General features: G+C 38.1%; 55 protein-coding genes and 1 other annotated feature (1 of these 56 only partly in view). Of the genes, 41 read left to right on the forward strand and 14 right to left on the reverse strand.

The window, feature by feature from the left end:
* Positions 1-154 precede the first annotated feature (154 nt).
* From SFC47_RS04210 to aspA, 9 genes are all read left to right on the forward strand, one after another.
* Positions 155-439 carry a hypothetical protein gene (locus tag SFC47_RS04210; protein WP_411252989.1) on the forward strand — a complete coding sequence of 95 codons (285 nt, stop codon included), beginning with the start codon at positions 155-157 and terminating at the stop codon, positions 437-439.
* 146 nt (positions 440-585) lie between these two features.
* Positions 586-2,373 carry an oligoendopeptidase F gene (gene pepF, locus SFC47_RS04215; protein ID WP_411252990.1) on the forward strand — a complete coding sequence of 596 codons (1,788 nt, stop codon included), beginning with the start codon at positions 586-588 and terminating at the stop codon, positions 2,371-2,373.
* A 293-nt stretch (positions 2,374-2,666) separates the two neighbouring features.
* A complete protein-coding gene (locus tag SFC47_RS04220; protein WP_411252991.1) occupies positions 2,667-3,155 on the forward strand; it encodes a TVP38/TMEM64 family protein in 489 nt (162 codons plus the stop codon).
* 142 nt (positions 3,156-3,297) lie between these two features.
* On the forward strand, positions 3,298-4,632 hold the full coding sequence (locus tag SFC47_RS04225; protein ID WP_411253619.1) for a Na+/H+ antiporter NhaC family protein: 1,335 nt from the start codon (positions 3,298-3,300) through the stop codon (positions 4,630-4,632).
* Between the two features lie 55 nt (positions 4,633-4,687).
* Positions 4,688-5,458 (forward strand): 5-oxoprolinase subunit PxpB, encoded by a 771-nt coding sequence (pxpB, locus tag SFC47_RS04230; RefSeq protein WP_411252992.1) that lies wholly within the window; start codon positions 4,688-4,690, stop codon positions 5,456-5,458.
* Positions 5,451-6,209, forward strand: a complete 759-nt coding sequence (locus tag SFC47_RS04235) for a LamB/YcsF family protein (protein ID WP_411252993.1) — start codon at positions 5,451-5,453, stop codon at positions 6,207-6,209. The genes pxpB and SFC47_RS04235 overlap by 8 nt, the downstream gene beginning before the upstream one ends.
* A 4-nt stretch (positions 6,210-6,213) precedes the next feature.
* Complete coding sequence (locus SFC47_RS04240) at positions 6,214-7,158, forward strand: 5-oxoprolinase subunit C family protein (protein ID WP_411252994.1); 945 nt, start codon at positions 6,214-6,216, stop codon at positions 7,156-7,158.
* A 175-nt stretch (positions 7,159-7,333) separates the two neighbouring features.
* The gene (locus tag SFC47_RS04245) at positions 7,334-8,218 is read left to right on the forward strand and encodes a YitT family protein (RefSeq protein WP_411252995.1); all 885 of its coding nucleotides are present in this window, start codon (positions 7,334-7,336) and stop codon (positions 8,216-8,218) included.
* Between the two features lie 124 nt (positions 8,219-8,342).
* The gene (gene aspA / locus SFC47_RS04250) at positions 8,343-9,767 is read left to right on the forward strand and encodes an aspartate ammonia-lyase (RefSeq protein WP_411252996.1); all 1,425 of its coding nucleotides are present in this window, start codon (positions 8,343-8,345) and stop codon (positions 9,765-9,767) included.
* A 63-nt stretch (positions 9,768-9,830) separates the two neighbouring features.
* Here aspA and SFC47_RS04255 read toward each other — a convergent pair whose 3' ends face one another.
* The 4 genes from SFC47_RS04255 to SFC47_RS04270 form a co-directional block, all read right to left on the reverse strand.
* Positions 9,831-11,030: a polysaccharide deacetylase family protein gene (locus SFC47_RS04255; RefSeq protein ID WP_411252997.1), complete on the reverse strand. Its 1,200-nt coding sequence runs from the start codon at positions 11,028-11,030 to the stop codon at positions 9,831-9,833.
* A gap of 217 nt (positions 11,031-11,247) precedes the next feature.
* The gene (locus SFC47_RS04260; RefSeq protein ID WP_411252998.1) at positions 11,248-11,598 is read right to left on the reverse strand and encodes a hypothetical protein; all 351 of its coding nucleotides are present in this window, start codon (positions 11,596-11,598) and stop codon (positions 11,248-11,250) included.
* A gap of 81 nt (positions 11,599-11,679) precedes the next feature.
* Positions 11,680-12,669 (reverse strand): aspartate--ammonia ligase, encoded by a 990-nt coding sequence (gene asnA / locus SFC47_RS04265; protein WP_411253620.1) that lies wholly within the window; start codon positions 12,667-12,669, stop codon positions 11,680-11,682.
* A gap of 192 nt (positions 12,670-12,861) precedes the next feature.
* Positions 12,862-13,068 carry a methionine aminopeptidase gene (locus SFC47_RS04270; RefSeq protein ID WP_411252999.1) on the reverse strand — a complete coding sequence of 69 codons (207 nt, stop codon included), beginning with the start codon at positions 13,066-13,068 and terminating at the stop codon, positions 12,862-12,864.
* A gap of 115 nt (positions 13,069-13,183) precedes the next feature.
* Between SFC47_RS04270 and SFC47_RS04275 the strand changes: the two genes are divergently transcribed.
* The 4 genes from SFC47_RS04275 to SFC47_RS04290 all read left to right on the forward strand — a co-directional run bounded on the left by SFC47_RS04275 (position 13,184) and on the right by SFC47_RS04290 (position 15,947).
* A complete protein-coding gene (locus tag SFC47_RS04275; protein ID WP_179292604.1) occupies positions 13,184-13,351 on the forward strand; it encodes a hypothetical protein in 168 nt (55 codons plus the stop codon).
* Positions 13,352-13,453: 102 nt separating this feature from the next.
* A complete protein-coding gene (locus tag SFC47_RS04280) occupies positions 13,454-13,801 on the forward strand; it encodes a PadR family transcriptional regulator (protein ID WP_411253000.1) in 348 nt (115 codons plus the stop codon).
* On the forward strand, positions 13,782-14,420 hold the full coding sequence (locus SFC47_RS04285) for an HAAS signaling domain-containing protein (RefSeq protein WP_411253001.1): 639 nt from the start codon (positions 13,782-13,784) through the stop codon (positions 14,418-14,420). Before SFC47_RS04280 ends, SFC47_RS04285 begins: the two co-directional genes overlap by 20 nt.
* Positions 14,421-14,480: 60 nt before the next feature.
* A complete protein-coding gene (locus SFC47_RS04290; RefSeq protein WP_411253621.1) occupies positions 14,481-15,947 on the forward strand; it encodes a DUF4153 domain-containing protein in 1,467 nt (488 codons plus the stop codon).
* A 53-nt stretch (positions 15,948-16,000) separates the two neighbouring features.
* Here the strand turns inward: SFC47_RS04290 and SFC47_RS04295 are convergent, their stop codons facing one another.
* Positions 16,001-16,795, reverse strand: coding sequence for a TIGR00266 family protein (locus SFC47_RS04295; RefSeq protein ID WP_411253002.1), 795 nt, complete (start codon positions 16,793-16,795; stop codon positions 16,001-16,003).
* 392 nt (positions 16,796-17,187) lie between these two features.
* On the opposite strand from SFC47_RS04295, the gene SFC47_RS04300 reads away from it, so the two are divergent.
* The 6 genes from SFC47_RS04300 to SFC47_RS04325 all read left to right on the forward strand — a co-directional run bounded on the left by SFC47_RS04300 (position 17,188) and on the right by SFC47_RS04325 (position 26,170).
* Entirely contained in the window at positions 17,188-18,936 is a 1,749-nt protein-coding gene (locus SFC47_RS04300; RefSeq protein ID WP_411253003.1) for a SulP family inorganic anion transporter, read from the forward strand.
* Positions 18,937-18,960: 24 nt separating this feature from the next.
* Positions 18,961-19,317 (forward strand): ArsR/SmtB family transcription factor, encoded by a 357-nt coding sequence (locus SFC47_RS04305; RefSeq protein ID WP_411253622.1) that lies wholly within the window; start codon positions 18,961-18,963, stop codon positions 19,315-19,317.
* Positions 19,318-19,465: 148 nt separating this feature from the next.
* On the forward strand, positions 19,466-21,280 hold the full coding sequence (locus SFC47_RS04310; protein WP_411253004.1) for a TIGR04190 family B12-binding domain/radical SAM domain protein: 1,815 nt from the start codon (positions 19,466-19,468) through the stop codon (positions 21,278-21,280).
* Between the two features lie 238 nt (positions 21,281-21,518).
* Positions 21,519-21,719, forward strand: coding sequence for a cold-shock protein (locus SFC47_RS04315; protein WP_007083969.1), 201 nt, complete (start codon positions 21,519-21,521; stop codon positions 21,717-21,719).
* A 171-nt stretch (positions 21,720-21,890) separates the two neighbouring features.
* Positions 21,891-23,036 carry an exonuclease SbcCD subunit D gene (locus SFC47_RS04320; RefSeq protein ID WP_411253005.1) on the forward strand — a complete coding sequence of 382 codons (1,146 nt, stop codon included), beginning with the start codon at positions 21,891-21,893 and terminating at the stop codon, positions 23,034-23,036.
* Entirely contained in the window at positions 23,033-26,170 is a 3,138-nt protein-coding gene (locus SFC47_RS04325; protein ID WP_411253006.1) for an SbcC/MukB-like Walker B domain-containing protein, read from the forward strand. Before SFC47_RS04320 ends, SFC47_RS04325 begins: the two co-directional genes overlap by 4 nt.
* A 119-nt stretch (positions 26,171-26,289) precedes the next feature.
* Here SFC47_RS04325 and SFC47_RS04330 read toward each other — a convergent pair whose 3' ends face one another.
* A complete protein-coding gene (locus SFC47_RS04330) occupies positions 26,290-26,607 on the reverse strand; it encodes an antibiotic biosynthesis monooxygenase (RefSeq protein WP_411253007.1) in 318 nt (105 codons plus the stop codon).
* 114 nt (positions 26,608-26,721) lie between these two features.
* Between SFC47_RS04330 and SFC47_RS04335 the strand changes: the two genes are divergently transcribed.
* On the forward strand, positions 26,722-27,204 hold the full coding sequence (locus SFC47_RS04335) for a hypothetical protein (RefSeq protein WP_411253008.1): 483 nt from the start codon (positions 26,722-26,724) through the stop codon (positions 27,202-27,204).
* A complete protein-coding gene (locus SFC47_RS04340) occupies positions 27,191-27,676 on the forward strand; it encodes a hypothetical protein (protein WP_411253009.1) in 486 nt (161 codons plus the stop codon). Before SFC47_RS04335 ends, SFC47_RS04340 begins: the two co-directional genes overlap by 14 nt.
* A gap of 35 nt (positions 27,677-27,711) precedes the next feature.
* Here SFC47_RS04340 and SFC47_RS04345 read toward each other — a convergent pair whose 3' ends face one another.
* A complete protein-coding gene (locus SFC47_RS04345; RefSeq protein WP_411253010.1) occupies positions 27,712-28,119 on the reverse strand; it encodes a hypothetical protein in 408 nt (135 codons plus the stop codon).
* Positions 28,120-28,282: 163 nt separating this feature from the next.
* On the opposite strand from SFC47_RS04345, the gene coaW reads away from it, so the two are divergent.
* Both coaW and selB read left to right on the forward strand, forming a co-directional pair.
* The gene (gene coaW / locus SFC47_RS04350; RefSeq protein ID WP_411253011.1) at positions 28,283-29,089 is read left to right on the forward strand and encodes a type II pantothenate kinase; all 807 of its coding nucleotides are present in this window, start codon (positions 28,283-28,285) and stop codon (positions 29,087-29,089) included.
* Between the two features lie 98 nt (positions 29,090-29,187).
* The gene (gene selB / locus SFC47_RS04355) at positions 29,188-31,047 is read left to right on the forward strand and encodes a selenocysteine-specific translation elongation factor (protein ID WP_411253623.1); all 1,860 of its coding nucleotides are present in this window, start codon (positions 29,188-29,190) and stop codon (positions 31,045-31,047) included.
* Between the two features lie 44 nt (positions 31,048-31,091).
* On the opposite strand, the gene SFC47_RS04360 is transcribed toward selB, so the two are convergent.
* A complete protein-coding gene (locus tag SFC47_RS04360) occupies positions 31,092-32,528 on the reverse strand; it encodes a TerD family protein (RefSeq protein ID WP_411253012.1) in 1,437 nt (478 codons plus the stop codon).
* Positions 32,529-32,757: 229 nt separating this feature from the next.
* On the opposite strand from SFC47_RS04360, the gene SFC47_RS04365 reads away from it, so the two are divergent.
* The 4 genes from SFC47_RS04365 to SFC47_RS04380 all read left to right on the forward strand — a co-directional run bounded on the left by SFC47_RS04365 (position 32,758) and on the right by SFC47_RS04380 (position 37,830).
* Positions 32,758-33,450: a sigma factor-like helix-turn-helix DNA-binding protein gene (locus SFC47_RS04365; RefSeq protein ID WP_411253013.1), complete on the forward strand. Its 693-nt coding sequence runs from the start codon at positions 32,758-32,760 to the stop codon at positions 33,448-33,450.
* A 31-nt stretch (positions 33,451-33,481) separates the two neighbouring features.
* A complete protein-coding gene (gene clpP, locus SFC47_RS04370) occupies positions 33,482-34,066 on the forward strand; it encodes an ATP-dependent Clp endopeptidase proteolytic subunit ClpP (protein WP_411253014.1) in 585 nt (194 codons plus the stop codon).
* 147 nt (positions 34,067-34,213) lie between these two features.
* The gene (locus SFC47_RS04375) at positions 34,214-34,681 is read left to right on the forward strand and encodes a MarR family winged helix-turn-helix transcriptional regulator (protein ID WP_411253015.1); all 468 of its coding nucleotides are present in this window, start codon (positions 34,214-34,216) and stop codon (positions 34,679-34,681) included.
* Complete coding sequence (locus SFC47_RS04380; protein WP_411253016.1) at positions 34,678-37,830, forward strand: MMPL family transporter; 3,153 nt, start codon at positions 34,678-34,680, stop codon at positions 37,828-37,830. Before SFC47_RS04375 ends, SFC47_RS04380 begins: the two co-directional genes overlap by 4 nt.
* Before the next feature lie 44 nt (positions 37,831-37,874).
* Here SFC47_RS04380 and SFC47_RS04385 read toward each other — a convergent pair whose 3' ends face one another.
* A complete protein-coding gene (locus SFC47_RS04385; RefSeq protein WP_411253017.1) occupies positions 37,875-38,759 on the reverse strand; it encodes a cupredoxin domain-containing protein in 885 nt (294 codons plus the stop codon).
* Positions 38,760-38,900: 141 nt separating this feature from the next.
* Positions 38,901-39,080: a hypothetical protein gene (locus SFC47_RS04390; RefSeq protein WP_411253018.1), complete on the reverse strand. Its 180-nt coding sequence runs from the start codon at positions 39,078-39,080 to the stop codon at positions 38,901-38,903.
* A gap of 92 nt (positions 39,081-39,172) precedes the next feature.
* Positions 39,173-39,390: a binding site (T-box leader), on the forward strand.
* Between the two features lie 46 nt (positions 39,391-39,436).
* Here SFC47_RS04390 and proS point away from each other — a divergent pair.
* From proS to SFC47_RS04405, 3 genes are all read left to right on the forward strand, one after another.
* A complete protein-coding gene (gene proS, locus SFC47_RS04395; protein WP_411253019.1) occupies positions 39,437-40,867 on the forward strand; it encodes a proline--tRNA ligase in 1,431 nt (476 codons plus the stop codon).
* A 224-nt stretch (positions 40,868-41,091) separates the two neighbouring features.
* Complete coding sequence (locus SFC47_RS04400; protein WP_411253020.1) at positions 41,092-41,652, forward strand: GNAT family N-acetyltransferase; 561 nt, start codon at positions 41,092-41,094, stop codon at positions 41,650-41,652.
* A gap of 183 nt (positions 41,653-41,835) precedes the next feature.
* Positions 41,836-43,914 (forward strand): helix-turn-helix domain-containing protein, encoded by a 2,079-nt coding sequence (locus SFC47_RS04405; RefSeq protein ID WP_411253021.1) that lies wholly within the window; start codon positions 41,836-41,838, stop codon positions 43,912-43,914.
* 48 nt (positions 43,915-43,962) lie between these two features.
* Here SFC47_RS04405 and SFC47_RS04410 read toward each other — a convergent pair whose 3' ends face one another.
* Both SFC47_RS04410 and SFC47_RS04415 read right to left on the reverse strand, forming a co-directional pair.
* On the reverse strand, positions 43,963-44,757 hold the full coding sequence (locus SFC47_RS04410) for an SDR family NAD(P)-dependent oxidoreductase (RefSeq protein WP_411253022.1): 795 nt from the start codon (positions 44,755-44,757) through the stop codon (positions 43,963-43,965).
* Between the two features lie 13 nt (positions 44,758-44,770).
* Positions 44,771-45,520: an SDR family NAD(P)-dependent oxidoreductase gene (locus SFC47_RS04415; RefSeq protein WP_411253023.1), complete on the reverse strand. Its 750-nt coding sequence runs from the start codon at positions 45,518-45,520 to the stop codon at positions 44,771-44,773.
* Between the two features lie 226 nt (positions 45,521-45,746).
* Between SFC47_RS04415 and SFC47_RS04420 the strand changes: the two genes are divergently transcribed.
* Genes SFC47_RS04420 through SFC47_RS04445 form a run of 6 tightly spaced genes read left to right on the forward strand, consistent with a single transcriptional unit; the run spans position 45,747 to position 50,638 of the window.
* Complete coding sequence (locus tag SFC47_RS04420) at positions 45,747-46,190, forward strand: MaoC family dehydratase N-terminal domain-containing protein (protein WP_411253024.1); 444 nt, start codon at positions 45,747-45,749, stop codon at positions 46,188-46,190.
* A 13-nt stretch (positions 46,191-46,203) separates the two neighbouring features.
* On the forward strand, positions 46,204-46,623 hold the full coding sequence (locus SFC47_RS04425) for a MaoC/PaaZ C-terminal domain-containing protein (RefSeq protein ID WP_411253025.1): 420 nt from the start codon (positions 46,204-46,206) through the stop codon (positions 46,621-46,623).
* Positions 46,624-46,665: 42 nt separating this feature from the next.
* Positions 46,666-47,829 carry a thiolase C-terminal domain-containing protein gene (locus SFC47_RS04430; protein WP_411253026.1) on the forward strand — a complete coding sequence of 388 codons (1,164 nt, stop codon included), beginning with the start codon at positions 46,666-46,668 and terminating at the stop codon, positions 47,827-47,829.
* Positions 47,830-47,840: 11 nt separating this feature from the next.
* Positions 47,841-48,257, forward strand: coding sequence for a Zn-ribbon domain-containing OB-fold protein (locus tag SFC47_RS04435; protein ID WP_411253027.1), 417 nt, complete (start codon positions 47,841-47,843; stop codon positions 48,255-48,257).
* Positions 48,258-48,284: 27 nt separating this feature from the next.
* Positions 48,285-49,478 carry an acyl-CoA dehydrogenase family protein gene (locus tag SFC47_RS04440; protein WP_411253028.1) on the forward strand — a complete coding sequence of 398 codons (1,194 nt, stop codon included), beginning with the start codon at positions 48,285-48,287 and terminating at the stop codon, positions 49,476-49,478.
* 23 nt (positions 49,479-49,501) lie between these two features.
* Entirely contained in the window at positions 49,502-50,638 is a 1,137-nt protein-coding gene (locus tag SFC47_RS04445) for an acyl-CoA dehydrogenase family protein (RefSeq protein ID WP_411253029.1), read from the forward strand.
* Between the two features lie 175 nt (positions 50,639-50,813).
* Here SFC47_RS04445 and SFC47_RS04450 read toward each other — a convergent pair whose 3' ends face one another.
* The gene (locus SFC47_RS04450) at positions 50,814-52,409 is read right to left on the reverse strand and encodes an MFS transporter (protein WP_411253030.1); all 1,596 of its coding nucleotides are present in this window, start codon (positions 52,407-52,409) and stop codon (positions 50,814-50,816) included.
* A 276-nt stretch (positions 52,410-52,685) separates the two neighbouring features.
* Positions 52,686-53,303, reverse strand: a complete 618-nt coding sequence (locus tag SFC47_RS04455) for a TetR/AcrR family transcriptional regulator (RefSeq protein WP_411253031.1) — start codon at positions 53,301-53,303, stop codon at positions 52,686-52,688.
* Positions 53,304-53,480: 177 nt separating this feature from the next.
* On the opposite strand from SFC47_RS04455, the gene SFC47_RS04460 reads away from it, so the two are divergent.
* The 5 genes from SFC47_RS04460 to SFC47_RS04480 form a co-directional block, all read left to right on the forward strand.
* Positions 53,481-55,052 (forward strand): class I adenylate-forming enzyme family protein, encoded by a 1,572-nt coding sequence (locus tag SFC47_RS04460; protein WP_411253032.1) that lies wholly within the window; start codon positions 53,481-53,483, stop codon positions 55,050-55,052.
* 142 nt (positions 55,053-55,194) lie between these two features.
* A complete protein-coding gene (locus SFC47_RS04465) occupies positions 55,195-56,358 on the forward strand; it encodes an acyl-CoA dehydrogenase family protein (RefSeq protein WP_411253033.1) in 1,164 nt (387 codons plus the stop codon).
* 64 nt (positions 56,359-56,422) lie between these two features.
* On the forward strand, positions 56,423-56,938 hold the full coding sequence (locus SFC47_RS04470; RefSeq protein WP_411253034.1) for a MaoC family dehydratase: 516 nt from the start codon (positions 56,423-56,425) through the stop codon (positions 56,936-56,938).
* 8 nt (positions 56,939-56,946) lie between these two features.
* On the forward strand, positions 56,947-57,390 hold the full coding sequence (locus SFC47_RS04475; protein ID WP_411253035.1) for a hotdog family protein: 444 nt from the start codon (positions 56,947-56,949) through the stop codon (positions 57,388-57,390).
* Between the two features lie 5 nt (positions 57,391-57,395).
* Positions 57,396-57,671, forward strand: the 5' end (the start) of a protein-coding gene (locus SFC47_RS04480) for a thiolase C-terminal domain-containing protein (RefSeq protein ID WP_411253036.1). 888 nt of this gene lie beyond the right edge of the window; the window shows 276 of its 1,164 coding nt (coding positions 1-276); it begins with the start codon at positions 57,396-57,398; its stop codon lies beyond the right edge, outside the window.

The raw sequence follows: 57,671 nt of genomic DNA on the forward strand, positions 1-57,671 counted from the left end.
AAATAACCCGGCTGTTTAGGTTCTCCTAAACAGCCTTTTTCTATCCATTTCATAATAAGTGTCAAAAATATGAATTCTTTTCATACATATAAATTTAGAAGGAAAGTCTTATTTCAACGTCGAATCTATGAAGGACAGATGGGAGATGTGATGAATGAAAGTAAAATTAGCTGCTGCAAATACTGTTGTAACGGGTGAAAATTCATGCATCTTATGCAGTGAGGACTTTGAGTACGCTGCAATCGTTCGGGGAGAAATAAATGTAGAGGATTTGTCATCAACCTATTGTGGAAAAGTAGTAACTGACGAAGTTGTTATTTTAAAAAAGAGTAGAGTTAACAATGGTGCATTTCACATTGTCGATCTAGAAATTACGGTTAGATGTCCACATTGTCAATCCAATGTTCGGTTTAATCGGTTTCATCCATTGCATTTATAGGGTTTAATAAGATAAAGTTAGGGCACCTAATAAAAGGTGCTCTTATCGTGTTTAAAAAGGCCTTTTGAAAGGTTCAGAATGGTCTAGGACCAGCTTGATTCGAATATTTACTACTATTAGATTACTCTATACGAAGGAGGAAGCAAATGACAGACTACACTTCTAGAAATGATGTACCAGTAGAAGAAAAATGGAACCTTGAAGACATTTATTCCGATTTAACCAAATGGGAAAACGATCTTCGGCTTGTAGAAAAAATGGCTGAGCAGCTGAAGAAATTTGATGGAGCCATACATGATGGTAAAAGTCTTTATCAGTACTTGAAACAAAGAGAGGAGTTATCCTTCACATTTAATCATGTATATGCATATGCCATGCTGAAGGTGGATGAGGATACAAGGGAACCTGGTTCACAATCTTTATTAGACCGTGCAAAAGGACTAAGTGTGAAGGTTAGTTCCCAAACATCATTCTTCATGCCGTACTTATTAGGCTTAGATAAAGAAACTTTAAGCAGTTATATTGCACAAGAAGAAGGTCTCAAGTACTTTGAGGAAGATTTATATGAATCCTTTCGATACAAGCAGCATGTCCTTAGTAAAGACCAAGAAGAGGTTTTATCACAATTAGGCGAAGCATTATCCGCTCCAAGTACAACATTTGGAATGATAAATAATGCCGATATTAAGTTTGGTGAAGTTACCAATAACCATGGTGAAAAGGTTCCGTTGACTCGGGGAATGTACTCGAAATTAATCGAGGATGAAGATCGGGATAGACGAAGAGAAGCTTATAAAGCCTATTATAAGCCTTATGTACAACTAAAGAATTCAATTGCCAGCACATTGTCTCAAGCAATTAAAAATAACGTAACCATGGCCAGAATCAGGAGATATCCATCTGCATTGGAAAAAGCATTATTCGGTGATATGGTTCCAAAGGAAGTTTATGAGAACTTAATTACCGCAACGAAAGAAAATATCGCACCCCTTCACAGATACTCTGAAATTCGTAAGAAAAAATTACAGGTCAATGAACTTCGGCAATATGATATGTCTGTTCCATTAGTTAACGGTGTAAAACAGGTAATACCTTATGAGGAAGCTTATGAAACGATGATAAAAGCCCTGGCACCTCTTGGTGAAGAATATGTATCCATCCTAAAAGAATTTAAGGATAGAAGGTATATTGATGTCCGAGAGACTCCTGGGAAGCGCTCAGGTGCCTATAATTTGGGGGTATATGGGATTCATCCTTTTATATTATTAAATCATCAAGATGATTTGGATAGCTTATTTACTCTTGCTCATGAGTGCGGTCATGGGGTCCACAGTAAATTAAGCTCACAGCATCAGCCTCAAATTACTGCCCGTTATAGTATTTTTGTTGCGGAAGTAGCTTCCACCGTCAACGAAATTTTACTGATTAATTACCTTTTGAATAATGAAAAGAATCTTGAGGTAAGAAGGCATTTATTAAATCACTTCATTGACCAATTTAAGGGGACCTTCTTTACTCAGGTCATGTTTGCTGAATTTGAGAAAATTACTCATGAGCAGGCAGAAAAAGGTATTCCATTAAATGTTGAGGTATTTAATCAGACATATGAAACTTTATTCAGGGAGTATAACGGGGATGCAGTAGTGTTTGATGAAGAGGTGAAATTTGGCTGGTCAAGAATTCCGCATTTTTATCGGCCATTTTACGTTTATAAGTATGCGACTGGTTTTGCCTCTGCAATCCATTTGGCAACGAAAATACTCGAAGGCGATCATCAAACGTTACAATCGTATCTTACCTTTTTAAAGAGCGGAAGCAGCGATTATCCGCTTGAGTTGTTAAAGAAGACAGGGGTAGATTTAACAACGCCTGCACCTATAGAAAATGCAATGAAGAAGTTTGGAGACATAGTAGAAGAATTCTCATCGTTATAATGGTTATAAGATGTCGCAATTTCTTTTGTGACATCTTTTTTTATCACAGATAAATATTGCATGGTATGATGGATTTAAGAATATATTTAGTCTTACTCTAGATTACCTTACTATGAAATTAGGTGATTAATATTTGGAAAAAAGTTATTTCCTTAATCGGGATAATATTGATCATATTTTTCGTTATTCATAATACCGAGACGTTCCAATTACTTAGGAGCGGGGATTTAGATTCCATAATACTATCTCTGAAGGATACCACATTTTCAAAATTCTTCTTTACCTTTATTATTATGCTGATACAAAATTCATTTACCATTATTCCTCTAATTATTATCATTACGATTAACTATGCATTATTTGGCTTTTTAAATGGTCTTATTTGGAGTTGGCTCACAAGTATCATAGCTGCAGGCATTTGGTTTTTATGCAGTCGATATTTTTTTAATGATTGGGTACAAAAAAAGACGAATCCAGAACTGTTATCAAAGCTGGAGCAGAATGGTCTCCTTTTTGTATTCCAAGCTAGAATTATCCCGTTTGTACCTACTAGCTTAATCAATATTCTAAGTGGATTAAGCTCTATCACATTTAAACATTTTATCATTGGGACAATATTTGGAAATCTCATTTTTTTCTTTGTGTTAACTCTTATTCCCGCTGGATTGATGGAGGGGAGTATGGAGCTGAATATTCTGCTGGGAATAGCATTGATTTTTGTCGGGCTTTTCATTTTTTACCGATTAAAGAAAAAACAAAAAAGAAGTAAACAAGTAAATTAGATAAGTTTTATTTTACATCTTGCGCAACTTGTGAAATTATTGTACTCTAATATTTGCTTGTTAAAATAGACTGTAAAACCTCTTTTCTTGTTCTGAAAGAAGAGGTTTTTTTAATGTTTTATAGACGGAGAGGGTGATTAACATTAATACAAATAAAGCTGGGAATCCATGGGCTTTACTGCCTTTTGCTGTATTTTTAGTGTTGTTTATCGGTTCAGGAATTGTGACGGGGGATTTCTATAAATTTCCAGTTATTGTTGCAATTGTTATTGCGGCAGGTGTTGCCTTAGCAATGAATAGGAAAGAAACGTTTAATCAGAAATTAGAAACTTTTACAAGAGGTGCAGGAGAATCAAATATCATGCTTATGGTTTTGATCTTTCTGTTAGCAGGTGCCTTTTCAGAAACTGCCAAAGGAATGGGTGCAGTTGATGCAACCGTCAACATGGCATTATCAGTAGTACCTCAAAATCTGTTAATGGTCGGTGTTTTTATTATAGCTTGCTTTATATCTTTATCAATGGGGACAAGTATGGGAACGATTGTTGCACTTGCACCTATAGGAGCAGGTATCAGTGAGCAAACTGATCTGTCACTTGCCCTAACAATGGCAGTGGTAATAGGCGGAGCTATGTTTGGGGATAACTTATCCTTTATTTCAGATACCACGATCGCAGCAGTAAGGACGCAGGGTACAAAAATGAAAGATAAATTTAAAATGAACTTCCTAATTGTCCTTCCTGCGGCCATTGTTACTTGTATCATTCTAGCTATACTAACAATGGGTGAACAAGCCAAAATCAGCCAGGAATCTTTTAATTGGATAAAGATTCTGCCTTATCTAGGTGTGCTGATTACTGCATTGGCTGGTGTAAATGTATTTTTGGTGCTGGGATTCGGAATCCTCTTTGCCGGTATAATTGGGATAATAGATGGCAGTTATAACCTTATGGCACTAATTCAGAAAACAGGTGAAGGTATGGCTGGAATGTTTGAAATCTCCTTCTTAGCTATATTAATTGCAGGTATGGTGGAAGTTATAAAGCATAATGGCGGGATTGATTATTTACTCTATCTAGTAACGCGAAAAATTAAGTCGAAAAAAGGCGCGGAGTTAGGAATTGCTGGACTTGTAAGTTTAACAGATCTATCCACTGCAAATAATACAATATCAATCGTTATTGCTGGACCACTTGCGAAGAACATCGCTGATCAATACAATATTGACCCTCGCAGGTCAGCAAGTTTACTTGATGTATTTTCTTGCAGTATTCAAGGTTTAATCCCGTATGGTGCTCAGTTGCTCGTTGCTGCAGGAGTAGCTGGTATCTCACCAATTAGTATTTTAAGCTATTCTTATTATCCAATATTAATAGCGATATGTGGAGTGGCTGCTATCTTAACCGGTTTTCCACGGCTTACAGTAAAAAGTGTGAAAGAAAGTTCGACTAAGCAATTACGCTCTGATCTACAGTGATCAGAGCGTTTTTTTATTGCATAATTGTGTTGTCTTCAATAAAGTAAAGAGTAATATGAATAATTCTTGTGATAAGCAGGTGATGTTAATGGGAGTGGAAATCGTACCATTAGGTGATTCGGCCATCACTATTTCCTTTGGAAATAAAATCGATGTTAAGATTCATGAACAAATACATCAATTTCTACATGTTTTTAGGAATCTTAATGTGACAGGCGTGGTAGAGTGTGTGCCGGCCTATACCACTATTTCCATCTTTTATGACCCTAAAAAAATAACCTATAGCCAAATAGAGAAAATAATATGTTCAACCTTTCAGGATGCTCAGGAAGTGCCTGAAATAGAATCATTTGTCTATCAAATACCGGTTTATTATGGAGGGGAAACAGGGCCGGATTTAGGTTTCGTGGCAGATTACAATAACATGAGTGAGCAAGAAGTTATTAACTTACATGCAAATAAAGAATACTTAATACATATGATAGGGTTTGTACCAGGTTTCCCTTATCTTGGAGGACTCACAGATAAAATCACCGCTCCTCGTTTAGAAAGGCCGAGATCCAAGATACCAGCAGGATCAGTAGGGATTGGAGGAATTCAAACGGGGATTTATCCTAGAGAGGTGCCTTCAGGCTGGAGGATTATTGGTATAACCCCATTACGGCTATTTGATATCGAGAATGAAAAACCGTCGCTTTTATCCGCAGGAGATCATGTGACCTTTCTGCCAGTGGATTATGAAGAGTTTATTAACATAAAAAAACGGGCAGCAGCAAAAAAGTATGAAATAATGACATACAAAAAAGGAGGTAATGGGTATGATTGAAATAGACCTTAATTGTGATCTTGGGGAGAGTTATGGGGTCTATCAAATTGGAAATGATAGAGAGATTTTGAAGTATATTTCATCTGCAAATATTGCTTGCGGCTACCATGCAGGAGACCATAATGTGATGATGGAAACCGTTAAATTGGCTAAAAAATATAATGTGAGGATAGGTGCCCACCCTGGGTTACCTGATTTAGCCGGGTTTGGCAGGCGTGAGATGAATATGAGCCCAAGAGAAATCTATAATCTCATACTCTACCAAATTGGGGCCTTAGCTGCAATTTGTCAAGCACAAGGTGTAAAATTGGTTCATGTTAAGCCTCATGGTGCACTCTATAATATGGCAGCTAGGTGCCGTTCCACCGCTGATGCTATTGCACAGGCAGCAGCTGATTACGACATCAATTTAATCTTGTTTGGTTTATCAGGCAGTGAACTGATCATCGCAGGTAAAGAAAAGGGGTTGCAGACAGCATCGGAAGTGTTTGCTGACAGAACCTATCAATCTGATGGCACTTTAACATCAAGAGTCGAACCAAACAGTATGATTCATGATGTGAAGTATGCATCAGAAAGGATGATACGTATGGTTAAGGAAGGAAAAGTCAAAGGTGCAGATGGTACCGATATAGCGATCTGTGCAGATACCATATGTATTCATGGAGATGAACCTGCAGCTTTAGATTTTAGTAAGAAACTAAAGGAAGCTTTATTAAAAGAAAAAATAGGGATAAGAAAGAGTTGGTAGAAAAATGACTGTGCCAATCTTTAAGGTCCTAAAACCTGGACTGCAAACAACCATTCAAGACCTTGGCAGGTATGGATTCCGTGAGTATGGAGTCAGCCCATCAGGAGCAATGGATCCATATTCTTTACAACTGGGAAATTTATTAGTAGGAAACCCTCTTTATGAGGCTGCACTTGAAGCATCCCTTCTTGGCCCGGTTTTACTGGCGTTAACTGACGTCTCCATCGCAATATGCGGTGGTAATCTCACTCCGAAAATTGATAATCAAGAGGTCCCTCTCTGGAAAAGCACCGTAATCAAGAAAGGACAAACTCTCTCATTTGGCAGGGTTAAGGCAGGAGCAAGGGCGTATGTTTCGGTTGCAGGGGGTATTCATGTTCCACTTGTATTAAATAGTAAATCAACCTATTTAACAGGTAATTTTGGCGGTTTGGAAGGCAGGGCACTAAAAAAAGGGGATTTACTTCATGGGCATCCTAGGACCATAAGAAATCGATTTCTTCACGACGAGTTTATTCCAGAATATACGAACCCGTTAACACTGCGAATAATAGCCGGCCCTCATCAAGATAAATTCACTCCATTAGGAATTCAAACTTTCCTAACTGAAGAGTATATTATCACTCCTCAATCAAACCGAATGGGATATCAATTATCTGGCCCAAAAATTGAGCATAGCAGTACGGCCGATATTATTTCCGACGCCATTCCCTTAGGAGGAATTCAAGTCCCATCAAGCGGACAGCCCATTATATTAATGGCTGAGCACCAGACAATAGGAGGATATTCTAGAATTGGAAGTGTTATATCAACAGATATCCCTCTTCTTGCTCAAGCAAAACCCGGAACAATGGTAAAATTCGAGGAGATTTCACTTCAATCTGCTCAAAATCTCGTTATTGAAAGCTGGAAAAAGATAAAATATCTTGAATGGTTTTCTCGGTCATAACTTTAAAAACGTGAACTTAAATTCATGTTTAATAGATTTTATGGTATAATAATAGGGGAAATTCATTCATGAATGTTAAACAACATGGTAATAATAACCTAGTCTCTAAAATTAAAGTGCTAATTTAATTTTTTTACTATGGTTTTATTAATAAATTTTTATAAGGTGTGATTTTGTGACAGAATTAATAAACGGAAAAGTGCAGCATCGAAAACTTTCACTTAGTAAAAAAATCTTTCGAGCGATATCCATTACTCTCGGAGCTGTTCTAATGGCTGTCGGTCTAGAGATCTTTTTAGTCCCTAACAAAGTAATTGATGGCGGCGTAACAGGTATTTCGATCATGTTATCTCATATTACTGGTATTGAACTTGGTATCTTTCTCTTCCTGTTAAACCTGCCGTTTGTTTATTTAGGGTATAAGCAAATGGGTAAAACCTTTGCAATTTCCACTGTGTATGGAATTATTGTATTATCTGTTTTTACAACATTATTTCACCCAATTCCTGCATTTACCGATGATATACTCCTTGCAACAATCTTTGGCGGTATGATATTAGGAATTGGTGTTGGTATTGTTATTCGGTTTGGCGGTGCTTTAGATGGTACAGAAATACTTTCCCTTGTAATTACCAAAAAGGTTCCATTTTCTGTCGGGCAAATCATTATGTTCATCAATATCTTTATTCTAGGTGCAGCAGGATTTGTGTTTAGCTGGGATCGTGCAATGTATTCTTTACTAGCTTACGTTATTGCTGCGAAAGCCATTGATACGGTAGTAGATGGATTCGAGGAATCAAAATCTGTCTGGATCATTAGCGATGTGGCAGAAGAAATTGGAAACGCGGTAAATGCCCGCTTAGGTCGTGGTGTAACATATCTTAAAGGTGAGGGAGCTTATACTGGTGATGATAAAAAGGTTATTTTCAGTATCATTACCCGACTTGAGGAATCGAAACTGACAACGATTGTTGAGGAAATTGATCCAAATGCCTTTTTGGCAATAGCTGACATTTCTGAAGTAAGAGGCGGCCGTTTCAAGAAGAGGGACATCCATTAATTTTTATATCTTACGAAAAATCTCGGGGACGAATTCTCTGGGATTTTTTTATTGTCCTCTTTCAACTGTTTTTATGTTACATTTGATGTGTAACCGATAGATTACAAGAAAAGGATGAAATGGGATGTCAACAGACAAGAAAAGAATCGAGAAGGATTTCCTTGGGGAGAAAGAAATTCCGGTTGAGGCGTATTATGGGATTCAAACAATAAGGGCAGTAGAGAATTTTCCTATTACAGGATACCGAATTCATGAGTCCCTCATTAAAGCGTTAGCAATGGTCAAAAAAGCAGCTGCGATTGCGAATATGAATACAACAAGGCTGTATAAAGGACTGGCTGATGTTATCATCCAGGCTTCAGATGAAATTATTGCTGGAAAATGGGACGATCAATTTATCGTGGATCCGATTCAAGGCGGTGCGGGGACATCGATGAATATGAATGTCAATGAAGTGATTGCAAACCGTGGTCTCGAACTACTTGGCCATGAAAAAGGAGATTACTTTCATTTAAGTCCTAACACACATGTTAATATGTCACAATCTACGAATGACGTGTTTCCAACAGCAATACATATATCAACTCTAACATTGCTAGAAAAATTACTAGTGACAATGGAAGATATGCAGAAAGTATTTAAACAAAAAGCTGTCCAGTTCGAGAAGGTTATCAAAATGGGACGTACACATCTTCAGGATGCTGTTCCAATTCGTCTTGGACAAGAGTTTGAAGCATATGCAAGGGTTCTTGCTCGTGATATCAATCGAATTAAACATACACGAGAGCATTTGTTAGAAGTGAATATGGGAGCGACAGCAGTAGGTACAGGTTTGAACGCTGACCCTAAATATATTAAAGATGTCGTGAAACAGCTTGCCGAAATCAGTGGTTTTCCGCTGATAAATGCGGAGCATCTTGTGGATGCGACTCAAAATACAGACGCTTATACTGAGGTTTCAGCTGCTCTAAAGGTATGCATGATGAATATGTCCAAAATCGCAAATGACCTTCGCTTAATGGCTTCAGGTCCGCGAGCAGGGCTAGGTGAAATCCGTCTTCCGGCACGTCAGCCAGGATCATCCATTATGCCAGGTAAAGTGAATCCAGTAATGCCGGAATTAATCAATCAGATTGCTTTTCAGGTAATTGGCAATGACCATACCATCTGTCTTGCTTCTGAAGCTGGCCAACTGGAACTTAATGTAATGGAGCCTGTTTTAGTCTTTAACCTTCTTCAATCAATTAGTATCATGAATAACGGCTTCCGAGCCTTTACGGATCATTGCTTAGCAGGCATTGAGGCAAATGAAGAGCGCTTAAGAGATTATGTAGATAAAAGTGTGGGAATTATTACGGCAGTTAATCCACATTTAGGCTATGAAGTCGCAGCTCGAATTGCTAGAGAAGCAACACTTACAGGAAAATCTGTTCGTGAACTATGTCTTCAATATGATGTTTTAACAGAAGAGGAATTAGATATTATCTTGAATGTCTATGAAATGACTGAGCCTGGAATTGCTGGGGAAGAACTTCTTGATAGAGATTAATATTTAAAGAACAATTATTGTATGGATAAGAGGGTGCCCAAGGGAAGGCACCCTATATCTGTATCACAAATCGAGTAATTCCGTTAGGGTAACTAAGTTATATCCCAATGATTTCAGGATGGGGATGACTCTATCGACTGCCTCAGGTGTATTAATTCCCCCGATATGCATAAGGATTATGTCTCCGTTGCTTGCTCCAGATTGTATTCTTGAAATAATCACATCAACTGAAGGCTGCTGCCAATCAATGGTATCAATAGTCCATTGGATGCTGTATGGATATCCTGCCCCGCCGACAGCTTTTAGGGCAGCTGCATTATATGACCCAAAAGGGAACCGGAAATACGGCTGTGGGGATACCCCAGTTGCTCTCTTTATGGCTTCTTCTGCTTTTATAATATCCTCGATAAAAAGATTTGTATTCGTAGTGGCAGCGTCAGGGTGGGAGTAGGTGTGGTTTCCAATATCATGTCCTTCCGCTGCCATTCTCTTTGCATATGCTGGAAACTTATCAGCCCAGCTGCCTGTAAGGAAAAATGTAGCTTTAACGTTATGCTTTTTAAGAACATCCAATATCGCGATTCCTATTGCATCACTGCCGGCATCAAAGGTTAATGCGATTTCCTTTTGTTGGGGGCTGCCGTTTGCAATGATGACAGATGGTGCTGCTTTTGGCGGGTTTTCTTCTTTTGGCGTGTCTTCGGACAGTGGCGGAGGCTCAACGTTTTTTCCATATAACTTTAGGATTTGACCAACGAAGATCGTATCGGAGGGGAGATGATTCCATTGCTTTATTTTTGCAACAGTCAAATCAGCCCTTTGGGCAATTGACCATAAGGTATCTCCGGTCACTACTTTATAATCCAAAGTTCCATTCTCCGGGATCGTAATTTTCGCAGGTTCATCTGGTATAGGATCTGTTGGTCCCTCATCTTGTGGATCTTCATCCTTTGGGTCTTCACCTCTTGGTTCTTCATCTTTCGGCTCTTCATCTGTTGGATTTTCAGTTGGAGGATTTTCTTTATCCTGATCCTTGCTCCCATTATCAGGGGTTTCGGTAATGGGTGGAGCAGGATTATTTTTTCCAGGCTTTGAGAGGTCCCAATTTAAGAAGTACAACATAATTACAAAGGCACATAAACTTAAGAATGTAAGTGTAAAGTAAATCCACTTCCCCCTTTTTTTCTGGAGGTGAGAAACAACTCCCAATACTAGGAATAATGAAAATAGCATAAGAGTAAGGATCATTATTAATCCTGTCAACGATAATTCCCCCTTATTAACAAGAATGAATAGGGAGCAGAATTCAAAGTTGGGATTATTATTGATTGTGGTTACGTAAAGAGTGTTTTAGAGGAGGTAAATAAGAGGAACGGATTTCTGCCTTAATAATATCATATGTAGGTCTTTAGGCAGATGTCACGATTACTATAAAAAATAAAATAACCGCACGTTGTTTCCATCCGTGCGGTTTGGTGAATTATTTTTCACTGTTCTTGTCATCTTTTTTGTCATTCTTTTTATCACTTAATGCTCTGTAAATTTGCGTATACATACTGCCTTCTTGAATGTTTTCTAGAAAAAAAGGACCAATAAGCTCTAAGTATTCCTCATCATCAAACATCCTTTTGTTTTCTAATTCCATTTCACCTAACCCATCGTATGTAGAGAGAAGTGCATAGGTATGGTCTTCACCAGAGATAGGTGTGAGAATTTCAACATGATGGTTATAGTTATCATTTCTGAATTTTTTAATCTCACGTAAATTATCTATTGCTTCTTTAAATTTATCCTGCTTAATAACAAACGTCTGATATACAAATACAGACATTAAAGCACCCCCAGAGTAATATACAAACGTACATATCATTATAAATCTCCAGAAATGCTTAGTATTATTCAGGGCTTGAAATTACAACAAAGTGATGTTTGCTTTTCTGCAGTCTTCAACGATTTCATCATTCCAGACGGAAACCTGAACTTCACCGATGTGAACTTTTTGTAGAAAAAACATACATATTCTTGATTGCCCAATTCCTCCGCCAATGGTATAAGGCAGTTCTTTATTTAGAATAGCTTGATGATATTCTAAGGACTTTCTATCTTCAGTTTTTGAAATTGTTAACTGCTTTAACAGTGCCTCTTCGTCAACACGAATACCCATGGAAGAAACTTCAATCGATTGCTCTAAAAGGGGATACCAGAAAATAATATCACCATTTAGTGTCCAATCATCATAATCGGGTGAACGTCCATCGTGTTTCTCACCAGATAATAATTGACCGCCAATTTGCATTATAAACACTGCACCATATTCTTTTGCAATCCTGTCTTCTCGCTCTTTCGGTGTAAGTTCAGGATACTTGGTTTCCAGTTCTTGTGTGGTAATAAAATGAATCTCATCAGGCAGAACAGGCTCTAATACGGGATAGTGTTCATGTAAATGTTTTTCAGTGTTTTTAAAAACTTGAAATATTTTTTGTACTTCCGATTTTAAAGTTCCTAAATTACGCTCATCTTTTGTAATAATTTTCTCCCAATCCCATTGGTCTACATAAATGGAATGCAAGTGGTCAAGAACTTCATCTCTTCTAATCGCATTCATGTCTGTGTATAATCCATAATCATGGGCAAAGCCATACCTCGCCAAAGCCATCCTCTTCCATTTTGCTAACGATTGAACAATTTCAATATTTGCATTTTTAATATCTAATGCCTCAAAAGAAACGATTCTCTCGACACCGTTTAGATCATCATTCAAACCCTTTCCAGACTTTAAAAGGATAGGGGCTGATACTCGAGTTAAATTTAAACTCTCAGCTAAGGAACTTTCAAAGTAATCCTTCGTTTTCTTTATTGCCACTTCGGTTTGCAGCAGGTCTAATTTAGAACTATAATGCATTTGAGTAGACAGTGAATGTTGAATCAAATTAATAACCTCCAGAAAATCAAAATAAAAAACAATACTTATCAGAAATAACCCCAAAAAGAATATTCTGAAATTATAGCAAAATTATGATTTCCTTTCCATAGGTTTAGAGCAAACAAAAAAAAATCTCTCCAACGATTTGACTCGTATAGAGAGATATATTCACTATCTTAGCTGATCCCAATCAGAATATGAACCGCTGCCTTGACATCCTGGGCAATCAACTGAGTTATAATAGGCAAATTCATTGTATGGATAGACTGTAAAGCCTCTTCCATAACAATCTGGACATTTGTCTTGATTCCTCATATGAGAAACATGATTTTGGTATCTTGTTTCTCTCCATTGATTAAAGGAGTTAATTAATCCCATATTTCACACCTCATCGTTTTTTATTTATTATGATGAAAAAATGGAATAATTATGCAGAAAAACATCCGTGTATGTTTTTAACCATGATTCCCAAACTAACAAAGAGGTGATTCTTTTGAGTGATTGGAATGAACAAGCAGCACCCAACAATAATATTCCACCAAGAATTGTTAGACCTTTTGAGCGCCGTGATCAAAGTGTTAATCATGAGTTTTCGGAAGAGTTATCTGATGGCGGTGAACGTGACGAATTTATCCAACATCAAAAAAAGATAAAGAAATAGTCAAAATGGTGACGATAATAAAAATCGTCACTTTTTATTTTACAAATCATTTTTTATAGTGTAGAATTTCTATGTACCTAATAATTCTAGGTAGGTGAGAAAATGTTTAATCGTGAATTGGTTAAAGGAAGCACATCATTAATTTTGCTTCAATTGTTAAATGAAAGAGATATGTACGGATACGAATTGGTAAAAGAATTAGAGCAGCGAAGTGAAAATGGACTTAGCGTTAAAGAAGGGACATTATACCCCGCCTTGCACAAGCTTGAAAAACAAGAGTACATAGAGTGCTATTGGCAGGAGCAGGAAAAAGGCCCCGCTAGAAAATACTACAAAATAACGGAAGCTGGAAAAGATGTACTGAATGAAAAAACCCGTGAATGGCAGGATTTTGTAAAGGTGATGAACAAGGTAATAGGGAGATCAAAGCATGGAACGGCCGAAGAATAAGTTTCTTGAATTGCTTGAAAAAGGGCTGGGGGAGCATCAGGATAAGAAAAATATCCTAATGGAATATGAAGTTCATATCGATGAAATTCTTTTTGAATCTTGTGATTGCAGTGATGAGAAGGAACTAATGGAACGATTAATATCCAGGCTCGGAAATCCTGAGGAAATAGCAGCCATGTGGAAAGAGGAGCTCTCTGTAACACCGAGTAATATGAAATGGCTCTTTATTCTAATGAATATTTTCTTTTTTGGTGGAGGGAGCTTATTAACACTATTCCATAATCTATTTAATTGGAAATGGCTTTCTATAATATGGAGCCATTTAACAGCTATCCCAGTCTTAATTGCCTTTATTTATATGTTCTTTTGGGCATTACTTGGCTATGAAATTGGTAAAGGGTTTGGACATGGAGGAAAAAAACTTTTAAGAAGGACATTTTTACTGTCATTGATACCAAATCTGTTGTTAATGGTCTTAACAGTTTTTGAAATTATTCCCCATTCGTGGTTTGAACCTTTATTAACAAATACATTTATTATTGCTTGTATCATTTTGACCATCATTCTATATCCAATTAGCTGGCTTGGATATGTATGGGGTAAGAAAGTATCGGTATAAGCAGTTTTTTTTACCTATATACCTAGCAATGCTATGTATATAGAATTTCTATATTTAGGGGTGATTATTTTGGAATTGAAAATAGGTAAATCAGAATGGATTTTTCTATTCTTATGTATGGTGTTAGGAATTGTGGCGGAGGAAGCTTTTTTTAGGGCTGAAATAGGCATTTCGTATTTGGTTTTTATCACTGCATTTTATGGATTGTTTTTTTACCGCTATCGCGGGTTCTCCTTCGCTCACCAGCGATTTGGATACCTTGTGCTTATCTGTATTTGGTTGTTGGCAGCGGGATACTTTATTAATGATAATTCATATTTTTTTGCACTAAATATATTAGTGATTCCCGGGCTTGTGTTTTTTCATCTTATATTAATAACAAGTCAGAAAAATATTAGATGGAACAAATCAGCTTTTATAACTTATATGCTTTCAAAATTGTGGTTGGCAATTAAGTATAATTTTCAATTTTTGTCACAGTTGGGAACGTATTTTAAGCAGGGGGTAGACGAAAGTAAATTTCTTGTTTGGAAAAAGGTGTTAATTGGAATTTTGATTTCAGTACCGGTATTGTTTGTTGTTTTAGGATTACTCATTTCTGCGGATTCTCAATTTGAGAGAATGTTAGGCGGAATTCCACAGTGGTTTCAAATGCTTGATGGGGAAGTAATTTTTAGAATCATGATTGTCCTGTTCTATACCTTTGTCTTCTTTGGTCTCATGCAGGCTCTAATTAAGAAACAAATAAATGTTATCATCCATGATGATAAACAAAAATTTACTTTGGATGGGATTATCACCCTTACGTTTCTTGTGTTAATAAATGTAGTGTATGTATTGTTTACGATTGTCCAATTTAAATATTTCTTTAGCGGAACGCTGCAAGGAGATTTCACTTATGCAGAATATGCAAGAAAAGGTTTCTTTGAACTTTTATTTGTGACCTTAATCAATCTGACAATTACCATTCTCGTTTTAACTTATGAGAGTAAATCGACAGGGTATATAAAACGAATTATTCAATCGCAGCTAACCATCTTAGTCATTTCAAGTGGTGTGTTATTAAGTTCTGCTTTCATGAGGTTAAGCATGTATGAGGAGGCATATGGATTTACCTTTATCAGGGTGATGGCGCATTCGTTCATGATTTTTCTGGTTGTCATCTTTATGTATACATTGGTGAAAATATGGATGGAAAAACTGTCATTATTCCACTTTTATTTTATTAGCGCTTTACTCTATTACACCCTTATGAATGTGATCAATGTCGAACAAATAATCGTGACAAACAACCTGGAACGCTATGAACAAAATGGCAAGGTCGATATACACTATCTAAATAGCTTGTCTCACACAGGGGTTCTAGGGTTAATTGACTTATACAAAGTAACCCCTGAGCTTCCAGGATTGAAGGATATTTTAATAGAGAGAAAAAATGAAGCAAATATAAGCCATATTTCATGGCAATCCTATAATCTTAAACGAATTCAAGCTAATGATGAATTAAGAAAACTTCAAATACAATAAGTTGAATTCTATATAAAAAACCGGGCAGCATGCCCGGTTTTAATTTGGCTCCTTTAATCCCCGCCAAAGATATCAAAGATTCCTTTTGCAATGCTGCCTTCTCCCTTATCTCCACCGCGGTGTGGCGCAGCTGCAAAGACACGGCTGGCGAGCCGGCTGAAAGGCAGGGATTGGATCCAAACTGAACCTGGTCCTTTAAGTGTCGCAAAAAACAAGCCTTCTCCGCCGAAAAGAGCTGTTTTTACACCCTTAACCATTTCGATATTATAATCGACTCCACTGGTCATCGCCACCAGACATCCTGTGTCTACCCGCAATGTTTGACCAGGGAGGAGCTCCTTTTTGGTAATGGTTCCACCAGCATGAACAAAAGCCAAACCATCGCCTTCGAGCTTTTGCATAATAAAGCCCTCACCGCCAAAAAATCCAGCGCCAATTTTCCGCTGGAATTCTATTCCAACGGAAACACCTTTAGCAGCTGCTAAAAAAGCATCTTTTTGACAAATGATTTTTCCGCCTAATTCACTTAAATCCATAGGAATGATTTTACCAGGGTAGGGCGAGGCAAAGGAGACATGTTTTTTGCCGTGACCCTGGTTAGTAAATGCGGTCATGAACAAGCTTTCCCCAGTAATGACCCGTTTACCAGCGCTGAATAATTTACCCATAAGTCCACCTGCGCCTGAGCTGCCAGAACCATCTCCAAAAATGGTCTCCATATGTATGTCGTCTTCCATCATCATAAAGCTTCCTGCTTCAGCAATAACGGTTTCATGAGGATCTAGCTCCACCTCAACAAACTGCATATCATCGCCATAAATCTTGTAATCAATTTCATGATTATTCATCTTTTTCCCTCCTTTTATCGAAACTCCCTTATAATTCCATTTTATAAGATTCAAGGAAAAAGTGCTAATTTAAACATAAAAAAAGACGTCTGCATATAGCAAGACGTCTTTTTGCGTATTGAGGCGAAAAACCACACTCCACATAGTGCGCTCCAAAAGGAATGTTTCTCGGCTTACACAATTCAGCTCATCGCTCAATTAATATAACACAGTGCCAGAGTTAAATACAACTGGAAAATTTTTTTTATTTTAATCCACCCAATGAAAGCGCTAGCATAAATGTTATCAAAAAGTAATTTGGAAAAATTAATACAAATGTCTTGATTCTTAATCTGTATTCCTCTATATTCAAATAATCAGATATACAAATTTAAAAGATAAGAAGGGTTCATATGTTTAGTGACAAAAGATTCCATCAATATTCCTTAAGAAATGTACCAAAGGATGTCCTATCAGGACTCATTGTCGGTGTAATTGCTATTCCTCTAGGGATGGCCTTCGCAATTGCTTCAGGGGTGAAGCCGGAATATGGAATCTACACAACAATTGTAGCCGGAATCCTCATTTCTCTATTTGGAGGTTCAAAGTACCAAATAGGCGGTCCAACCGGTGCCTTTATTCCAATTTTATTTGGCATTGTTATGACGTACGGATACGAAAACTTGTTAATAGCAGGCTTTTTAGCTGGTATCATGCTGCTCTTAATGGGAATCTTCAAAATGGGATCATTAATAAAATTTATCCCAAGACCTGTAACCATTGGATTCACAACAGGGATAGCAATCACCATATTCACCGGACAAATTGCTAGTTTCCTAGGGTTGAGGGGGATAAAAAAACACGAAGAATTTATCAACAATTTAAACGAACTTATCATTCACATTGATACTATTAATCTTTTAAGCATCCTAACAGCATTCATGTGTTTAGCAACCATTATACTGACTCCCAGGATTGCTCCTAAGGTCCCAGGTCCACTAATAGGATTAGTTGTTTCAACTATGATTGCAACCTTGCTTTATCCAGGTCAAGTAGCAACGATAGGAAGTGCATACGGACAGATTCCAAGTTCGCTGCCAAAGCTCCAAATACCTGACTTGAGCATTGAAATGATTATTACTCTATTAAAACCAGCATTTGTCATTGCTATGCTTGGCGGGATTGAGTCCTTACTTTCAGCAGTCGTGGCAGATGGTATGACCAATAGTAAGCATAACAGTAACAAGGAACTAATTGGTCAAGGGATTGCCAACATGGTAACACCTCTCTTTGGAGGAATACCGGCCACAGGGGCCATTGCCAGGACGGCTACGAATATAAAAAACGGGGCAGTATCTCCATTATCAGGGATCATACATGGGATCGTAGTTTTACTTGTATTAATGTTTTTTGCTCCATTTGCATCTTATATTCCTCTTGCGAGTATGGCACCGATATTAATGGTTGTAGCTTGGAATATGAGTGAACGGAAGGTATTTGTTCACATATTAAAAACAAAATCGACTGATTCACTCGTCTTAGTCGTGACCTTTTTATTAACGGTTTTTGTAGATTTAACAACAGCGGTTGAAGTCGGTTTGGTGTTGGCTGCCATCCTTTTTACAATGAGAATGAGCAAATTGATGACAACAAGAAAGGCATTGCCAAACCTAGAGCATAAGCATCGAAAGGTCGAGACTCAAATCGTATCTGATTCACATGATTGTCCGCAAGTCAGTATTTATAATGTTAGTGGTCCACTATTTTTTGGAGCTGCACAAACCTTTGAAACTTCGATAATGAATACGATAAACTATCGTCCTAAGATTCTTCTTTTGCGAATGAGCAGGGTTCCTTTTATGGATACCACTGGTGAAGCCAATTTAGCTAGTATCGTGTCCCATTTTTCAAAAAATGGTATAGTAATTATATCGGGAATAAACGAACAGCCTAAAAATGTTTTGATTAGTACGGGTTTATATGATGTGATTGGTCAAGAGCATTTCTTTACACACACGGGTGACGCCATTCAGTTTGCGTTATCAGAATTGGATCGTAATAAATGTCTTGGCTGTAAACACTTCGCATTTAAAGAGTGTAAGAAACTCTCGGCACAAGAGGTAATAGAAAGCGGCAAACAGAAGCTCTCGGCTACTTTCTAGAATAGAATTAGGGAAGTGAATGGATTGAATCTTGAAATGCAGCAATTTAAAGCGGAATTTTTCAAAGCACTTGCACACCCCTTAAGAATCCGTATTTTGGAGCTGCTAGCAGAAGGGGATAAAAATGTTAATGAAATTCAAACCCTGGTTGGCAGTGAAGGCTCTGCTGTTTCGCAGCAGTTAACGATTTTGCGGGCAAAGAATATTGTTACAGGTACCAAAGAAGGAAATAAAGTTATTTATACCCTAAAGGATCCAATGATTGTTGAGCTATTAGCTGTAGCCCGTCAGATATTTAACAATCACTTAGTTGATACGATCACGATATTGGATAAGTTTAGAGATGAAGATGAAGAAGTAGTCACTGTGCCGAAGAAATAATTTTCTTCGGCTATTTTTTATGTTTAACCCTGGGAAAATCTTGTTTTCATAACTATCAATTAATTGTAATATTTGTACCATCTTTTTCCTTGATTTCTATATTACTATAGAGGTGTAACCAAATATAAGAAATGTAGGAAGTGATCAAATGATTTACGACTTGGTACTGCTGCATCCGCCAACAGTTTACGATTTCAGAAATGAAATGCTATTTACCGGTCCAATCAGTGATGTGGTTCCATCTTCTCCAGTTTTTGAAATGTACCCTGTGGGGTTAACGAGTATTGGGGATTATCTTGAACGCTATGGGCTAAAAGTGAAGATTGTAAATATTGCTAATCGAATGCTTTTAAATCCAAAATTTGATGTAGAGAAAAAAATAAAAAATTTGAAGGCAAAGGCATTTGGGATCGACCTTCATTGGCTGCCACATGCACACGGCAGTGTAGAGCTGGCTAAAATTGTTAAGAAATATCATCCTGACACCCCGGTAATGTTTGGCGGGCTGTCCAGTACTTATTTTCACAAAGAATTAATTGAATATCCATGGATTGATTTTGTTGTCCGCGGTGATACCACTGAAAAATTAATCCTAATGCTGCTGAATAAATTAGAGAAAAAGGATGTTACCGGATTCCACGATATCCCAAATCTTACCTGGAAGCGGCATAATCAATATTTTTATAATGAGATTACCTATGTACCAGATAATCTTGATGAGTTTAATTTACCAGGTTATCGGTATATAATCGGTTCGGTTTTTAAATATTTTAATCTATTAGATCCACTGCCTTATAAGGGGTGGATGCGGTATCCAAATACAGCAATATTAACATCAAAGGGTTGTAACTATAACTGTTTAATCTGCGGCGGTTCTAAAGATGCTTATGAGCTAAACTGCAATCGGAAGAAATTGGTTATGCGGTCGCCTCAAAAAATGTTAGAGGATATTACTTTAATTCAAAGGTTCACCCGAGCACCAATCTTTCTTTTAAATGATATAAGACAAGGCGGAAAGGACTATGTTGATGAGTTCCTCGATGGCTTATCTAAAATGAAGCTGAAGAATGAGTTAGTCTTTGAATTATTTAATTATGGTGATGAAAAGTTTTTTGAACGCTTGAATAAGGCCATACCAAAATATAGTATTGAGCTTACCCTTGAATCTGCGGATGAAGAAATTCGCAAATATAATGGAAAACTGCCATGTACAAATGCGAAGGTAATTGAAATGCTCCAATTTGCATTGAAACAAGGCTGTGCCAAAATTGATTTATTTTTCATGACGGGGATACCCAATCAAACGTATGAAAGTGCGATGAGAAATGTTGATTTTTGTGAAAATATTCACAAAGAGTGCGGCGGAGCTCCGAATATTTCCTACTTTGTTGCACCACTTTCGCCATTTCTTGACCCTGGCAGTCCGGCCTTTGAAAATCCAGAGAAATACGGGTATAAAAAGTTCTGCAATAGACTAGAAGACTTCCGTGAAGCAATGAAGCAGCCATCATGGAAAAACATGCTGAGCTACGAAACCAATAGCATGACCAGAGAGGAGATTGTAAAGGCTACTTATGACTCCGCTTTGAAGTTAAATGAATTTAAATACAAGAACCAAATCATTGCAAAGGACGTTTATGATGAAGTCAAGTTGAAGATTGAGAAGTCAGTCGAGTTCCTTACGAGGCTGGATGCACTCGAACTCTTGCCTTTGGATGAAAAACAAAAACAGCTTGCTATTATCAAGGATGAAGTGGATGAGATTAATCGTCATAGTATTTGCGGGGAAAATGAACTGAAATGGGAAGTCAAAAAGCTTTTTGCTAACTTTCCTTCCCTAACCTATATTGGTTTAGAATTACTCATTAAGGATGTGTTAAAAGATATAAAATGTAAATTTGGCAAGATTGATAGGAATCAAGTTATGGTTACAATTCCAAGCGGTAAACCCCACCAAAAGTAATGCAGAAAAAACAGCATAAAAGCCTTGAGAATCCCGAATTTTGTAGGCTTTTGTCTATATCACTTTATTGACAGTGAATCGGAAAAATGTTAAATTTTAGACAGCCGTTGCACGAGATTAGATTTATGTTACAAAGCTTGTTCAAGTTTGGATAAGAAAGTGGAAGTAAAGCTATCACGTTGTAATTTGGTGAATTTTACACATGGCTTAATCTAAGCCAATAGGAGGATTTTTTTACATGAAAAACGGTAAAGTAAAATGGTTCAACTCTGAAAAAGGTTTCGGATTTATCGAAGCTGAAGATGGAAACGACGTATTTGTTCACTATTCCGCTATCCAAACTGAAGGTTTCAAAACTTTAGAAGAAGGTCAAGAAGTATCTTTCGAAGTCGTTGAAGGTGCTCGTGGACCACAAGCTGCTAACGTAACTAAGAAGTAATTTATGAAGCTAATGATTTAACAGCCCGGCCAATGTGCCGGGCTGTTTTTTGATGGGAATGAAATTTATCTTCCCCCAGTATTACCTGTAATTGCTTAGTTTTCCATCCTCATTTAAGATGATATTTTGCTATAATAGTATCTATGAGTTAAAAAAGATGGGGTGACGTAAATGAAATTTATCCATACTGCTGACTGGCATTTAGGTAAGTTAGTGCACGGTGTCTATATGACAGAAAACCAGCGTGAAGCACTAAATCAATTTATCAATATTGTCGCAGAGGAAAAGCCCGATGCTGTTGTGATAGCTGGTGACTTGTATGACCGTTCAGTGCCGCCAACTGACGCAGTGGAATTGTTAGATGAAATCCTGTTCAAAATCAATGTAGAGCTAAAAACGCCAGTCGTTGCGATTGCTGGAAACCATGATAGCGCTGAACGTCTGTCATTTGGAAGCTCTTGGTATAAGCATAGCCAATTCTACTTATCTGGTAAACTTTCAGATAGCTTAAAGCCAGTCCAGATTAATGGAGTCAATTTCTTTTTAGTTCCATATGCAGAACCAGGAATGGTACGCCAGCTTCTAAGTGATGATTCGATACACTCCCATCAGGATGCTATGAAAGCATTGATTGGAAAGATGGAGAAAAACTTGAATCCCAATGAGCCCAATGTGTTGGTAGGACATGCCTTTGTCCTTGGCGGGCAGACTTCTGACTCCGAACGCATTTTATCCGTTGGGGGATCTGGTTGTGTGGGAGCTGAGCTATTCGAACCATTTTCTTATACGGCACTAGGTCATCTCCACAGTCCGGATGCTATTAAACATGATAAAGTAAAATATTCCGGTTCTCTATTAAAGTATTCCTTTTCAGAAGCAAAGCAAAATAAATCAATCTCCATTATAGAAATGGATGAGAAAGGAAATTTCTCTCACCGCTTGCGTTCCTTGAATCCTACACATGATATGCGTGAACTCGAAGGGCATCTCGAGGAGCTGCTAGATCCTTATTTTTATGAAAAACAAAAATTAAATGATTACCTGAAAATTACCTTGCTGGATGAAGGTGCACTCCTTGATCCGATTAATAAACTGCGTCAGGTATACCCGAACGTATTACATCTAGAACGAAAAATAGATATTACTGATTTAAAGAAAAAGCAGTCAATTAACATCACTCAAAACGAGAAAAAATCAGAGCTGGACTTATTTGAACAATTTTATAAGGAAATGACTACGCTTGATTTTTCTACCGATAAAAAGGAAGTAATGGCTGATGTGATTGGAAATGTGTTACGTGAGGAGGGTGCAAAGTGAAACCATTAAAACTAACTATGCAGGCATTTGGTCCTTATGCAGATATTGAAACAATTGATTTCGCACAGCTTGGAAATCGTACAATGTTTGTTATTTCTGGTAAAACAGGAGCAGGGAAGACTACGATATTTGATGCTATTAGTTATGCGATTTATGGAAAGGCAAGTGGTGAAGACCGTAATGGGCCTGAATTACGAAGCCAATTTGCAAGACCTGATTTGGTAACAGAGGTTTCTCTTGACTTTGCTATCCGTAATAAAGTTTATTCGATTACTCGTCTGCCTCAACAGCCAAAAAAGAAGGAAAAGGGTGAAGGTTTTACTACTTTACCGGCAAAGGCGGAATTGTACGGCTGGGATGATAAAGGTGAAAAGAAATTATTGGCTGCCAAAATCAACGAGGTAGATGAAAAAATAAAAGAAATTATGTTAATTGACAGCAACCAGTTCCGCCAAATATTAATGATACCCCAGGGTGAATTTCGTAAGCTATTAACGTCCGACAGTAAGGATAAAGAAGTGATTTTACAGCGGCTGTTCCATACACAAATTTATAAAATGGTGGAAGACAGGCTGAAAGTAGAATCAACAGAATTAAAGAATTCTGTTGAAATGCAGGTTCAAACTAGAAATGAGAACCTAAGACGTATTCACGCTGTAACAAATGATGAGCTTAAAGAATATCTACAAGCAGACAGCGTTAACGATCTAATTATGATGCCTTTATTACAGGAAGAAATCAGTGGGATGGAGAGCCTGCTTGAAAAATTGGTTGTGAAATTGAAAGAAAAAGAGCAGGAACAAGACTCCTTAAAAGTGAAATTATTTGAAGCGGAAACAATACTAAAACAACTTCAAACAAGAGAATCGTTAAAAGCAGAAAAAGTTCAACTTGAATCTCAAACGGAGGTTTTTGCGGATAAAGAAAAGCAGGTACACCTAGCACATAAAGCTGCATTACTTGCACAGCAAGAAGAGCTATGCCATCGTCTAAAGCGTGAATTGGACCAGTTGAAGGGAAATGTAAATTCTATACAGGACGAAATTGAAAAATTAGATGTCCTTACAAAGCAATCTGAGCAATTGTACCAGGCAGAAGAAGAGCGTGAAGGTGAACGGCAAAAAGCATTAGAAGCTATAAATCAATTAATAAATATGAAGGACGATGTATACTCCTTTGCTGAGCTAGTAAAGGAGTCACAAAAAGTGGAAAATTCGCTTAATGCTTCCAAAGATAAGCATCTGAAGGCAGAAAATAACTTTATCAGCCTAGGGGAACGAATCAAAGCCCTAAACGACAAAAAGATTGTTATTGAAAAGGGTAAGCTAAAATATCTGGAAAATGAACGTCAGATTGAAAAAATGCAGAACGAGCTTGAAAAGCTGGAAAAATATGAACTTAACCTTGGACGTCATAAAAAAGTGGTACAAGATCTTAAAGTGAAGTCCGATAGGTTCAAAAATACAACTGCTAGGTATTTGGATGCAAAGTCACTTGTTGAAGAAATGGAGAATCAATGGCTTCATGGTCAAGCAGCGCTTCTTGCAGCAAGACTAACGAATGGTGAGGCTTGTCCGGTTTGCGGCTCGGAGCATCATCCATCTCCTGCATCGTCAAATCAAGCGACGATTCCAAATGAAGAGGACCTAAAAGCAGCCAAGCAGCAGGCAGTTCTTTTAGAAAAAGAGAAATCACAAGCAGAATCACAGTATTTTGAAAGCCAATCAATTGAAAATGCACAGCGGGAAAAATGTGAAGAGATTTTAAATGAAATTCAATCTTTTCGTATTGATTTTAAGGAATCAGATTTACAACTGACAAAAACTGAATTGATTTCAAATAAAAATAAAGTCCTTGATGCCCAAAAAGTCCTTGCTGGTCAAATAAAAATGCTAGATCAAATTGACGTTGAACTAGAAAAGAACGAAAAGGAAAAAACAGAATTACAAAGGGCTATTCAAGAGCATTCTGTTCATGTATCAGAGTTGACGGTACAGTTTACGGAGAATAAAACGAATTTAACTAGGATGATGAAGGTAATACCAGAAAATCTTCGCACGCAGGCAGCCTATGAGTCAGCACTAATGAATACAAAGAAACATCATGAAATGTTAGTGCGAAGGCTTGAGGATGCGAAGCAGCGATTCCAAGCAGTGAAAGAAAAACAATCCTCAGAAACAGCTAGATTACAGGATGCATTAAAGCACCATTCTAGCAAAGAGAATGAGTTGAAAATAGAGAAAGAACTCTTTGTTAATAGACTTAGCGAGCAAGGTTTTATTAATTATGGGGAATATCATGGAGCTAAAAAAAGTGAAGCCGAAATTCGGAATCTTGAAGGCCAAATCCGCAGTTATCGTGAAGAGCTGCGTTCTGTTTCAGACCGTTTAAAGGAATTGACTGAGCTACTAAAAGATATAAAGGCGCCAGATGTTGACGGTTTAAAGGCTGCTTTAAACAGTCTAGCCCATGAAATTGATGAACTTACCAATCAGCGGACAAACCTGTTTGTTAAGAAGCGGGACAATCTTGAGATTTATCGCAATGTCGAAAGAATCAATGAGCAAATGAAGGTGTTGGAGGAACGATATAAGTTAATAGGACATCTTCACGAAATTGCGAAAGGACAGAATACGTATCGAATTACATTTGAACGCTATGTTCTTGCTGCTTTCCTAGATGATATTTTGCGGGAGGCAAATGTTCGATTAAGGAAAATGACCGCAGGACGATTTGAACTTTTAAGAAAAACAGATCGTTCGAAAGGGAATGTTCAAAGTGGTTTAGAACTTCTGGTCTTTGACCAATATACGGGTCAAGAGCGCCATGTAAAGACATTATCTGGCGGAGAAAGCTTTAAAGCCTCTCTCTCATTAGCTCTTGGGCTGGCAGATGTCGTACAAAACTATGCGGGCGGCGTTTCATTAGAAACGATGTTTATTGATGAGGGCTTTGGGACGCTTGACCCTGAATCACTTGAACAGGCAATTGAAGCGTTGATGGATATCCAAAGCAGTGGACGCTTAGTCGGAATCATCTCCCATGTTCCGGAGCTTAAGGAACGAATAGATATAAGATTAGAGGTCATTGCTGGCCAAACCGGCAGCAGGACAGAATTTATTTTTACAAACTAACAAATTTGTTGTTTGGAGTGACACAAAGTGAAAAGAGGAGTATTTATGGTCACTCAAAAAAAACACGAGAGTTCACATTAGGAATCTCGTGTTTTTTTGTACTCATTAAATTACTGTTCCTAAATGGCTTTGAAATTTGGAAAGGGATATTGCGCTTCCGCTAGGGATGAGAGATTTGTCAGTTCAGCTACAGAAGCAATTTGATTCCATACTGCCATTACCTTTTCAGATTGATGTGCCTTGTCAATTGCCTCGCTAGACTTCCATTCTGCTATTTCAATGATTGTACCATCCTCTGTTTGAAGTGTTAATAATTCACGGTCTGTGATCAAACCTTCCTCTCTAAGGACGGGGATATGTACATTTAGGATTTCTTTTAATTCATTCTCTTTTCCTGGTTTCGGACGATAAAGTGCCATAAACACGAGTGCAGACATGTAAAAGCCTCCTTAATTTTTATAGTAATCATCATAAATGTATATACTAAAAAACGTCAACAATTCACTTTAAGTGGATTATTATGGCTGTCGAGAAATAGGAGAGAAGTATTCATGATTGTAACCTTTTACTTTTTCATAAGCTGGCTGCTTTTAGTACTATTTATATTTAACAGAATTCAAAAGCAGGCAACTATAAATGAAATCACTCTTCTCTTATTACTAAGCTGTCTTGTTAATACCCATACATATGCTGGGTTGTTCGATACTCTTAAATTTATGAAATTCTCGACTGATATCCCTCATTTTATTGCTTTACTACTTTTCAAAAATATATTTGTTCCCTTACTGATAACCTGCTTTACATTATTAATAGATCGTAACAAGAGGAAAATCCGATTCTTTTCATTATTTATTTTAATAATACTATTAATGGATTCTATAAACGTGATTAGTGGTATGTACACATATAAGCAATGGAATCTTTTTTGCACTTTTATCTATTATTCAATTTTACTATTCCTTTTACTATTTACTTTAAAATGGTTCAGAAAGCTGGATAAAATTTCTGGGGGTGAAAATCGTGCTGTTGACTGAAAAGGGATTTGGTATGGATGATTATTTTGTCATTGCTGCAGTAATTATCTCATGGGGAAGCTTTATCATTTTGCCAAAAATATTTTCTAAGCAATTGATCATTCTTATTATCCTTTTTAGTTTAACGGTTCCAAGTATCATGGATAACTCTTTTGCGGTATTCCCGTTTGACTACTATGATATTTTGGATGGACCTGAATATACCATAATGGATCTTGTGGTGTATCTCTTATACCCGCCATTTGGCTATTTTTTTCTATATTTTTATAAAAGGCTTCAAATACGTATTCAAAATATTTTCCTATATATTTCGGCAGGTGCCTTCCTTTCAGTTTGCTTTGAGTGGATAAATCATAAGTTGGGTGTCTTTCATTATAAGAATGGATATCAAATCATTTATTCCTTTTGTTTTTACCTTGTTTGCCAAACGATATTAATCTTATATTATCAATGGATTAAAACAAAACATTAAAAACCAGACACTAGGTTCTGGTTTTTAATTTTGTATTAATTTTTTTCTAGGTACGTTGTGAGCTCTTTAAGATTCTTTGCTTGGTAAACCACACCAGTTTGGTCAAATAGGATATACAGAGGTGCTGATTTAATATTAAGTTCAGGGTAAGCTTCTTGAGTCATTTCAAGCTCTGGAAGACTTAATATATCATTTACTTTGTCTGTAATCTTTTTGTTATCTTCGATAGGATTTTCATTATCCCCGATAGCTAGAAGTGAATAGGAATCTTCTCTGTCAGATAATAGATTTGGATAAGGGAATGTACTATTTGTTTCAGCTTTATTCGTTGTCTCCGTTTGTTTTTGTTCTGATGATAACTTTGTTTGATTATTAGGAATAGTGTCTTGGCAGCCCGCTAACAATGTCAATCCTATAAAGATAGGCAATGCATTTCTCTTCATTGAAATCTTCCTTTGTGATAATAGAATTCTTTTACTACAACATAGCACATTAATTGACCCATTGAACGGAATGAATGTGGAAGATTAGTGAAATGAAAAGCAGGATAAATGGAATTATTGTCAAATATGTAAAGAAAACAATCGTTTTAAGGGAGTGGGAGGAATGCAACAGATTACTGCAGGCATTGATGCTGGCGGCTCATTAATCAAAATCGCCTATCAGGAAAATGGAAGAATGCATTTTAAGAAGTTTTCCATAAACAAGCTGGATTCTGCTATTTCATGGTTAAGTATGGTAGCTCCCTCTTTAAAAGTATCCATTACAGGTGGTAAAGCTCATTCGATACAAAGTAGTTATTTTCAAAACAGCATAGTAATTCCAGAATTTCAAGCAACTTGTGACGGTGTACGTTTTTTACTGGCAAAGGAAAAGAAGAGTATTGAAGAAACCTGTTTGGTGGTAAACATCGGTACAGGAACATCGTGGCATCTCGTAAACGGGGATCATGCACAGCGGATTCTTGGCAGTGGAATGGGAGGCGGCACCTTCACGGGTTTAGGTTCTTTATTAACGAAAGTGCAGGATTATCAACTGCTGACAGTTCTCGCAGAAGAGGGAAATAAAGGAAACGTGGATATGCTGGTTAAGGATATTTATGAAGCAGCAGACAGCCCCATTCAGGGTGACCTAACAGCTGCCAACTTTGCTAAAGGCAAAAAACTAATGCATAAGGAAGCGGACCGGCTAGCCGCACTTTCTAATATGATAGCTGAGACCATTGTATTGTTAACCTCACAGGCAGCAACAATTCATCAAGTTAAAAGTGTGGTCATCATCGGAACGGCAATAATTGGTAATCAATCATTAAAACATGGGCTAGAATACTATTTGAATATGTTAGGTTTAACGCCAGTGTTTTTGGAAAAGGGAGAATATTGCGGTGCGATTGGAGCCTTTTTGTCGGTCTAAAAATGTTCTCTTGAACAATATGTTTTTTAAGGATAAAGTAAAAAGGAAGACCGAAAAAGTAGGTGGCAGTTTTGGAAAAACGATATTTCACAATTGGCATGGCTGGACATATTGATCATGGTAAAACTTCTTTGACGAAGGCTTTGACTAATGTGGATACTGATAGATTAAAGGAAGAAAAAGAAAGACAAATCTCAATTGAATTGGGTTTTGCTCCATTGTATGAGGACCAAGAAATTCAAATCTCTGTGATCGATGTACCAGGTCATGAGCGCTTTATTCGGCAGATGATTGCTGGAGTGGCAGGAATTGACCTTGTAGTACTGGTAGTTGCTGCTGATGAAGGAGTAATGCCGCAAACGAGAGAGCATTTGGATATTCTTAAATTTTTAGGGGTGAAAAACGGGCTTGTTGCCATTACTAAAATTGACCGTGTCGATGAGGAGTTTATTGAATTAGTTAAGGACGATATTTTAGAGGAACTAACAGGAAGCGTTTTTAGTGATTCCCCGTTTGTTTTGGTGGACAGTCTATCGAAAAAGGGTATAGAAGAGTTAAAAGAGTTAATCATTAATACACTCAAAGAGCAGGAAATGAGAGATGCAAAAGGTGCTTTCCGTCTGCCGATTGACCAGGTTTTTACGGTAAAGGGACAGGGGACCGTTGTACGCGGGACAGTATATGAAGGAAGCGTTGAAGAGGGACAAACACTTAAGATTATGCCGCAAGGACTTGAAGTAAAGACTAGGCAAATTCAGGTTCACCATAAGCAGGCGCAAAAAGCATATGCTGGCCAGCGCACCGCTATTAATCTTTCAGGTGTATCCAAAGAGGACTTAGAACGCGGAGATGTTCTGGTATCTTCTGAACACTTTATTGTTACCAAAACAGTGGATGTAGCGATACGAGTAGTAGAAGATCTAGAACATATGGTGAAACAGCGGATGCCGATTAAGCTTCATATTGGAACCACTGAGGTTATGGGACGGATTGTTTTTTTTGACAGGAATGAGATTAAAGAGGAAAACGGTGAAATACTGTGTCAGCTTCGTTTAGAGGAAGAAATCCTAACGAAGCGGGGTGATCGCTTTATTTTACGGCGTCCAAGTCCGCAAGAGACGATAGGCGGCGGCTGGGTAATTGATCCAAGAGGGAATAAATATCGGTTTGGAAATCAAACCATTGAAGAACTGGAAAAGAAAAAAGCCGGTTCCCCTAAGGAACGAATAACAGCGGCTATTTTTGAAGCTAAAAGCTTACCTTTAGGTGAATTAATCAAACATACGGCACTGGATGAAGACACCTTGAATACGTATTTACATGATGATGATTTTGTCTTATACAATGGCAAAGAGTACACACTTAAAATATTGATTAACTCAATCGAAGAGGATATATATGACAAGCTTCATGAGTTTCATCATACCTATACTATGAAAATGGGGCTTAATAAGGCAGAACTTTTACAATCGATGCAAAAGAGATTTCCAAAGTCACTGCTTGATTTTGTAGTCGAGAATGGAATCACAAATGGAGTATTTAAGCGAAAAGAACAATTTGTTTCATTGGCTGGCTTTATGCCGTATGTACCGAAAAGCTGGCAGAAGCGGACGGAAAACCTGCTTGCTGAATTAAGGAAGGATGGATTAAAGGTTCGTTATTATAAAGACTATTTCTTAGACTCGGGTATCCCAGCTCATTTAGAAGCTGACCTAAGAAGGTTTCTGGATGACCAAGAATTTGTAGTTTATTTGGACGAACAATTTGCCTATCATGGTGATGTCTTTAAGGAAGCTGTTGAAAAACTCCGAAGCGGTACAGGTCAAGAGTTTGAAGTGGGCGATGCGAAAGAAATCCTAGACCTTTCTAGAAAATATATGATTCCCTTTTTAGAGAGGCTGGATTCTTTGGGATTAACCAAACGTTTAGATAATAAACGAGTCTGGAAAAATAAATAGGACAAGAAGAAACCTCAATTCCAAACAGAATTGAGGCTTCTTTGTTATGACAGGAATTCTCCAGGATTTAGACCAAGTTCACGGCAAATATCGCTGACCATTTGCATTTCATTATGGTCAAAATTACCGTCTGCATAACCTATGGCAATACAGTAACGAGCCACTAATCTGGCAATTTCCGGTTTGGATCTAATTTTTCCAAGAGCTCGGAAGGCTTCAGCCCGGCCAATCATCCGATCTGCTTCAATCCTTGAAACAAAATAATTAAATCTTTGAATGACTTTATTGCTGTCAAAAACGCGTAACTCTTCGCTGGAATTAACAAATTCAATCATTTTCTGACGTTCAGCGGCATCTAAATAGCCGTCAGCCATAGAAACTAGTGCACATGCAGCTACTACTGCTTCTAAAACATCCTGACTCTTGTAACGGTTAAACAATTCCTGAGCTTTTCTTTTTGACTGATTTGCCCATTCCGTAATGTCCGTTTGATTAGGGGACCATGAGTTTCCACAGCTATTACAAGTAAACTTTAATTGATTCTTTCCGATAAATCCTCCAAGTAACCCTACAGGACCCAAGATTAAGCCGCCAATTGCCGCTTTGCCCAACCCAAAACCTTTTTGTCCCGTCCTGACATTAGATGAACTGCAGCGTGGACAATGGATATCATCTCCATATGTACGATGGTTATTAGGCGAAGCTGTTTGGGTTGGATATCCAAAAGCTGGCTGTGAAAAGGAAGACTCCGGCTGTAAATGAATTCGCTCTGGCTGCTGATTTTGCTGATAAGTGCTAGACCCGTATTGATTTTGGTTATATGAATTTTGGTTATTATATTGATTTTGATTGTTATTAAAAAGATTTTGCTGCGGTGGAGCCGGTGTCGGTACCGGTGCCGGAGCATCGTCTACTGATACACCAAAATTGCGGCATAAAGCAGCAAGGCCGCCTTGAAATCCACTAGCGATTGCATTAAATTTCCATTCTCCATTATGACGGTATAGTTCAGCTGCAACAATCGCTGTTTCTACCGTAAAATCTCTGCCAAGGTTAAAACGAAGTAATTCCTCATTGGTTTGTTCATTAAAAATACGAACATACGAATTAGAGATTTGTCCGAAATTTTGCTGCTTTATTTGTGCGTCATGAATGGTAATGGTAAAAGCAATGCGGTGGATGTGGTTTGGCACTCTTTGCAGGTCAATTCTAATTTGTTCATCATCGCGCTCGCCTGCACCATTTCGGTTATCCCCGCTATAAATAATGGAACCATTGCCTCCAGATGGATTATTATAAAAAATAAAATCCTGATCACTTTGCACCTTGCCGGATGGCCCTAATAAAAAGGTAGAGGCATCTAAATCAAAATTAGAACCATTATGTGCAATATCCCATCCTAAACCAACGACTACATTTTGCAGACCAGGATGTGACTTTGTTAAATCAACTTTTTGACCTTTACTTAGTGTAACTCCCACTGAATCCACTCCTAATCATGTTTACTATTCTTATCCTATTATAATGCAAGCATTGTAGAAGAAAGAAATAATACACTTATAAATTTTTCCGCTCCTAACATCTACGATACAATGGAGAAAAAGTTTCATAATTGTATATAGTAGAAAATAAGAAATTATTTTTACACCCGTATCTTTTTAATTCATTAAAACGTTTAGAATGTAGAGAGTGTTTAAGGGAGTGAAAAAAATGGCAGCCAAACTTAGTTTGTATACCAATAATGATATGCAGTACGAGGAGTCCTTTTTTTATGAATTGTATCCTAAGCTGCAGAAATACTGTTACTTTCTATCTCAAAGTAAATGGGATGGAGATGACCTTGCACAAGAAGCTGTGATAAAAGCTATAACCTATTATCATAAAGATAAAATTACAAATGCTTTATTAAATAAAATTGCCCGTAATCAATGGATGGATACTCTGCGAAAGAGGAAGAGGGAAGAATTAAGAGATCATCTGATGTGTGAAGAGTCCTATTCCTCAAATAGAGATATAATTGATTCTGTTGATTTATTAGTACATCACTTTACACCGAAGCAGGCAATTATTTTATTCTTGAAAGAAGCTTTCCAATATCAATCGAAGGAAATTGCAGAAATATTAAACACAACTGAGATGGCAGTAAAGTCTAGTTTAATCAGATCAAGAAAACGGGCTGAGAATCAAAGGGAAATGGAAGAATCGAATTCATTTTGGGAAGATGAAGAGAGAGAACAGCTTGGAAAGCTTTTTCAGGATTCTCTAGCCAGTCAAGATCCTACAGAGTTAATTGAAGCCATACCATCCATTATAGACAGTGATAAAGTACCATCTGCTGTTTCTAGAATAACTATTCCAGTCAAAGGTTCAACTTCTTTAAGCACTCTCACAATGGCTGCATAGCCAACTATCGCTTGTAAGGAGGATTTTTGATATGAGTACTATTCCATATGTAATTGAACAATCTAACCGCGGTGAACGGTCCTATGATATTTATTCACGTCTGTTAAAGGATCGAATTATTATCATTGGTGATGAAATTAATGATCATGTGGCAAACTCTGTTGTTGCACAATTATTATTTTTAGCAGCGGACGCACCCGATAAAGAAATTTCCCTTTATATAAATAGTCCAGGCGGCTCCACTTCAGCGGGATTTGCGATCTATGATACTATGCAATATATTACGCCTGATGTTCGTACCATTTGTACTGGTATGGCAGCATCTTTTGGTGCTATGCTGCTGCTCGCCGGTACAAAAGGCAAACGTTATGCTCTTCCAAATAGTGAAATTATGATTCATCAGCCGCTTGGCGGTGTCAGGGGGCAGGCAACAGAAATAGAAATCTCTGCAAGACGTATCTTAAAGCTTCGTGAACATATTAATCAGATCATTTCCGATAGAACAGGTCAAACCGTTGAAAAAGTTTCAAAAGATACAGACCGAGATTACTTTATGAGTGCAGAAGAAGCCAAAGAATATGGAATTATTGATGAAATTCTATACCCCCAAGAATAAATAATAGATAATATTGCAAAATATGTAGAAAAAGGTTAGCAATTAGCTGACCTTTTTTTATTGACACCTTTTATGGCATGTCATATAGTTAAACAGGTGAATAGTTTAACAGTTTAACTATTTTTTAAAAGTGAGGTGAAATGGACAATGGATAAAAAAGTCATACATGAATTAATCGACCGGTATGTGTCCGTTTCTTTTGATGTCAATAAAAAAGCAGAGTCATTACTCAAGTGTCAGATGGGAGAGGACTTAACGACCGACCAGCACTATATTTTAAGCTACATTCAGAAATCCCATGAATGCACCTCATCAGAATTGGCAGAAGCCTTTGATGTTAATAAAAGTGCAATCACAGCTATAATCAATCGGCTGGCAGATAGAGGGCTTATAGAGAGAACACGAGATATAAATGATAGAAGAGTTGTTTATTTAACATTAAGTGAAAAAGGTAACGAATTGCACCTCAAAACTCACGAAAAAGTACATCTCTTAGTAGAATCATTTATTACCCAATTTGACGAAAAAGAAATTACGAACTTTATTAATACTTATGAAAAATTAGCTCAAATATTAACAGCCATGAAGAAGGAAGAAGAGGAGGATAACAAGTGAGATCGATTATTAAAGGAAAATGGTTTGTCCTTGCTGCATGGGTGGCAGCTATTGCAGTGCTCTTTATGGCTGCACCAAATATGGAAAATCTGGTCCGGGAGAAAGGACAGATTAATGTTCCAGAGGGTTACTCATATACTCTCGCAGAGGAGATATTGGAAGATGTCCAGTCGAATGAAAATAGCGGGAACGAGCTGCAAACAGCCTTAGTCTTTCATAGTGATAAGAAGCTAACGAAAGAAGACTTTACTGATGCAGAAAAAGCAGTAAACATACTTGAGAAAAATATGGAAGAACTTGGAATCAACTCGATTCTAACACATTTTAATCAAGAAGAATTAAAGGAACAGCTTGTATCACAGGATGGTAAAACCATACTGGTTTCTGTAAATGTAATAGCAAATGACCGTGAAGGTAAAGAAATATCGAAGGACTTATATAAAGCTCTTGATGATGTAGAATTAGAACACTATTATACAGGCAATTGGTTAATTGCTGAGGACCTGGTAACAAACTCACAAGAAGGTTTAAAGAAAACAGAAGGAATTACAGTTGTCTTTATTTTAATCGTATTATTGCTTGTGTTTAAGTCAGCTATTGCTCCCATTATTCCATTAGTAACGGTAGGTTTCAGCTATCTGGCAGCACAATCAATTGTCGCTATTTTAGTAGATAAGGTGAATTTCCCGTTATCCACTTTTACGCAAATTTTCTTAGTAGCTGTCTTGTTTGGGATAGGTACTGATTATTGTATTTTGCTTCTAAGTCGTTTTAAAGAAGAAATGTCTAAAAATGATAGTGTAGTAGATGCAATTGTCATTACCTACACCAATGCAGGAAAAACGGTTTTCTTTAGTGGATTAGCCGTGATGATTGGATTTGCGTCAATTGGATTTTCAACCTTTGTCTTGTATCAGTCAGCAGCAGCAGTTGCCATTGGCGTAGCGTTATTGTTACTCGCCCTATTTACTGTCGTTCCATTTTTTATGGCGGTATTAGGAAAGAAACTCTTCTGGCCGTCTAAAGGTAAGCTTGAACATGGAGAAAGTAAATTTTGGGGAATTGTCGGCAGTTTTGCATTAGCTCGTCCTTTAGTAGCTCTAATCATTGTAGCAGCCATTTCAGTTCCTGCTTTATTTACCTATGATGGAGATTTGTCGTTTAACTCTTTAGAAGAGATTGGTGATGAATTTAATTCGATCCAAGGGTTTAATATTATTTCTGAAGGCTTTGGTCCTGGTGAGTCCATGCCAACACAAATTGTTATCAAAAACGATGACGAAATGAATACGTCAGAATATATCGCAATCACTGAAAAAATAAGCGACGAACTTAATAAAATAACTGACGTTGATACAGTGCGTTCTTTGACTCGTCCAACTGGTGAAACCATTGATGATTTATATATATCCGAGCAAGTAAAGAGTCTAGGTGATGGACTAGGTCAAGGAAATGACGGAATTCAGAAAATCAGCAGTGGTCTAGAAGAGGCAGGAGACCAGCTGGCAGCCAACCAGCCTAAGATGGAAGAAGCTGTAGATGGAATTGGCCAGCTAATTAATGGCACGACACAATTACAGTCTAATATGGGAACAATTCAAGACAATCTTGCAAAAATTGAAGATGGATTAAATCAAGGCGCAACTGGTGTTACACAGGTAAAAGAAGGCTTAGCTATCGTTAAATCCGAATCTGCTAAAGTGTTAGCAGGCAGTAAACAATTGCTGCAAGGTTATAAGGAAGCCGCTTTAGGTCTATCTGCGCTAAATGGAAACTATGAACAGGTTGCCAAAGGAGTCAGTGGATTGCACGACACATTACTGGCAACAAATAAGTATTTTACTAATTTAGAAAATCAATATAATGATATAGGACAAAATGAAAACTATTTAGCCATTAAAATGACTATTCAAGGTTCTCAGGCAGCCACTCAAGAATTAGCTGGCAGCTTAAATCAGTTAAATTCAGGATTAAAGGGTGCTGAGGAAGGAATCAGCTTTGCCAATGGGAAGTTCCAAGAAGCTATAGCTGGTCAGGAAGCTCTTGTAAAAGGAATGGAGGATCTCTTAAAAGGATTAACTGAGATTGAATCTGGACTTTATACAATGGGTAATGGCCAAGGACAAATTGTAGATGGGCTTCCTCAATTTGCGAATGGTCTTAACGGTGTAAATAACGGACAGCAGCAGATTATGAATGGCTTTAAAGACTTGGGTGGACAAATCACTCAACTGACAGATGGCTTAACGCAGAGTGCCGATGGGTTAAATCAAGTTTCTGATGGTTTGAAGTCTGCCGAAGAGTATCTAGATGGTGTAGGCAGCCAAGAGAAAAATGGCTTTTATATTCCGCAGGATGTCCTAGACAGCAAAGACTTTGAACAGGTACTAGATACTTATTTGTCAAAGGATCATAAGGTAATGACAATTGACGTCGTGTTTAGTAAAAATCCTTACTCTAACGAAGCCCTCAACAGGGTTCCGGAGATAAAGGAAACTGTTGAACGGGTGGTAAAGGATACAAAGCTTGAAAATGCAGAAGTAGCAGTGGGTGGAGTTTCAAGCATGCATCATGACCTTGATAAAATTTCACAAGCTGATTACTCACGAACCGTGGTACTAATGCTGATCGGGATTACGCTAATCTTAATCATTCTATTCCGTTCCATTATTATGCCGCTTTATTTAATAGGTTCTTTAATATTAACCTATTATACTTCCATGGCATTAGCAGAGGTTATTTTCGTAAATTGGTTAGGTTATTCAGGCATTAGCTGGGCAGTTCCATTTTTCGCATTTGTAATTTTAATCGCACTTGGAATTGACTACAGTATTTTCTTAATGGATCGTTTTAACGAATTTAAACATATGCCAGTAGAACAAGCAATCCTTATCGCAATGAAAAAGATGGGAACGGTTATTATCTCAGCAGCTATTATTTTGGGTGGAACTTTCGCTGCAATGATGCCGGCTGGTGTTTTATCCTTGCTGCAAATTGCAGGTATCCTTTTAATCGGACTTTCCCTCTATGCACTCGTGATTTTACCATTGTTTGTCCCTGTCATGGTAAAAACATTCGGGCAGGCAAACTGGTGGCCGTTTAGAAAAAATGACGATCATTTAGCAGACCATCATTCAACACATATGTAAAAAAAACAGCTCGCTAAAGATTATAGCGAGCTGTTTTTATTAGGTTATTCAACGATCACGGTTCCTTTAAACATATTCATTCCACAGCTAAAGGTGTATTCGCCTTCTTTATCAGGTGTAAAGCTTAACTTTGTTGTACCTGCCTTCAGGTTAACGTTATTTAAATTAAAGTCAGGCATCATGAAAATAGAGAAACAGCTATTATCACCTGGATTTGTAATATTTAATTCTACCGGTACACCTTTTTTTACCTTAATTACATTTGGGCTGTACCCCGTTGGTGTTACCATCATTTCAATCTTTGGATTGGTTTCCTTCGTAATATCTAGTTCTGTCTGTTTGGGAGGGGCACTTTCCGTATTCTCTTGTGTGAGAGCTGCTTCACTCTCACCAGGTATCTTAACCAAATCACTGCTATATAGAAACAAGAATAAGGCAATAATGACGATCCCAGCGGATAAGATATTAAAGGGTGATATTCCTTTTGTATCAAGTGTAAGTTTTCCATTTGTTTCTACTATAATAAATAAAAGGACAAGGCCAAGAATAATTGCATAAACACCTAGTAAAATACCTAATAGAATGGCTGGGTTATCGAATTGTAGAATGGCCCCTAATAGAGCCCCCATTATCCCACTGACTGCACCCGTTGCTGACCCAATTAGAATAGCAAGGATACCAATCGGCTGACCAGCAATAAAACCTAGGATAAAGCCTATTAACATACCTAGTCCAATAGGAAAAAATAATTCTCCCGAAAGGATTCCGCTAATATACCCAGCTAAAAGCCCGGTTAACATGGTTATTACCATAACTACAATTATTCCAGATACGTTAGCTATCTTTGATTTGTTTCGATGTAATAGAAAAATAGAAGAGCCTGTCATTAAACTCATGATCACAATAGTGAAGATTGATAACATATACATAAAAAAACTCCCTAAAAATTAATAAACAACATATGTACATTATAAATCTAATGTAATTTAATTTTAGTGGTTTTTATGAACGTTTAATGAAACTTAGAGAAAATAAAAAAGACGTTAGCAACGTCTAGTTAATGCCGGGATTTATTTTTTCTTTTCCTGCTCTAAGGTGTTTTTATAAATTCTTTTTAATGCTTCATTTTGCATTTTCATTAATTCCAGTAAGTAATGCTTTTCTTCCTCTTCCTGATCAAACTCATTCTTTTCTTCATTTTTCAAGGAAATCACCTCATTACCTACATTGTATCCTAAATTAAGTTCCATAATAAAGTGATGACGTATAGAATTCAGAATAATTTTCCATAATAATATTTGACATTTTAGTAACTGAAATATATAATTTTGACAAAAATACTATTGAAACTGTGAAGAGGATTAGTAAAATGTTTCGCGTCTTACAAAGAGAGGAAACCAAAGGTGGAAGGTTTCTTAAGACAGACATTTGAACCTGCCTCGGAGTTCTGTATCGGATCATTTTTGAAGATACATGCGGATTAAATCCGTTATCATGTCGAGAGTATAAAGCATTTGCTTTATGAATTTAGGGTGGTATCGCCAGGTCTTGGTCCCTTTTTGGGGCCAGGGCCTTTTTATATTTAATAAAATAATGAGGTGTCAAAATGGCTAAGGAATTTGTAAAAGATGTTACCAGCATGGACGAGGATTTCGCCCAGTGGTATACCGATGTAGTAACAAAAGCTGATTTAATTGATTATTCAAGTGTACGCGGATCGATGATTATTCGACCTTATGGATATGCGCTTTGGGATAATATAAAAAATGAATTAGACCGCCGAATCAAAGAAACAGGGCATGAAAATGTCTATATGCCATTATTTATTCCTGAAAGCTTATTGCAAAAGGAAAAGGATCATGTTGAAGGCTTTGCGCCTGAAGTGGCATGGGTGACGCATGGCGGATCTGAGGAGCTTAGTGAACGCCTAGTTGTCCGTCCAACATCAGAGGTTCTTTTTTGCGAGCATTACAGCAACATCATTCATTCTTACAGGGACTTGCCAAAGCTTTATAATCAATGGGCAAACGTGGTCCGCTGGGAAAAAACTACTCGTCCATTCTTGCGGACATTAGAATTTCTTTGGCAGGAAGGTCATACAGCTCATGCGACGGATGAAGAAGCTATGGAAGAAACCATCAAAATGCTGAATGTGTATGCAGCGATTTGTGAAGAGATTCTTGCAATCCCTGTTGTGAAAGGTCAAAAGACCGAAAAAGAAAAATTTGCAGGAGCAAAAGCTACATTTACGATTGAAAGCTTAATGCATGATGGTAAAGCACTACAGTCCGGTACGTCCCACCATTTTGGTACTGGTTTTGCTGAGGCATTCAATATTCAATATACCGATAAAGAAGGAAAACTGCAGTATGTACACCAAACATCTTGGGGCTTTACAACTAGAATTATTGGTGCATTAATTATGGTACATGGTGACGACCGCGGCTTAGTTATTCCTCCAAAAGCGGCGCCAACTCAAGTGATGATTGTGCCAATCGCACAGCATAAAGAGGGAGTTCTTGATTTCGCTTATGATTTAAAGAAATCGTTATCCAATGTTGCTCGTGTAGACATCGATGCAAGTGATAAAAAGCCAGGCTGGAAATTCAATGAGTATGAAATGAAGGGAATCCCAGTTCGTTTAGAGGTTGGACCAAAGGATATTGAGAACAAGCAGGTTGTTTTAGTGAGAAGGGATACATTGGAAAAAGTATTTGTTCCTTTGTCTGAACTTGAAACAAAGCTTACGGAATTACTCGATGATATCCAATCTAATTTATATAATAAAGCTTTGAACCACCGTGAAGAAAGAACATCTGTAGCTGTAACGCTTCCTGAATTAAAGGAAAAGCTTGAGGCGAAACCAGGCTTTATTAAAGCTATGTGGTGCGGTGAATTAGCATGTGAGGAGAAAATCAAAGAAGAAACAACGGCCACTTCAAGATGTATCCCATTTGAACAAGAACAAGTTTCAAACACATGCGTATGCTGCGGTAAAGAAGCAGACAAAATGGTTTATTGGGCAAAAGCATACTAATACAGGTAAAGGCTCTTCCTTATTGGAGGAGTCTTTTCTTAAAATACTCTAGCCAAATGTGGTTGGGAATTGTGATTCTAGGCGGTAGATTGTGCCGCAATTTTGCTATTGGCGACACTTTGGGGAAGAATGCAGGGGAGATTGTGCCCCAAATTTGCAACTGAGCCATATTTCGGTCCCAATCCACGAAGCAGACTAATAAAAATCATAAAGGGGAAACCAAAATGAAACCAATTTTAAGAGAGTTTCCGGAGGAGTTTACTACAGAGAGATTATTAATACGTAAACCCTTGCCAGGTGATGGTAAAGCGGTATACGAAGCCATACAAGCATCACTCGATGAACTAAAGCCATGGATGCCATGGGCTCACTTGGACCAAACTGAGCTAGATGTAGAAGCAAATATCCGCGAAAGTTATGTGAAATTTCTCACCCGCGAGGATTTACGATTACTCGTTTTCAAAAAAGACACAGGTGAATTTATTGCATCTTCAGGGCTGCATCGAATTGATTGGAATGTTCCTAAGTTTGAGATTGGCTATTGGATTGATACTCGTCATTCCAGAAAGGGATACATGATGGAAGCGACGGCGGCAATTGCAAACTTTGCTTTCAATGAACTAAAAGCCATGCGGGTTGAGATCCGCTGCGACTCTAAAAATGTAAAAAGCCGGGCTATACCAGAAAAACTTGGTTTTACATTAGAAGGCGTATTAAAAAATAATAGTATCTCCGTTAAAGGTGTAGAACTCAGGGACACCTGCATTTTCGCAATGACAAAATAGAAAAAGTACCAATTCAATGGTGCTTTTTTTCTTGGAATGAGTAAACTGAATTTTAAGATAACTAACTTGATAAAATAATGTAGGATATTATATTATAATACTATGAATTATGTAAGTTTTTCTATTTATTAAATAAAAGGAGTGTGAACCTCTGTTTCACTACTATATTAGTAAGCAGGGAATATGTATAACCAAAAATTCTTCCAATCATTTTTATATCAAAAGGGTGTTAAAGGCCCATATCAGATTTGGATAACCACTCCGGAAATCCCCAATTTCATTCTTATTGATGAAAATGAGGAAAGAATTGGAGAATCTCCTGACCCAAACTTATTTTTTGAAGAACCCTATTTTCAAACTATTCAAAATGATAAAGTTTATCTATATTTCAAATATCCAGGTAATTACCAAATTGTCGTTTGCTTAAATGAGTCTATTGAAATCGAAGCTGACAATATTCAAATGATCTATCATTTACTTTACCCTTGTTATACACATTTTGCATTAAAAGCAAGTCAATATAAAATCGATAAAATTATTGAAAGTATCCTTCAAACGACATCGGTACTTGACTTAGAGGATTTATTTTCAACTATTCTTGCAAATACAATAGAGGTTATTCCTAATGCGGATTTAGGTACATTATGGTTTTATGATTCCGAACTTAATCGGGTTGTATGTAAGGCATCTGTTGGAAATGTAATACCTGGTATCCGAAAGATGCAGTTTGAAGCTAATGAAGGTTTTGTTGGTTATACATTTAAGTTAAGGACACCGAAATTATTTACTGACCTGCCAAAGCTTATGGATCAAGATACTTGGAGAACTTCACCTGAAAATAGCAAACATTGGGATTTTAACCTTGATTTCCCCAGAAATGTAAAATCCATGTTGACTGCTCCCATTATGGTTGGAGATCAGGTTGAATGTGTGTTGATTTTATGCCAGATAAAAACAAAAAGCTCATTAACAGAACAAGATTTACAATTACTTCAAGTCTTTACCTCGCAAATTGGCAATGCAATAAGGAATGCTCAACTTTTTACCCGCTTAAAAAAACAAAATGAGCTGCTAATTAAAAGGGATGATATACATTCCACGCTTACTAAACTTTCGCTTCAAAATATGGGAGTAAACAAAGTAATTCGTGAATTGACCCGAATGATTGAACTGCCTATCATATTCGTAGACTTGATAGAAAATGAGAGTATGCCTGAAACAAAAGGACTGCCAGATCATCAATCTTATAAAGAACTATACAATTACTTAAGCTCAATAGAAGAAAAATCCTGCTATGATGAGGTGAAATCTGAGCTCGGTAGTCATTATCTATACCCTATTCGCACGGGAAATGTCATTCTCGGCTGTTTAATTATCAAAGCAAAAAGACCGCTTGGCCAGCTCGACCATATTGCATTAGAGCAAGGCCATTCCATACTTGCACTAGAATTAGTTAAAAAACAAAATCTAGTAGAATTCTATTATAAAAAGAAGAGGGAATTATTTAATGAAATCCTTCAAACGAAAGACCCTGAACTACTGCAGTTAAGGGCAAGGGAACTAGGAATCAGAGAGCAATCAGATTCAGTCGCAGTTATTTTTCAGTTTTCTAATTTCAATGAGCCTCAGGTGCTTGAGGCACATGTTCATCGTCTGATTACACAAATAAAAACAGAACTATCAACCTATATTCAAACCGTGTTTGGCTATAACAATGAGATAACTTTACTCGTTCGTTTAACAAACTCCTCACAATTAGTTGCTTTTAAGAAAAAAGTTGAAAGATTGCTAGGGGATTGGTCAAAAAATAAGGGTATTTTATTATGTGTAGGGATGGGGGCACTTTATAATGGTATTCATTTAATTGAAAAATCATACAATGAAGCTAAAAATGCTCTTTCTTATATGACAACCAGGAAGTTGTCTGGATGTATACAATATTCAGAGATTGGTGTTAATCGCTTGTTCATTAACCAAAGTAGTGAGGAAATTCATCGTTTTTTGAAGGAAGTATTTGACCCTCTTCGTTCAACGCAAGGGATGAATAACACCTTAGAACAAACGTTATTGACCTACTTTGAGTGTAATCGTTCGGCAATTCAGACCGCTAAGAAAATGCATGTTCATATTAACACCCTTTATCAGCGGCTGAAAAAAATCGAAGAGACTCTTGAAATCTCATTTGAAAATCCAGAGAACGTACTTCGTCTTCAGCTTGCCTGCTACTTAAAGGAATCGTTTGCAATGATTGAAGTTAAATAAAAAATAACAAATAAAAAATAGGAGAAGGGGTTCCCTTCTCCTAAACTATTAGCCCATTATTGTACTTAAATCAGGTACAGATGGGTTTGCGATGTAATGGCCGCCTTCAACTTGTAAAGTTTGTCCAGTAATAAACTTTGATTCATCTGATGCTAAAAACAGAACAGTATTGGCAATATCTTCTGGTTCGCCATGATATGGTAATGAGTTATATTTCATAAATAAATCTAAAATACTTTCAGGCAAATTATTTCTTGCCGCAGGGGTTAAAATGAGTCCCGGAGCTACAGCATTACAGCGTATTTTTTGTTTTCCGTATTGTACAGCGATATATTTCGTTAAGTTTACAACGGCTGCTTTCGAAGCCCCATAGGCCGTGCGCACTGCATCCCCTGCAAAACCTGCCATTGAAGTGGTATTAATAATCGAGCCGCCGCCAGCCTTCACCATATAAGGAATTGCATATTTACAGCCAATAACCATACTTTTTACATTCACGTTCATCAACCGATCCCACTCATCTAAATCAAGATTGACAACATCTAGGTCTTTTTTCAAATCTGTTAGGCCGACATTGTTAAATAGAATATCGATTCTACCGAACGTTTCCACTGTTTTTTCAACTAACCCTTTAATAGATTCTTTACTTGAAGCATCTAAGAAAGTAGCAATTGCTTGACCGCCAAATCCCTCTATTTCTTTCGCTGCTAGTACAGCACCTTCTTGATTGAAATCTCCAATAACAACCTTTGCTCCTTCTTTTGCTAAAGCATAGGCTGTCGCTAAACCAATACCAGATGCTCCTCCGGTTACAATCGCTACTTTATTTTGGACGCGTGCCACTACATTTCCCCCTCTATCTTAATTTTTGAGCACCACCATCTAGCATCAAGGTTTGACCGGTCATGTAATCTGAATCCTCACTTGCTAAAAAGACCGCCGCACGGCCAATATCTTTTTCACAGTCGCCCAATCTCCTTAACGGGATTTTGTTAATCAAAATCTCATAGTCTTCTGGGAAGTGTTCCTTCCATTGTTGTACACCTGGCGAAGAGGCAATCGGACTAATACAATTAACATTGATGCCGTATACACCCCATTCATTCGCAGCGACCCTGGATATCCCTCGAATCGCCTCCTTTGCAGCAGCATATGAAGCCTGAGTTGGTAATCCTTCTAGTCCAGCTCCTGAAGCAAAGTTGATGACAGAGCCTTTCGTTTCTTTTAAATAAGGAAAACATTCTTGCATAAAGTAAAAGGTTGGATAAAAGCCAGTATTAAATGAAAGGGAAAGTTCTGCGTCAGTCGTTTCAGTAAATAAAACTTGTTTGGATACATGTGCATTATTTACTAAAATATCAATTTTGCCAAATAAGTTAACAACCTCATCAACTATTTTCTTTATTGTAGATCGAACCGAAATATCTCCATTAATAAACTTTGCGATGCCAACCTCTTGAAGCTCTATTTCTGTGGCTAATCCTTTTTCTTCATTAATGTCGACAATAACTACTTTTGCTCCTTCTTTCACCATTGCATGAGCAATACCTCTGCCAATACCAGATGCACCGCCAGTAATAATTGCTACCTTATTAGGTAATTTCATAAGACAACCAACCTTTCTACTCAGTAAATTCCTTTTAAAAATCATAGCATAGCTCCAAACTATCATTCGATGGAGGAGTTTCTATTAATAAAAAGATATTTATGTAAAATCGTACATTGAAACTCTATTTGTATATACCTAAAATTAGCAATATATAGAAAACTCAGCATGATTTACATAATAAGTAATGATTTTTAAGAATAATAGAGACTAGGAAGTGATACTAGTGGATTTAGACAAGAGCATTATTGGTATCAAAGGGGATGTATTCGTTTTTGAAGTGGAAAAACGACATATCCGCCAATTTGCAAATGCGATTGGAGACCAAAATCCTTTATATGTTGATCCGGAATATGCAGCTAATACGCGGTATGAAGGATTGATAGCGCCTCCGACCTTTCCGATTGCGATGAGTTCTGACAGTGGAGGCCTGCCTCTAAAACTTGATGAGCGGCGAATGCTGCATGGGGAACAGGAGTTTTTTTATTACCGGCCAATTCGTCCGGGAGACCGTCTGTATTGCCAGTTAAAGGTATCCGATCTATATGAAAAAGAAGGCAGAAGCGGTAAGATGCAGTTTTTAGCAATCGATACGGAAATGAAGGACGAATTGGGAGAATTAGTTGTCATAAGCCGTATGAACATTGTTTATCGTCCATTACCGAAATGAAAGGAGAATAATCATGGTGCTCGAATTTAAGGAACTAACACAAGGGCAGATGCTTGACCCATTGAAAAAGCCTCCTATTACGAAGGTTCAATTAGTAAAATACGCAGGGGCTTCAGGTGATTTCAATCCTTTACATACAGATGATGAATTTGCCAGAAGTATTGGAATGGATGGAGTGGTTGCCCACGGAATGCTGATAATGGGATTTTTAGGGGAATATGTGATGCAGCTTGCAGGAAAAACTGCTGAAACTGCACACTTTCGAATGCGATTTGGAGCAATGACTAGACCAGGGGACGAAATCACCTGTTCTGCCATTGTTGAAAAAGTATACGAAGAGGCTGGCGCCCAATATGTCAGTTTGTCATTAAAAGCAGCGAAATCACCAGAAGAAGTCGTTGGTTCTGGTCAAGCAACATTAAGATTTCTCTAAGTATGATTTTGTTCATCAATTATGAATAGGGAGGATTTACACATGGGGAATATATCTAATCGCTTTTGCATTGTAGGTGTAGGTGAAAGTGAACGATCAAAAAATTCTGGAAGGACTCCGCTGCATTTAGCCCTAGATGCTGCCCGTGCCGCGATTGCGGATGCTGGACTTGACGCAAGGGAAATCGATGGTTTCATGAGCTATTCGGAGAATGATTCATGTACATCACATCAGCTGGCAACTTATTTAGGTGTCCGGCCTAAGTATGTTAAGGATATCCAAGGCGGCGGAAGCAGTACAGAAATGTTAATTGGCGATGCGATTGGTTTAATTGAAGCAGGTATCGTAAATACAGTGTTAATTTACCGTGCCATGAATGGCCGTTCAGGAGTGAGAATGGGAGGCGGCGGCTGGGATGTCAATTTGCTGCAAACAGCGATTGATGGCGGCAGCTTTATTATACCTTATGGAGCGGGAGGGCCTAGTCAGTGGTTTGGGTTATTTGCCACTCGCCATATGCATGAAACAGGAATTACGAAAGAGCATCTTGGACATGTTTGTGTCAGCTTCTATGAACATGCCCAGCGCAATCCGAAGGCTTTTTTCCACGGGAAGCCATTAACAATGGAAGAATACTTAAATACCCCTGATTTAGTATATCCATTCAATCGACATGATTTCTGCCTTGAGTCGGATGAGGCAAATGCCATTATCGTTACTTCAGCAGAACGTGCGAAGGATTGTAAATCAAGACCTGTATATATCATGGGAATATCAGCCAGACAATGTCATCCACATACCCATTATTGGTCCGATTTATCCCAAGTAGCTTCTGATTATGTTGCACCTGAACTTTATAAGATGGCTGGTGTAAAACCAGCTGATATTCAGGTTGCCTCCATTTATGACTGTTACAGCTGGGTGGTGTTACGTCAGCTTGAGGCATATGGCTTTGCGCCTCGCGGTGAAGTCGGAGATTTTGTCGCCGAAGGAAACCTGAAAATGGGTGGAAAACTACCATCGAATACGGCTGGCGGGATGCTGTCAGAAGGATATACCCATGGAATGAACAATGTTCTTGAAATTGTCCGACAGGTTCGTCATGAATATAAAGGATCGGATCGCCAAGTCGAAAATTGCGAAGTCGGAATCTGTACAGGCTGGGCTGGACCAGATATTGCCGGAGCTATGATTCTAAGAAACTAGGAGGGATTACGATGAACTATCAAAAACCAATTCCACTAAAAACCCATGATAACCATCCTTATTGGGATGCTGCTGACCGCCATGAGCTTAGCCTGCAAAAATGTGAAAGCTGTGGGGAATATGCACATCCTCCTGGCCCAAGCTGCGCAAAGTGCGGCGGTACCGAGCTTAGTTGGGAAAACCTTGGCAGTGATGTTAAAGGAACTGTTTATTCTTATATTATTTCATATCGTCCGTTCTTACCTGGATTTCAGGACGATATTCCGCAAATCATTTCCATAGTTGAATTAGAAAAAGCACCAGCTGTAAAGATTATTGGCAATATTCTGGAATGTAAACCAGAGGAAGTTAAAATCGGTATGCCTGTTGAAATGGTTTGGGTTGATATAACGGAAGAAAGAGCGCTTCCACAATGGAAAATGATTTAAAAAATTATAAGAAAGGAGGATTTTACAATGGATTTTTCTTTTACAAAAAAAGAAGAAAAGTTTCGCAGTACATTAAGATCTTGGCTTGAGGAGAATTTGCCTGAAGGATGGCTGGAAGGAAAAAGAGAAGTTCTAAAAGAGGATGAAGAATATTCAGCATTTCTTAGAGGCTGGCAAAAAAAATTATATGAAGGGTGCTGGGCAGCGATTGCCTGGCCTGAAAAATACGGCGGCCGTAACGCAACATTAATGGAAGAAATTATTTATCAACAGGAAATGGTACGTGTTAAGGCCCCGGTACTAATTAATTATGTTGGAATTCACATGGTAGGTCCAACCCTAATTCAAATGGGGACAGAAGAGCAAAAACAAAAATATATCGAAAAAATGCTCACGGGTGAAGAGGTATGGTGCCAAGGGTATTCCGAGCCAAATGCCGGATCTGATTTATCAGCACTGCAAACAAGTGCCGTAAAGGATGGAGATCGCTGGATTATTAATGGTCAAAAGGTCTGGACAAGCTTTGGCCATTATGCAGACAAGTGTTTTCTCTTGGCCAGAACATCAAATCATGAGAAAAAAAACAAGGGAATTACCGTATTTCTTGTCGATATGCATCAACCAGGAGTTGAAACAAGGCCAATCATCCAAATGGATGGGGAGCATGATTTCAATGAAGTCTATTTCAATGATGCAATCGCTTATGATGCTGACATTGTTGGAGAGGTAGATGAAGGCTGGAAGGTTATGATTGCTCTCTTAATGCATGAACGGACAGGGATTGGCGGTCAACTTTTTACATTGGAACAGCAGTTTGATGAACTTGTTAAGCTGACGGGGGAAGTCCAGGAAAATGGACAGCCGCTAATAAAAGACCCGTTCGTGCGGCAAAAAATGGTTGACCTTTACACTCGTACACGTGGTTCACTATTAAACTATTACCGAAATCTAACATCTACATTAAAAAGAGGTTATCCTGGTGCAGAAGGGTCAATGGATAAGCTCCTTGTCAGTGAGTTGACTAAGGAAATGTTTGCTTATTCTGTTTCGCTCCAAGGACATCAAGGGGTTTTGTGGAAAGAGGATGCCTTAGTTGATAGTTTCTGGCAGGATAATTTTCTCTATTCATTTGGGATGACAATTGGCGGAGGAACAAGTGAGATTCAGAAAAATACGATTGCTGAAAGAATCCTTGGACTGCCAAAGGATATGGGACGTTAATCTATTAAGGAGGTGCTTAAAAAATGGATTTTTCATTAAGTCAAGAGCAGGAAATGTTTCGCAGTTCTGTTCGTAAATTTTTGGATGCAAATGGTCAAACCAATATCGCAAGGGAAGTAATAAAAAATAATTTCAAGCCGTACAAGAAAGCAATCACTGGACTTTCCGAACTTGGCTGTACAGGTATTACAATTTCCGAGAACTATGAGGGAGCGGAACTTGGTTCTCTCGATTTAGTTCCGGTTCTTGAGGAACTTGGACGCTCGCTATTGCCGGGTATTTACCTGGAGACGGTTACACTCGCTGTTCCTTTAATAGAAAAGTATGGTACGGATCAACAAAAACAAAAGTATTTGCCTCAAATTGCGTCCGGTTCTAGAACTATAACGCTCGCATGGTTAGAGCCAAAGAGAGGCTACAGCCCGGAAGATGTCTGTGTTACTGCGCAAATTAAAGACGAATCTATTGTAATAAACGGAGTCAAAGCATTAGTTCCCGAAGGCGAGACAGCTGATACGTTTATGGTACTTGTCCGTTCGGAAGAGGGAGAAAACGGTGAAGGAATTTCATTAGTATTGGTTGATCGGACAGAAAACCATCTAGATATTCGCAAACAAAAATGTTTAGATGAAACCTTACAGCTAGCAGAAATTACGTTTGAGAATATTACCGTTTCAAAAGACCAAGTGTTAGGCACTATCCATCAAGGGTGGTCAGTTGTTCAAGAAGGCTTGCTTCATGTAAATGCTGCTCTTTGCTCGGTGATGGTCGGGGGAATGGACCGACTTGTTGAGATGACTGCTGAATATGCAAATATTCGTGTTCAATTTGGGCAGCCAATTGGGCGTTTCCAAGCGATAAAACACCGGATTGCGGATATGAAAACAGATTTGGAAACAGCTCGTTCCTTAAGTTATTATGCAAACTGGGCTCTTGAAAGTAATGCGTCTGACAGGGAAGCAGCTATCTTTAGCGCTCGTGCATTTATCAGCGAAGCCTATATTCGTAATGCCTCACATAGCATCCAAATTCATGGAGGGATTGGTTTTACAGAAGAACTAGATTGCCAGCTCTATTTAAAACGAGCTCGTTACTATGAAAGTTACCTCGGCAGCCCGCGCGAATATCGTGAAAAAGCAGCTTGTGCGTTGGATTGGTAAGACTTCTATTGTAAGCGTCAAATAACCCCGCCTAAAAAAGAAGGGGAACTATTTGACGCTTATCTTCTATTACTCTACAAAAAATCTTCACCTTACAAAACGATTTCAGAATAAATAAAAACAGCCCGAGTCTTTTTTATCAAGGACTCGGGCTGTTTAGAGTTATGTTTTTTACTTATAAAGCCTCTGGTTCTACAGTGCTGGCTGTTTTTAAATCCTTTGGTTTCGTTCCAGCCTTTTTATTTGGAATGAGAAGGCTGAGTATAATGGAGAGGACAAAGATCCCAATCGTAATGAATGATATGATCTGTAAGGCATTGGTAAAGCCTTCTGAATTTGCTGAAGCCATTAAATCCTCAAACTTAATTCCCAGCGATTGCAGTTCAATTGATAGACCTTCATCCATTTGCTCTCCCCTGGTAACTCCTGCTTGTTCAACTGCTGCCATGAGACTAGAATTAACACCAGCCTGTTCAGCCTCGTTAATGAGAGCAGATTGTGTAAAGCTAGTAGTCAAGGTTGTAAATATAACGATACCAGCAACCTGACCTAATGGAGCGCCAAAGTCCCGGATGAATTGAAATAAAGAGGAACCTGCTGCATATTTCTCAGCTGCCATTGCACCTAGAGCATACTTGATAATAACTGGAGTAACCGCTCCCTGTGCAAATCCAAAGAAGAACGTTAAAACGAAAATGAAATTAAATGCTGTTCCTGCATTAACTGAGAAAGCATTAATAATTAATGTAATGACTGGCAGAGAAAGGATAGAGATTAAAAGCTTCTTTCCGTTAAACTTGTCGGCCATTTTACCGTAGATTAAATTTCCAAAGAATCCTGCGCCATAAATAGCCATGTAAAACAATCCCGTTTGCGACACATCTCCACCAGGTCTTGTTGTAAGGAAAAAGTTCATAGCATAAATGAATAGTTGGTAGCCAGCGACGATTACTAAATTGGTCACTACAACAACGGCGAATAATCGATTTTTTAATAAAGAAAGCTCAATTAGTGGATTTGCTTTACGGTTTTGAGTAGCCCATAAAAGAACGGCTGCCAAAACTCCTCCTCCAAGTGTTCCCAATGTTATTGCCGAACCAATGCCATAGGTTCTTACAAATGTCGAAACAAGCAGGAGACAGCCTGTAGTAATGATGATTAAGATTGTTCCAACAAGATCAAAAGATTTGCTTTTTTCACCCTTTGATTCTGGAACCAGCATTAATACTACGAAAAATCCGATTGCCGTTAAACCCCCGCTAACCCAGTAAACAATGGGCCATCCATATATTCCGATTAAATAACCTGCTATCACAGCCCCGGTTGTAGAGGCTAATGCTTGGAAACCTGAAAATATTCCGGCAGCCATCCCTCGTTTCTCTGGGGGGAAAAGGACTCCAATGTAAGAAAGAGCCACCGGTAAGATACAAGCCACTGATAAGCCTTGTACTACCCGTGCGACAAGCAGGAAGGAAAAGGTTGGGCTTAATGCTGCTGCGACCTCAGAAATTGTGAAAAGTACCATACCGAAAAGAATTACTCTTTTCCTCCCAATACTGTCTGCTATTCTTCCTGCAAGGGGATAGAAAGCCGTTGATGTAATATAAAAGGAAAGAATAATCAAACCAGCCAGGAAAGAAGGAACTCCAAAATGCTGAGCGATGAGCGGGACCGCCGGGGCTTGAAATACCATTGCTTCAATACATATAAACGCCCCAAATACTAGAGCAATGAACTGAGTCCATTGTTTTCTTGTTACAGTAGCTTCCATTAATAATTCCCCCAATATAGTATCATTTGATCATCTTGCGCATACATAAAAGCGCTTTCAAAAAATGTTCTTAGCAGTCCCAATACCCCTCCTTTTACATGGATATATTCACGAGATAAAAAAGAAGATTCAGACTATTCTGTTTACCGATTATAAATATGATTGGTTTGATTATCAATCATTAAAATCATGAAAAATGTTGCTTAATCAGTAAAAATGCTGAAAATATATAAAAAAGGAAAAATAAACAACACATTTAGACATTTTGTCTGTTAACTAATTAGCTATTGGAAAAAAATATGGAATGTATGGTTTCATGGTAAATATTTTGGTGAGTTCTTTAGCAATAAAATCAGTGGAATACTTCATATCAGTTACGACTAGCCAGTGATAGACAAAACCAACCACTACTGAAGTTAAATAGCAGGCAAAAAATCCTTTATTAATAATTAGTTGATCCTCGTATTCGGGCTTGTTTTCAATTTCCTTTTTATAAAACTTGTACAATGTATCAGAAATCCGCTGTGACAACTGCGGTACACGTTGATTGTTCAGCATCGTTTTGAAATAGTCTGCATTGTCTTCCACATATGTAAAGAGCTGAATGGTTGCATGTGTGGGACGGCAATATTCATTTAGCTTTGTCTGGTCGATTGTACAGGGCACTTGCATGCTTTTGACTAATCCTTCAATTAATTCATCGATGATGCATGATAACAAATCATCTTTGTCCCGAAAATGGGCGTAAAATGTAGAACGATTTAAGTCCGAACGATTGATGATATCAGTTATTGAAATCGCAGTAAATTCTTTTTCAGTTATTAAAGAAATTAGAGCATCTTTAAGCATTTGTCTTGTCCGCAAAATTCTTCGATCTACTTTTTTAGTCTTCATAATCTTCTCCCCTTAACGAAAATTTTAGGAAAATCTTACCTTTTTTGTCCAAGTGTCAGAAAATTTTATTTTTTATATTGCGTTTATAGCAATTATAGATTATCATAAACGCAATAGCAACGATGAATTCAGAAAATTGAAATAAGTATTTTTAAATAAATTGGAGGTGGACATAGATTGAATGCATACTTGTTGTTAAATATTGCCGGCAGTATAATTCCCGAACAGGAAATTATTACCTTTGGGGAACAACGGCAGACGTACAGTCAACTAGTGGATAGTACCGGCCGCCTTGCATCGGCACTTGCTTCAAAAGGTGTAGGTAATGGTGATCGTGTTGGGATTATCGCAACTAATTGCCCAGAAATGATTGAAGCATTTTTTGCTGCATTTCAACTAGGAGCGACAATTGTACCAATCAATTATCGGGCAAAAGCTGAAGAGCTGGCGTTTATGATGAAGGACGCCGGAGTAAAGCTTATACTGGTCGAACACCGCTATGCTGATTTAATAGCTCCATTATTACCTGCAAGCGGGATAGAATCTGCGATATGTATTGGAGGCTTTCACCCGATTGGTCCGAATTATGAGGAAGTTAAACGAAGTGTAACACAGCCATTACTAGATTTTGCCGATGTAGATGCTAATGATTTGGCCATTCTTTTATATACAAGTGGAACCACTAGTAGACCAAAGGGTGTCATGCTTACATATGGCCAGTTAACCACTTATGTAATGGGCCATTCAGAGGCAGCCGATGGCACACCTAAAGGCTCATCGATCATTTGTATACCTAGCTATCACGTGGCTGGTGCTACTAGTATTTGTAACTCCATATATTGCGGTAGGCGTTTAGTCTTATTACGTCAATTTGAGGCTGGGGAGTGGCTGCAGGTCTTGCAGAAGGAAAGGGCAACACATGCATTTTTGGTTCCTACTATGCTCAAGTGGGTAATGGATCACCCGGATTTTCCATCAACAGATCTCAGCTCACTTGAGAGTCTATCATATGGAGCAGCACCAATGCCTTTTCCGGTTATTCGAAGTGCGATTGAGTTATTCCCGCCGACCACCAATTTTGCTAACGCATTTGGTATGACGGAAACCACCTCTACTGTCAGTGTACTAGGACCTGATGATCACAAGCTGACTGGTACACCTGAGGAAGTAGAGAAAAAGATTCGACGTCTGTCCTCGGTTGGAAAACCTCTCCCTGGGGTTGACATTATGATTCTAGATGAAGACAATCAACCGATGATAAACAATAAAATCGGGAATATATACATCCGTACAAAGAGAGCGATGAAAGGGTATTGGAACCGCCCTGATGCTAATAATGAAACGCTAGTTAATGGTTGGATTAACACGAAGGATATGGGGTGGTTAGATGAAGATGGGTACTTATTCTTAAGCGGCCGCAGTTCAGATATGATTATTCGAGGCGGAGAAAACATTTCACCGAACGAAATTGAGGATGTAATCCTAGAACACCCAAAAGTAGCCGATGTTGCAGTCATTGGTGTCCCAAGCTTGGAATGGGGGGAAGAGGTTGCGGCCGTAATCGTTGCCAAAAATCCTGAGGAACCGCCTGGTGCAATAGAACTTACTTCATTTTGTCGAGACCGGTTAGCCAGCTTTAAGCGCCCATCTATCATTAACTTCGTCCATGAACTCCCAAGAACATCATCGGGTAAGATTCTTAAAAGAGATCTTAAAGAGCAATTTTTCAGCAATCCAATCAACAATTGAAGTAATCTCTAAAAAATCTGTATTCAAAACAGGGAAGCTTGAGCTGGAATAATTTCCTTAATGGAAATTTCTCGTCTAGTCATCTATTAATCTATCACCCTGTATTGTATAAAACTTAAAAACTAGTAATGAGGTGATAAAGTTGCGTTTTGATTTAACGGAAGAACAGCGACAGTTAAAAGAAGAAATCCGCTCGTATTTAGACAGTCACATCACACCGGAACTTTTAGATGAGTTAAAAGAAAACCACGATGGAGGTCCATTATGGCGGCAATACATTCGAGAACTTGGTGAGGACGGCTGGCTCGGCATTGGCTGGCCAGTTGAGTATGGCGGGCAGGGAAGAACTCCACTAGAACAATATATATTCTTGGAGGAAATAGAACGCACAGGTGTGAATATCCCATTTATTACCCTAGAGACAGTTGGGCCAACTTTGATGAAACTTGGAACAGAGGAGCAGAAAAATTACTTTTTACCGAAAATCCTTAAAGGTGAAGTAGAGATTGCTGTTGGCTACTCTGAACCACAGGCAGGTACGGATCTTGCTTCCTTGCAGACAAGAGCGATAAGAGACGGCGACTCTTATGTTATTAATGGGCAGAAAGTTTTTACTACGAATGCCCATATGGCAGATTACATCTGGCTGGCGGCACGTACAGATCCTGATGCTCCCAAGCATAAAGGGATATCTATCTTTTTGGTCCCTACCAACCTCCCAGGATTTTCTGTAACCCCGATGAATTTGATAGGAGAAAGATCGAACGTCTCATACTATGATAACGTTCGGGTTCCTCTCGGTGCACTCGTCGGTGAGGAAAACAAAGGATGGGAATATATTACAACACAGTTATCGTTAGAACGGCTGATGTTGTCAACATATGCAAGAATGGAGCGTATGGTTGAGGAAACGATTGAGTGGGCAAGTGAAACCGAATTTGATGGTGTTCGAGTTATCGATCAGCATTCGGTGTGTGATAGTCTTGCTGAATTAACTGTGCAAATTGAGGTGCTTAGGCTCCTTAATTACCGTGCTGCATGGGCTCATTCCAATGAAAAATCAGCACCTTTCCGTCCTTCAATGAACAAAGTATTTGCAGCAGAGCTAAACCAAAAGGTGTTTGACACTTGTATGCAAATTATGGGTATGTTTGGACAGATTGAGACGGGTTCAGAATGGGCAGTTGCCGATGGATACGGACAAAAGAATGCAAAGAGTCGTCTCGTATACCTATTTGGCGGTGGAGCCAATGATGTTCAGCGTGACCTTGTTGCCCGATTTGGTCTTGGATTACCAAAGAGCTAATCTCTTTTTGTAAGCGCTGGCATTAATTTTTTACCGATGGATGAAGTGAAGGAGGAAGAATGGGATGGCTTTAACGGAAGAAAAAATAAAGGAATTTGTCGGAGTAGATTCTGATCTTATTGAGGGGCCAGATAAGGTCTGTAAACAGATGATTAGACATTGGTGTGAGGTTATGGAGGATGCAAATCCATTGTATCAAGACGAAGAATATGCGAAAGCCTCAAAATACGGCGGTATTATTGCCCCTCCGATGCAGGTCCAAGTTTATACGATGAGTCCACTGTGGCCAACGGGAAATAGAGAACCAAGTTCAATGGAACTTCTCGTTGCGGAGTTGGCTGAACAGGGATATACGTCAATTGTGGCAACCGAACAAGGTCAGGAGTATTTTGCGCCAATGAAGCCTGGCGACCAGATTAACTACACCATTTCAGTCGATAAAATATCCCCTGAAAAGCAAACGGTTCGAGGCCCTGGTTACTTTGTTACCTTCCTATACAAGTTTTTTAATCAGCGGGAAGAACTCGTATGTAAACAAACCTTTACGATATTGGCTTATAATGCCATTTCTAAAGAATAGGAGGAATAATGATGAACATTACAAGTCCAGTTTCAATTACTTGGGATGATGTAGAAGTTGGCTATGAGCTGCCTGCAGGCGAGCGTGAAATTACAGCTGCACTCGTTGTCGGCGGAGCGATCTCAGCAACTCATGATTATGCTGAGGTACACCATGATTATCATGCAGCCCGTAAAGCGGGTGCCGATAATGTATTTATGAACATTCTTACTACTAATGGATTAATTGGAAAATATCTTACTGATTGGTCCGGACCAACTGGTGAAATCAAGAGTATTACCCTAAGATTGGCTGTTCCTAATTACCCTGGTGATCGAATGACCATCACCGGAAGTGTGACACAAAAATATGAGTCAAATGGACAGAGCTTGGTTGAAATCGAGTTTACTGGAAGAAATTCACTTGGCAACCATGCAGCTGGCAAAGCTGTCGTAGCCCTTACTAGGAGGTAAGATTGATGGAAAATATCCGTGATAAAACAGCAATAGTAGGAATCGGTCAGACCGAATTTAGCCGCAACTGCGGGCGAACAGAACTTCACATGGCGCTAGAAGCTATTTTAGCTGCTGTTGAGGATGCTGGCCTTAAAGTAGAGGATATCGACGGAATGATCAATTACACGCTAGATTCAGCAGAACAAGTTGAGATTGTTCGGGCGTTAGGTATTCCAAATCTCAGTTTCTTTAGTAAAATCCCCTACGGGGGTGGCGCAAGCTGCGGAACAATCGCACAC

Source organism: Neobacillus niacini, from assembly GCF_046591715.1.
GTDB lineage: Bacteria > Bacillota > Bacilli > Bacillales > Cytobacillaceae > Neobacillus > Neobacillus niacini_L.

What these genes read in the sequence shown, in the direction of transcription:
- SFC47_RS04300 (WP_411253003.1), top strand. Translation starts at nt 17,188, where the DNA reads ATGTTTAGTGACAAAAGATTCCATCAATATTCCTTAAGAAATGTACCA.
- pepF (WP_411252990.1), top strand. Translation starts at nt 586, where the DNA reads ATGACAGACTACACTTCTAGAAATGATGTACCAGTAGAAGAAAAATGG.
- SFC47_RS04330 (WP_411253007.1), bottom strand. Translation starts at nt 26,607, where the DNA reads ATGTCTGCACTCGTGTTTATGGCACTTTATCGTCCGAAACCAGGAAAA.
- SFC47_RS04405 (WP_411253021.1), top strand. Translation starts at nt 41,836, where the DNA reads ATGTATAACCAAAAATTCTTCCAATCATTTTTATATCAAAAGGGTGTT.
- SFC47_RS04455 (WP_411253031.1), bottom strand. Translation starts at nt 53,303, where the DNA reads ATGAAGACTAAAAAAGTAGATCGAAGAATTTTGCGGACAAGACAAATG.
- SFC47_RS04430 (WP_411253026.1), top strand. Translation starts at nt 46,666, where the DNA reads ATGGGGAATATATCTAATCGCTTTTGCATTGTAGGTGTAGGTGAAAGT.
- pxpB (WP_411252992.1), top strand. Translation starts at nt 4,688, where the DNA reads ATGAATAATTCTTGTGATAAGCAGGTGATGTTAATGGGAGTGGAAATC.
- SFC47_RS04470 (WP_411253034.1), top strand. Translation starts at nt 56,423, where the DNA reads ATGGCTTTAACGGAAGAAAAAATAAAGGAATTTGTCGGAGTAGATTCT.
- SFC47_RS04260 (WP_411252998.1), bottom strand. Translation starts at nt 11,598, where the DNA reads ATGTCTGTATTTGTATATCAGACGTTTGTTATTAAGCAGGATAAATTT.
- SFC47_RS04435 (WP_411253027.1), top strand. Translation starts at nt 47,841, where the DNA reads ATGAACTATCAAAAACCAATTCCACTAAAAACCCATGATAACCATCCT.
- aspA (WP_411252996.1), top strand. Translation starts at nt 8,343, where the DNA reads ATGTCAACAGACAAGAAAAGAATCGAGAAGGATTTCCTTGGGGAGAAA.
- proS (WP_411253019.1), top strand. Translation starts at nt 39,437, where the DNA reads ATGGCTAAGGAATTTGTAAAAGATGTTACCAGCATGGACGAGGATTTC.
- SFC47_RS04315 (WP_007083969.1), top strand. Translation starts at nt 21,519, where the DNA reads ATGAAAAACGGTAAAGTAAAATGGTTCAACTCTGAAAAAGGTTTCGGA.
- SFC47_RS04310 (WP_411253004.1), top strand. Translation starts at nt 19,466, where the DNA reads ATGATTTACGACTTGGTACTGCTGCATCCGCCAACAGTTTACGATTTC.
- SFC47_RS04440 (WP_411253028.1), top strand. Translation starts at nt 48,285, where the DNA reads ATGGATTTTTCTTTTACAAAAAAAGAAGAAAAGTTTCGCAGTACATTA.
- SFC47_RS04210 (WP_411252989.1), top strand. Translation starts at nt 155, where the DNA reads ATGAAAGTAAAATTAGCTGCTGCAAATACTGTTGTAACGGGTGAAAAT.
- SFC47_RS04240 (WP_411252994.1), top strand. Translation starts at nt 6,214, where the DNA reads ATGACTGTGCCAATCTTTAAGGTCCTAAAACCTGGACTGCAAACAACC.
- SFC47_RS04220 (WP_411252991.1), top strand. Translation starts at nt 2,667, where the DNA reads ATGCTGATACAAAATTCATTTACCATTATTCCTCTAATTATTATCATT.
- SFC47_RS04475 (WP_411253035.1), top strand. Translation starts at nt 56,947, where the DNA reads ATGATGAACATTACAAGTCCAGTTTCAATTACTTGGGATGATGTAGAA.
- SFC47_RS04415 (WP_411253023.1), bottom strand. Translation starts at nt 45,520, where the DNA reads ATGAAATTACCTAATAAGGTAGCAATTATTACTGGCGGTGCATCTGGT.
- SFC47_RS04450 (WP_411253030.1), bottom strand. Translation starts at nt 52,409, where the DNA reads ATGGAAGCTACTGTAACAAGAAAACAATGGACTCAGTTCATTGCTCTA.
- SFC47_RS04445 (WP_411253029.1), top strand. Translation starts at nt 49,502, where the DNA reads ATGGATTTTTCATTAAGTCAAGAGCAGGAAATGTTTCGCAGTTCTGTT.
- SFC47_RS04270 (WP_411252999.1), bottom strand. Translation starts at nt 13,068, where the DNA reads ATGGGATTAATTAACTCCTTTAATCAATGGAGAGAAACAAGATACCAA.
- clpP (WP_411253014.1), top strand. Translation starts at nt 33,482, where the DNA reads ATGAGTACTATTCCATATGTAATTGAACAATCTAACCGCGGTGAACGG.
- SFC47_RS04365 (WP_411253013.1), top strand. Translation starts at nt 32,758, where the DNA reads ATGGCAGCCAAACTTAGTTTGTATACCAATAATGATATGCAGTACGAG.
- SFC47_RS04345 (WP_411253010.1), bottom strand. Translation starts at nt 28,119, where the DNA reads ATGAAGAGAAATGCATTGCCTATCTTTATAGGATTGACATTGTTAGCG.
- SFC47_RS04295 (WP_411253002.1), bottom strand. Translation starts at nt 16,795, where the DNA reads ATGAATAATCATGAAATTGATTACAAGATTTATGGCGATGATATGCAG.
- SFC47_RS04400 (WP_411253020.1), top strand. Translation starts at nt 41,092, where the DNA reads ATGAAACCAATTTTAAGAGAGTTTCCGGAGGAGTTTACTACAGAGAGA.
- SFC47_RS04375 (WP_411253015.1), top strand. Translation starts at nt 34,214, where the DNA reads ATGGATAAAAAAGTCATACATGAATTAATCGACCGGTATGTGTCCGTT.
- SFC47_RS04320 (WP_411253005.1), top strand. Translation starts at nt 21,891, where the DNA reads ATGAAATTTATCCATACTGCTGACTGGCATTTAGGTAAGTTAGTGCAC.
- SFC47_RS04285 (WP_411253001.1), top strand. Translation starts at nt 13,782, where the DNA reads ATGGAACGGCCGAAGAATAAGTTTCTTGAATTGCTTGAAAAAGGGCTG.
- selB (WP_411253623.1), top strand. Translation starts at nt 29,188, where the DNA reads ATGGCTGGACATATTGATCATGGTAAAACTTCTTTGACGAAGGCTTTG.
- SFC47_RS04425 (WP_411253025.1), top strand. Translation starts at nt 46,204, where the DNA reads ATGGTGCTCGAATTTAAGGAACTAACACAAGGGCAGATGCTTGACCCA.
- SFC47_RS04235 (WP_411252993.1), top strand. Translation starts at nt 5,451, where the DNA reads ATGATTGAAATAGACCTTAATTGTGATCTTGGGGAGAGTTATGGGGTC.
- coaW (WP_411253011.1), top strand. Translation starts at nt 28,283, where the DNA reads ATGCAACAGATTACTGCAGGCATTGATGCTGGCGGCTCATTAATCAAA.
- asnA (WP_411253620.1), bottom strand. Translation starts at nt 12,669, where the DNA reads ATGCATTATAGTTCTAAATTAGACCTGCTGCAAACCGAAGTGGCAATA.
- SFC47_RS04385 (WP_411253017.1), bottom strand. Translation starts at nt 38,759, where the DNA reads ATGTATATGTTATCAATCTTCACTATTGTGATCATGAGTTTAATGACA.
- SFC47_RS04335 (WP_411253008.1), top strand. Translation starts at nt 26,722, where the DNA reads ATGATTGTAACCTTTTACTTTTTCATAAGCTGGCTGCTTTTAGTACTA.
- SFC47_RS04280 (WP_411253000.1), top strand. Translation starts at nt 13,454, where the DNA reads ATGTTTAATCGTGAATTGGTTAAAGGAAGCACATCATTAATTTTGCTT.
- SFC47_RS04390 (WP_411253018.1), bottom strand. Translation starts at nt 39,080, where the DNA reads ATGGAACTTAATTTAGGATACAATGTAGGTAATGAGGTGATTTCCTTG.